41 protein-coding genes are annotated in these 50,304 nt (G+C 69.2%); 20 read left to right on the plus strand and 21 right to left on the minus strand.

Annotated elements, in window-relative coordinates:
* Nucleotides 1–144: 144 nt before the first annotated feature.
* From KUA19_RS34190 to KUA19_RS34200, 3 genes are read left to right on the plus strand one after another with little or no spacing between them, the layout of a single operon-like run.
* Nucleotides 145–1,116, plus strand: a complete 972-nt coding sequence (locus tag KUA19_RS34190) for a carbohydrate ABC transporter permease (RefSeq protein ID WP_217402877.1) — start codon at nt 145–147, stop codon at nt 1,114–1,116.
* A 26-nt stretch (nt 1,117–1,142) separates the two neighbouring features.
* The gene (locus KUA19_RS34195; protein WP_217402878.1) at nt 1,143–2,054 is read left to right on the plus strand and encodes a carbohydrate ABC transporter permease; all 912 of its coding nucleotides are present in this window, start codon (nt 1,143–1,145) and stop codon (nt 2,052–2,054) included.
* The gene (locus KUA19_RS34200) at nt 2,051–3,544 is read left to right on the plus strand and encodes an MGH1-like glycoside hydrolase domain-containing protein (protein WP_217402881.1); all 1,494 of its coding nucleotides are present in this window, start codon (nt 2,051–2,053) and stop codon (nt 3,542–3,544) included. Before KUA19_RS34195 ends, KUA19_RS34200 begins: the two co-directional genes overlap by 4 nt.
* A gap of 63 nt (nt 3,545–3,607) precedes the next feature.
* Here KUA19_RS34200 and KUA19_RS34205 read toward each other — a convergent pair whose 3' ends face one another.
* The 16 genes from KUA19_RS34205 to KUA19_RS34275 form a co-directional block, all read right to left on the minus strand.
* Nucleotides 3,608–4,825 carry a cytochrome P450 gene (locus KUA19_RS34205; RefSeq protein ID WP_217402883.1) on the minus strand — a complete coding sequence of 406 codons (1,218 nt, stop codon included), beginning with the start codon at nt 4,823–4,825 and terminating at the stop codon, nt 3,608–3,610.
* Between the two features lie 13 nt (nt 4,826–4,838).
* Nucleotides 4,839–6,227: an NAD(P)/FAD-dependent oxidoreductase gene (locus tag KUA19_RS34210; RefSeq protein WP_217402887.1), complete on the minus strand. Its 1,389-nt coding sequence runs from the start codon at nt 6,225–6,227 to the stop codon at nt 4,839–4,841.
* A complete protein-coding gene (locus KUA19_RS34215) occupies nt 6,224–6,451 on the minus strand; it encodes a ferredoxin (RefSeq protein ID WP_217402888.1) in 228 nt (75 codons plus the stop codon). The genes KUA19_RS34210 and KUA19_RS34215 overlap by 4 nt, the downstream gene beginning before the upstream one ends.
* A 323-nt stretch (nt 6,452–6,774) precedes the next feature.
* On the minus strand, nt 6,775–7,668 hold the full coding sequence (locus KUA19_RS34220; RefSeq protein WP_302563419.1) for a phosphotransferase family protein: 894 nt from the start codon (nt 7,666–7,668) through the stop codon (nt 6,775–6,777).
* Between the two features lie 110 nt (nt 7,669–7,778).
* Nucleotides 7,779–8,513 carry a polyamine aminopropyltransferase gene (locus tag KUA19_RS34225; RefSeq protein ID WP_217402891.1) on the minus strand — a complete coding sequence of 245 codons (735 nt, stop codon included), beginning with the start codon at nt 8,511–8,513 and terminating at the stop codon, nt 7,779–7,781.
* Between the two features lie 176 nt (nt 8,514–8,689).
* A complete protein-coding gene (locus KUA19_RS34230) occupies nt 8,690–9,235 on the minus strand; it encodes a hypothetical protein (RefSeq protein WP_217402892.1) in 546 nt (181 codons plus the stop codon).
* Nucleotides 9,236–9,308: 73 nt separating this feature from the next.
* A complete protein-coding gene (locus tag KUA19_RS34235) occupies nt 9,309–9,662 on the minus strand; it encodes a TraR/DksA family transcriptional regulator (RefSeq protein ID WP_254550543.1) in 354 nt (117 codons plus the stop codon).
* 34 nt (nt 9,663–9,696) lie between these two features.
* Nucleotides 9,697–10,299 carry a substrate-binding domain-containing protein gene (locus KUA19_RS34240; RefSeq protein WP_217402893.1) on the minus strand — a complete coding sequence of 201 codons (603 nt, stop codon included), beginning with the start codon at nt 10,297–10,299 and terminating at the stop codon, nt 9,697–9,699.
* On the minus strand, nt 10,181–10,468 hold the full coding sequence (locus tag KUA19_RS45095; protein WP_372451944.1) for a LacI family DNA-binding transcriptional regulator: 288 nt from the start codon (nt 10,466–10,468) through the stop codon (nt 10,181–10,183). Before KUA19_RS45095 ends, KUA19_RS34240 begins: the two co-directional genes overlap by 119 nt.
* Nucleotides 10,357–11,220 carry a carbohydrate ABC transporter permease gene (locus tag KUA19_RS34245; RefSeq protein WP_217402894.1) on the minus strand — a complete coding sequence of 288 codons (864 nt, stop codon included), beginning with the start codon at nt 11,218–11,220 and terminating at the stop codon, nt 10,357–10,359. Before KUA19_RS34245 ends, KUA19_RS45095 begins: the two co-directional genes overlap by 112 nt.
* The gene (locus tag KUA19_RS34250) at nt 11,217–12,167 is read right to left on the minus strand and encodes a carbohydrate ABC transporter permease (RefSeq protein WP_308167810.1); all 951 of its coding nucleotides are present in this window, start codon (nt 12,165–12,167) and stop codon (nt 11,217–11,219) included. The genes KUA19_RS34245 and KUA19_RS34250 overlap by 4 nt, the downstream gene beginning before the upstream one ends.
* 71 nt (nt 12,168–12,238) lie before the next feature.
* On the minus strand, nt 12,239–13,549 hold the full coding sequence (locus KUA19_RS34255; RefSeq protein ID WP_217402895.1) for an ABC transporter substrate-binding protein: 1,311 nt from the start codon (nt 13,547–13,549) through the stop codon (nt 12,239–12,241).
* A gap of 63 nt (nt 13,550–13,612) precedes the next feature.
* Nucleotides 13,613–15,733 (minus strand): alpha-galactosidase, encoded by a 2,121-nt coding sequence (locus KUA19_RS34260; RefSeq protein ID WP_308167811.1) that lies wholly within the window; start codon nt 15,731–15,733, stop codon nt 13,613–13,615.
* Between the two features lie 83 nt (nt 15,734–15,816).
* Nucleotides 15,817–17,997: a carbohydrate-binding protein gene (locus KUA19_RS34265; RefSeq protein WP_217402896.1), complete on the minus strand. Its 2,181-nt coding sequence runs from the start codon at nt 17,995–17,997 to the stop codon at nt 15,817–15,819.
* 118 nt (nt 17,998–18,115) lie between these two features.
* Nucleotides 18,116–19,117: a LacI family DNA-binding transcriptional regulator gene (locus KUA19_RS34270; RefSeq protein ID WP_217402897.1), complete on the minus strand. Its 1,002-nt coding sequence runs from the start codon at nt 19,115–19,117 to the stop codon at nt 18,116–18,118.
* A gap of 266 nt (nt 19,118–19,383) precedes the next feature.
* Entirely contained in the window at nt 19,384–20,415 is a 1,032-nt protein-coding gene (locus KUA19_RS34275; RefSeq protein ID WP_217402899.1) for a hypothetical protein, read from the minus strand.
* Between the two features lie 549 nt (nt 20,416–20,964).
* Here KUA19_RS34275 and KUA19_RS34280 point away from each other — a divergent pair.
* Nucleotides 20,965–22,194 (plus strand): phospholipase D-like domain-containing protein, encoded by a 1,230-nt coding sequence (locus KUA19_RS34280; protein WP_217402901.1) that lies wholly within the window; start codon nt 20,965–20,967, stop codon nt 22,192–22,194.
* Between the two features lie 345 nt (nt 22,195–22,539).
* Nucleotides 22,540–22,800 carry a hypothetical protein gene (locus tag KUA19_RS34285; protein ID WP_217402904.1) on the plus strand — a complete coding sequence of 87 codons (261 nt, stop codon included), beginning with the start codon at nt 22,540–22,542 and terminating at the stop codon, nt 22,798–22,800.
* 188 nt (nt 22,801–22,988) lie between these two features.
* On the opposite strand, the gene KUA19_RS34290 is transcribed toward KUA19_RS34285, so the two are convergent.
* Complete coding sequence (locus KUA19_RS34290) at nt 22,989–24,542, minus strand: MFS transporter (RefSeq protein ID WP_217402906.1); 1,554 nt, start codon at nt 24,540–24,542, stop codon at nt 22,989–22,991.
* A gap of 566 nt (nt 24,543–25,108) precedes the next feature.
* On the opposite strand from KUA19_RS34290, the gene KUA19_RS34295 reads away from it, so the two are divergent.
* From KUA19_RS34295 to KUA19_RS34315, 5 genes are all read left to right on the plus strand, one after another.
* On the plus strand, nt 25,109–25,474 hold the full coding sequence (locus KUA19_RS34295) for a ferredoxin (RefSeq protein WP_217402908.1): 366 nt from the start codon (nt 25,109–25,111) through the stop codon (nt 25,472–25,474).
* 139 nt (nt 25,475–25,613) lie between these two features.
* On the plus strand, nt 25,614–27,245 hold the full coding sequence (pgi, locus tag KUA19_RS34300; RefSeq protein ID WP_217402909.1) for a glucose-6-phosphate isomerase: 1,632 nt from the start codon (nt 25,614–25,616) through the stop codon (nt 27,243–27,245).
* Nucleotides 27,246–27,254: 9 nt separating this feature from the next.
* Complete coding sequence (gene gnd, locus KUA19_RS34305) at nt 27,255–28,286, plus strand: phosphogluconate dehydrogenase (NAD(+)-dependent, decarboxylating) (protein ID WP_254550545.1); 1,032 nt, start codon at nt 27,255–27,257, stop codon at nt 28,284–28,286.
* Nucleotides 28,287–28,467: 181 nt separating this feature from the next.
* Nucleotides 28,468–28,974: a bifunctional DNA primase/polymerase gene (locus tag KUA19_RS45100; RefSeq protein WP_372451945.1), complete on the plus strand. Its 507-nt coding sequence runs from the start codon at nt 28,468–28,470 to the stop codon at nt 28,972–28,974.
* A 239-nt stretch (nt 28,975–29,213) separates the two neighbouring features.
* Nucleotides 29,214–30,272 carry a beta-ketoacyl-ACP synthase III gene (locus KUA19_RS34315; protein WP_217402912.1) on the plus strand — a complete coding sequence of 353 codons (1,059 nt, stop codon included), beginning with the start codon at nt 29,214–29,216 and terminating at the stop codon, nt 30,270–30,272.
* 427 nt (nt 30,273–30,699) lie between these two features.
* Here KUA19_RS34315 and KUA19_RS34320 read toward each other — a convergent pair whose 3' ends face one another.
* Together KUA19_RS34320 and KUA19_RS34325 are read right to left on the minus strand one after the other, a co-directional pair.
* The gene (locus KUA19_RS34320; RefSeq protein WP_254550546.1) at nt 30,700–31,881 is read right to left on the minus strand and encodes a VOC family protein; all 1,182 of its coding nucleotides are present in this window, start codon (nt 31,879–31,881) and stop codon (nt 30,700–30,702) included.
* A gap of 48 nt (nt 31,882–31,929) precedes the next feature.
* Nucleotides 31,930–32,166, minus strand: coding sequence for a hypothetical protein (locus tag KUA19_RS34325; RefSeq protein ID WP_217402913.1), 237 nt, complete (start codon nt 32,164–32,166; stop codon nt 31,930–31,932).
* Nucleotides 32,167–32,591: 425 nt separating this feature from the next.
* Here KUA19_RS34325 and KUA19_RS34330 point away from each other — a divergent pair, with 425 nt between their 5' ends.
* The 10 genes from KUA19_RS34330 (at nt 32,592) to KUA19_RS34375 (ending at nt 46,871) form a co-directional block, all read left to right on the plus strand.
* Nucleotides 32,592–33,023, plus strand: coding sequence for an NUDIX domain-containing protein (locus KUA19_RS34330; RefSeq protein WP_254550547.1), 432 nt, complete (start codon nt 32,592–32,594; stop codon nt 33,021–33,023).
* A complete protein-coding gene (locus KUA19_RS34335; protein ID WP_217402915.1) occupies nt 33,023–33,616 on the plus strand; it encodes a histidine phosphatase family protein in 594 nt (197 codons plus the stop codon). Before KUA19_RS34330 ends, KUA19_RS34335 begins: the two co-directional genes overlap by 1 nt.
* Nucleotides 33,617–33,684: 68 nt before the next feature.
* Nucleotides 33,685–34,599, plus strand: a complete 915-nt coding sequence (locus KUA19_RS34340; protein WP_217402920.1) for a serine hydrolase domain-containing protein — start codon at nt 33,685–33,687, stop codon at nt 34,597–34,599.
* Between the two features lie 98 nt (nt 34,600–34,697).
* Complete coding sequence (locus KUA19_RS34345; RefSeq protein ID WP_217402924.1) at nt 34,698–35,507, plus strand: class I SAM-dependent DNA methyltransferase; 810 nt, start codon at nt 34,698–34,700, stop codon at nt 35,505–35,507.
* A 154-nt stretch (nt 35,508–35,661) separates the two neighbouring features.
* Nucleotides 35,662–36,918, plus strand: a complete 1,257-nt coding sequence (locus KUA19_RS34350) for a C39 family peptidase (RefSeq protein WP_217402926.1) — start codon at nt 35,662–35,664, stop codon at nt 36,916–36,918.
* Between the two features lie 382 nt (nt 36,919–37,300).
* Entirely contained in the window at nt 37,301–43,708 is a 6,408-nt protein-coding gene (locus tag KUA19_RS34355) for an RHS repeat domain-containing protein (protein WP_254550548.1), read from the plus strand.
* A 105-nt stretch (nt 43,709–43,813) separates the two neighbouring features.
* Nucleotides 43,814–44,221, plus strand: coding sequence for a hypothetical protein (locus KUA19_RS34360; RefSeq protein ID WP_217402928.1), 408 nt, complete (start codon nt 43,814–43,816; stop codon nt 44,219–44,221).
* Between the two features lie 77 nt (nt 44,222–44,298).
* Nucleotides 44,299–44,685 carry a RidA family protein gene (locus KUA19_RS34365; RefSeq protein ID WP_217402930.1) on the plus strand — a complete coding sequence of 129 codons (387 nt, stop codon included), beginning with the start codon at nt 44,299–44,301 and terminating at the stop codon, nt 44,683–44,685.
* Between the two features lie 185 nt (nt 44,686–44,870).
* On the plus strand, nt 44,871–45,755 hold the full coding sequence (locus tag KUA19_RS34370; protein ID WP_372451946.1) for a serine hydrolase domain-containing protein: 885 nt from the start codon (nt 44,871–44,873) through the stop codon (nt 45,753–45,755).
* A 99-nt stretch (nt 45,756–45,854) separates the two neighbouring features.
* Nucleotides 45,855–46,871, plus strand: coding sequence for a GNAT family N-acetyltransferase (locus tag KUA19_RS34375; RefSeq protein WP_217402932.1), 1,017 nt, complete (start codon nt 45,855–45,857; stop codon nt 46,869–46,871).
* A gap of 93 nt (nt 46,872–46,964) precedes the next feature.
* Here KUA19_RS34375 and KUA19_RS34380 read toward each other — a convergent pair whose 3' ends face one another.
* Nucleotides 46,965–49,481, minus strand: coding sequence for a DUF4832 domain-containing protein (locus KUA19_RS34380; RefSeq protein ID WP_217402933.1), 2,517 nt, complete (start codon nt 49,479–49,481; stop codon nt 46,965–46,967).
* 64 nt (nt 49,482–49,545) lie between these two features.
* Nucleotides 49,546–50,304 (minus strand): fibronectin type III domain-containing protein (locus KUA19_RS44210; RefSeq protein WP_372451941.1); only part of this gene is annotated, 759 nt, incomplete at its 5' end.

Here is a 50,304-nt window from a genome sequence, read left to right on the forward strand (position 1 = left end):
GGTGCGTGCGCTTGCGGTTGCCCCGGGGGGGGCCCCCGGGGTTCACCGGGGGGGCCCCCCCCGGCCCGACCGGCCGCCACGGGGGCTGCCGGTCACGCACCGCCCGCCCACTGCCGTCCCACAGGTTCCACCGGAGGCGTACACATGAGCAGCATGGTTTCGGCCGGGCAACGGCCGCGCCCGAAGCGGCGGTGGTGGCGGCGCGAGGGCGTGCAGGGCTACCTCTACATCAGCCCATGGCTGCTGGGCTTCCTGATGTTCGGTGTCGCGCCGCTCATCGCCGCGTTCATGACCAGCCTGTCCAAGGCCAACGTGTTCCGCACGATCCGGTTCGTGGGCACCGACAACTACGAGAAGATCCTCACCGACGATCCGGTGTTCGCCACCATCGCCGGCAACATGCTGATCTACGTGATCGGCTCGACGGTCATCTCGATCGGCCTCGGCCTGGCCCTGGCGCTGCTGCTGTACAAGGACTTCCGCGGCAATCACGTCTTCCGCACCCTGATCTACGTCCCCAGCCTGCTCGTCGGCATCGCCACCGCGTACCTGTTCAAGCAGGTGTTCCGGGGCGGCGAGGTGGGCCTGGCGAACATGTTCCTGAGCCTGTTCGGCACCGAGCCGGTGAACTGGCTCGGTGACTCCGAGAAGCCCTGGCTGGCGCTCGTCGCGCTGATCCTGGTCAACGTGTGGTTCACCGGCGGCACCATGCTGATCTTCCTGGCCGGGCTCAAGGGCATCCCGGCCAGCTACTTCGAGGCCGCCCGCGTCGACGGGGCCGGTCCCTGGCAGATGTTTCGCAAGGTCACCCTGCCGCTGCTGTCGCCGGTCGTCGTCTTCAACACCGTCATGGCGCTGATCGGGCACATCCAGGTCTTCGAGACCCCGCTCGCGTTCGCCAACAACGGCGGCGTCGCCACCGGCAACCCGCTGGGCTACGAGAACAGCCTCGGCACCTTCGTGACCTACCTGTACGTCAAGGGCTTCGTCTACCAGGACATGGGCTACGCGTCCGCACTGGCGTTCATCATGTTCGCCGCGACCCTGGTGCTGACCGGCCTGGTGCTCTGGCTGGCCCGGCGCTTCACCGCGTACGGCGACGCCGACCAGAACTGACCGCGGCCCACCCACCGGAGGATTCCATGCAAGACGTGTTGGACAAGCCGCGACGCGGTGACGTGCCGCCCGCTGCCCCGGCGGCACCGACCGCCACGGCGCCACGACGGCGCAACACCAGGGCGCGCTGGGAGCTGACCGCGCGCATCATCGCCCTGAGCCTGTTCTGCCTGCTGCTGTTGTTCCCGTTCGTGTGGTTGGTGTCGCAGTCGCTCAAGGACACCAACCAGTACTTCGCGGTGCCGTTCGAGTGGATCCCGAGCCCGTTCCGCTGGGAGAACTTCACCGACGTCATCTTCAAGTACGAGTTCCTGCACTACATCGGCAACAGCCTGTGGCTCGCCGGGTACGCCGTGGTGGTCAACATCCTGGCGTCGTCGTTCGTGGCGTACGGCTTCTCCCGCTTCCGCTTCCCCGGCCGCAACGCGCTGTTCATGGTCGTGCTCGCCACGATGATGCTGCCCGGCCAGGTCATGACCATCTCGCTGTACCGCTTCTACCGCGAGATCGGCTGGATCGACACGTTCTACCCGCTGCTGATCCCGAAGCTGTTCGGCGCCGCGTTCGAGATCTTCCTGTTCCGGCAGTTCTTCATGAGCCTGCCCCGCGAGATCGACGAGGCGGCCCGCATCGACGGCTGCGGCACCCTGCGCACCTGGTGGCACATCATCCTGCCGCAGTCCAAGCCGGTCATCATCGTGGTCGCGGTGTTCACGTTCCTGGGCAGCTGGCGCGAGTTGTTCGGCCCGCTGATCTACCTGACCGGCGAGGAGAACCGCACCCTGCCGCTCGGCCTGCTCTACTTCACCTCGCCGTTCGGCTCGTCGCTGCCCATGCTGATGGCGGCCATCGTCATCTCGCTCATCCCACCCGTCGTCCTCTACGCCCTGGGCCAGAAGTACATCGACAAGGGCGTCGCCATCGCGGAGATCAAATGAACCTGCCCCACACCCAGACCCCGCCGGTCACCACCCGCCGGCCGCTGGATCGGGCCGCGCTGCCCGCCCCCGTCCTCGACGCCGAGCCCGAGCTCATCGACCTGTACTGGGCGGCCTGGGAGCTGGCCTACGACCACGTAGTCACCCGGGAGGGCGCGCCGCGCTCGCCGTACATGGACGAGGGCTTCGATCCGGACACCATCTGGATCTGGGACACCTGCTTCATGGCGCACTTCTGCAAGTACGCCCCCGACCTGTTCCCGGGGGTGGAGAGCTTCGACAACTTCTACCGCCCGATGTACGACGCCGAGCCCACCACCCTGAGGATCCACCACCCGGACAATCCGCCGCTGTTCGCCTGGTCCGAGGAGGAGTACGTCCGCCACACCGGCGACCTGGACCGGGTCCGGTGGCTGCTGCGCGACAAGGCATACCTGCAGCAGCACTTCGCGTTCATGGAGGCCACCCCGGCGGGCAGCCGCTTCCCGCACAGCAACATCGCCACCACCGTGCAGCGGGTGCCGCGCGGCTACCTCTGGGAGGGCGTGACCAGCGGCATGGACAACACGCCCCGCGCGCCGATCCAGGGTGAGCACGGCACGTCCGGCGACATCCTGTGGTTCGACGTCGCCGCCCAGCAGGCCCTGTCCGCCCGGTCCATCGCCAGGCTGGCCCGGCTCATCGGCGCCGACGAGTTGGCAGCGGAGTACGACGGCCACCATGCGCGGCTAGTCGCGCTCGTGAACGACTTCTGGTCGGCCGAGCACGGCAGCTACTTCGACCGGTTCGCCGAGGAGCCGTACGACTTCCACCGGGTGCGCACGCCCGCTGTCTACTGGCCGCTGCTGGCCGGCGCCTGCGACGCGGCCCAGGCCGATGCGCTGGCCGCGGCGCTGGCCGACCCGAAGTGCTTCGGCGGACCGGTGCCCTGGCCGTCGGTGGCCCGCGACGACCCCGAGTTCCGCCCCGACGGCATGTACTGGCGCGGTGGCGTGTGGATCCCCGTCGCGTACGCCAGCGCCCGCGCCCTGGCCGACTCCGGCCACCAGGACCTGGCGCACCGCGCCAGCCTCGACCTGATCCGCCACATGGCCCGCACCTGGTCTTCGTACTCGCCCGCGACGATCTGGGAGGCGTACTCCCCCACCCTCCCCGCACCGTCCACGGCCAAGGACGACCGCACCCCGGTACGCCCCGACTTCTGCGGCTGGTCCGCCCTCGCCCCGATCTCCATGCTCATCGAGCACATCCTCGGCTTCCGCGTGGACGCCCTCACCCGCACCGTCCACTATCGCCGTTACCTGCCCGGCCGCACCGGCATCCGCAACCTGCGCTGCGGCGACACCCGCGTCACCATGGTCGCCGACGACACCACCCTCACCGTCGAGACCGACGGCCCGATCACCCTGTCCCTCCCCGACCGCGACATTCCCCTCACCCCTGGCCACCACACCCTCTACGGCCTGTTTCATGACTCGTTGGAGTCGTGAAACAGCGCCCTTCTCGGGCGTCGGCGCCGGGACTGACGGTCGGGTTGCTCGCGCCGACGACCTTCACCCTTGCTCGACGAGGAGGTGGAGGGGGCCGCGCAGGATCGGGCTTCGCCGGTAAGGCGGCGGGTCGGCGACCAGCCGGGGATTGTCCACGCGGCGCACGAATTCGGTGAGCGCGATCTGCGCCTCCAACCGGGCCAGCGGGCCACCGAAGCAGACGTGGATACCGCTGCCGAAGCCGAGGTGCTGATTGTCCTGGCGATCGGGGTCGAAGCGGTCGGGGTCGTGGAATCGTTCGGGATCGCGGCTGCCCGAGGCGAGCATGAGCATTATCTGCGAGCCCTTCGGGATGGTGGTGTCGGCGATGGTGATGTCGCTGTACGCGGCCCGCCACGGGATGATGTGCACGGGTGGCTCGTAGCGCAGCAGCTCCTCTACCAGTCGGATGATCAGGTCTGGCTCGTTTTTCAGCCGCTGCAGCATCTGCGGGTGCCGCAGCAGTGTCAGCACGCCGTTGGCGATGAGGTTGACGGTGGTCTCATGGCCGGCGATGAGCAGCAGGTTGGCCGTACTGATGATCTGCTCGTCGGTCATGCGGCCGTCGGGACCGTCGTCGTTGGCCAGCTTCGACAGGATGTCGTCGCCCGGCCGGCCGTGGCGTTCTTCCACCAGTCCGCCGAGATATTGGCGCAGGTCGATCCTGGCCTGCAACCCCTTCTGCAACCGCTCCGGAGGGTCCGTGGCCGGGTTGTAGTCGATGGCATCGACGAGCGCTTCCACCCACTGATGGAAGCGTGGTTCGTCCTCGCGGGGCACGCCGAGCAGATGGCAGATCACGGTGACCGGGAACGGGTAGGCGAAGTCATCCACGACGTCGATCTGCTTCTTGCCCTGCAGACCGTCGATCAGGCCGTTGACGACGGCTGTCATGTCGGGCCGCATCCCGTCCACGAGCCCCGGGGTGTGCGGCGGGCCGAAGTGGCGCATCGCCATGCGCCGCATGCGGTCGTGCTCGGGCGGATCGAGATTGAGGAACGCCGGATTGTCTTCCCGGCCCTGCCCCCCCGGCATCGGGCGGGCCAGATGGCGGATGTCGGAGCTCAGGTGCGGGTCGTGCAGCAACGCGGTGATCTCCCGGTAGGTGCTGATCACGTAGCTGCCGTCCTCCTGCAGCGCTACCGGGGTTCTGCGCAGCTCGGCGTAGAGCGGGTACGGGTCGGCCCGGGCCGAGTAGTCGAGGATCCGGGGCAGGATGCCGGGCGTCTCGGTCATGGTCATGTCGGTCTACCTCCTACGGCCGCGCGGCCGTGACGCGCCGTTCACTCGGATCGTGGCCGGTCACCACGACCGTGGCGCCCTGGGCGAGCAACATCGGACCCGGGAAGTCGACGGGCACCGGTTTCGCGTCGGCGGGCTGGTCGGGTGTCGGGCAGGGCGGCGGGAAGGGCGCCGCCGTCTCGATCAACCTGCGGTAATGGTCCAGCCACTTCGCGTTGTTGAAGGTGACCGCCGCAGTGACACGGCCCCTGTAGCCGTACGTGGCGACGAAGCGGCGCTCGGCCACCGAACCCTGGGTGATGACGACCTCGTCGGCAAAGGTCGGCACACCAACAGACTTGATGTTGACGCCGAACTGGATCGACCAGAACGACGGTACGGTCAGGTGCGCCCAGCGGTCGGCCTGCAAGTGGACCATGTTGTGTGCGGCGATCTCGGCCTGCTCCACGGCGTTGACCCAGTGCTCCAGCGAGATGAACCGATACTCGTAGATCGGGTGCGGGCATCGCGCCACGTCCCCGGCGACGAAGATGTCATCGGTGATCAGACCGTTGAGGTCCATGGCGCGGCAGCCCGCGTCGGCGGCGATCCCCCAAGGCCCGATAGCCAGCCCGGAGCCCTGCAGCCATTCAGTGTTGCGGATGCCGCCGAGCGCGACCACCGCCACGTCGGCGTCGACCGTGCTGCCGTCGGAGAGGTGGGCACGGCGCAGCCGCCCCTGCCCGTCGCCCTCAAGAGACGTGACCTTCACCCCGGTGCGCAGATCGACACCGTGGGCACGCTGCATCTCCGACGCGACCTCACCGATCATGGCCCCGAGCGCCCCGACCAACGGGCCCGGCCCGAGCTCGACGACGGTCACCGGTATGTCGCGCTCACGGCAGATGGAGGCGATCTCGGAGCCGGTGAAGCCGGCCCCGATGATCAGAACGCGGCCGGGACCGTCGGCAAGGCGCTGCCGCAGGCCGGCGGCATCCTCGCGCGTGCGCACCACGAATACCCCGTCCAGCGCGGCCTCGGCCTCGTCGGGCCAGGGCCGGGCACGTACACCGGTGGCGATCAGCACCCGGTCGTAGGGCACCTCCCGGCCGTCGGCGAGCCGTACCAGGCCATGGGCCACGTCCAGCCCCGACGCGGGCACGCCCAGCAGCCACTGCGCGTCCACCTCACGACGACGGGGCAGGGTCGTGGCCTCGGCAGGCACCCATCCGGTCAGGACCTGCTTGGACAGCGGCGGACGATCGTAGGGCTCGCCCTTCTCATCGCCGATCACGGTCAACGACCCGGTGAAGCCCTCATCGCGCAGCGACTCGGCGGCCCGCAGCCCGGCGAGGGAGGCACCGACGATGACGATGCGGCCTTCGCGCTTTAACGTCTGCAAAGCCTCGATCCTGCTGGTCATGACCGCATCGCCCCCGCCGCCGTGTCCCTGCCCTCCAGCTGGTCGACGAGGATGGCCTGGACCGGACAGGCAGCGGCAGCGCGCAACACCTGTTCCCGCTGCGCGTCGTCGGGGCTCGGGTCGTACATCAGCGCTTCCTCACCGTGCATCCGGAATGCGTCCGGGGCCAGGAACGCGCACTGCGCATACCCCTGGCATCGGGAAAGATCTACGACAACCCTCATCCCGACCCTCCGTTTCAGGGACCGCAGAGCCGCGCCGCTCAGGCAGCACCACTCGGGCAGACCGCCGGTCGGGACCCGTTCGGCCAGGCACCACCGCTTCGAACGCGCAGGTGGCAGCCTGCGATCGCACGCCTCCGCAGGAGAGCTGACGGTCGCGAATGATGCAGAGCGGCACTTGCCCTGTCGAGAGCAGCCTATCCAGCGCCCGACATCGCCCGCCCTGGAAACGGATATCCCAGCCAGCCAATCTCGCAGGTCATCGGCTGTGACCCCGAGCGGAATCGGGAGCGCGCCTCACGTCGCGTACCAAGCGCAGGCGCGGGTCACTGTGACCCGAGCAGCGCCTCGAGCTCCGGAAGTCGGCCGAACAGGTCGGGGAGGCCGCGCACGCCGTTGCGCGCGGACTCGTGCGACAGCGCGAGGTCAGGGCCGGTGCTCGCCTCGACACCGGCGAGGCACCGGAGGATGTTCCACCTCGTGTGCCCCAGCCAGCCGCCGATCATGTACACGAACCAGCTCGGACCTGACGGCGGCAGCGCTGCGCCCCCCGCGACGTAGCCGTCGAGGACCGAGCGGAAGATGGCGGGCCTGATGCCGTCGAAGCCAGGTCCCTTCGCCAGGCTCAGCGCGGTCGAGCCGAGCTCACCGGACAGGTCGAGCATCCCCGAGAGCTCCCAGTCGAGCACCACCGGCCGACCCGCTCGAGCGAGCAGGTTCCACGGGTGGATGTCCTTGTGGGTCAGCACGACGGGGCCGGGCCGTTCGCAGGTGTCGACGAAGTGGGCAATCGCGAGGAACGTCTCGACGTGAGAGGCGAGTTCGTCGGCCCACGGCTGTCCGGTCGCCGCCGCCCGCGCGGCGAGCTCGGGCCAGTCCCGTGGCGTCGGGTCCTCGATCGACGCATGGGGCCACGCGACGTCGAGCGCGTGGATGCGCGCGAGGATCTCACCGATCTCAAACGCGTACGCCGCCGACACCGGTGCCTCGGGGACCTTCTCTCCCTCGACCCATCGGTGAACGAGCGTGTTGTGGCCGGCCGAGATCGGCTCTGGCATCGGGATGCCGGCGGCGAAGGCCGCCCGCTCAAACCTGAACACGTCCTCGACGCGATAGGTCCAGCGGCGGTCGACGAGGTTCACCTCCTTCACCGCGAACGACCCTTGGTCGGTGTCGAGCCGGTACATCCGGTTGGCGAACCCGCCATGGACGCGGATCATCGGCCCGATCGGCGCGCCGAGATGCGAAAGGTCCACCCACGCATCCTAGGGACTGGCAGTTCATCGACGCACCGGACTTTCCCGCACTCGTCGGCGAAGCAGATCCATCGCTACCCGTGACGTCTCGCGAGGTAGACCGTGTTGGTCGAGTCGCGGTCCTGCAACGGGTTGGCGAAGGTGACCACGTCGGCGCGGACCTCGGTGAAGACCTCGGCGAGCCGGGCGGTGAAGTCGTCCTCCGGCGGGTCGTTGGACCACAGGGTGAACACGCCGCCGGGGTGCAGCCTCTCGGCGAGCCGGCGCAGACCGGCCAGCTGGTAGAAGCTCGCGTGGCTGGGGTGCAGCAGGTGGCTGGGCGAATGGTCGATGTCGACGACAATCGCGTGAAAGAGCCGGCCAGGTGACTGCGGATCGAGGCCGTCCGGGCCGGCGGTCAAGGCAAAGAAATCACCGTGTACGAGCCGGCAGCGCGGATCGGCGGTGAGCGTCGTGCCGGCCGGGATCAGGCCCTGCTCGTGCCATTCGATCACGTCGGCGAGCGCGTCGATGACCAGCAGCGAGCCGACCCGGTCGTCCTCGAGCACGGTCAGTGCGGTGAAGCCCAGGCCGAGCCCGCCGACGGCCACGTCGAGGGTGTCGGCGTCGAACTCGGCCGGGCTCAGCTCGGCCAGCGCCAGCCGGGCCACCTCGACCTCGGCGACGGTGAACAGGCTGGACATCAGGAAGTCGTCGTCGAGCTTGACCTCGTACACGTCGGTCTCGAACTGTCGATCCCACCGGCGGCGCAGGCTGATCACGCCCATCGGCGTCTGCCGCCAGCCCAGCTCCTGAAACCGCACGCCCATCCGAACATCCTCAATCCGCCGGGCTGCCCGCGACGGGGGTCGGCTGCCATTGAGCCTACCCGGCCGCAGGACGCGCTCAGCCGACCGGCACGGCGGGTCGTTCCGGATCTGGCCTGACGTCGTGGGCCACCAGTCTCGTCGGTGACAGTGCCGTGCCGCGGCGATACGCAGGCGCGTCAGAACGTCACACAGCAGTAGAGCCGTTCAGCACGGCCGCCGGCTCGCCGTGCCAGGTCTGTCAGTGCGATGAGGAACAGCGCCAGACTCTCCTCGGCATCATTCGCGGACTCCGCAATCGCCCACTGCCGCGCCACCCGAGGCAGCGCCGACACCTCCGCGGACGCCAGGGCATCGCGCAGCGTGTCCGTGACCGACAGCACGACCCGGCCGTCGATGTCCTCCGGCCGGGCCGGGGCGATCTGCGCAGCCTGCCTCGGATCTGCGCATACCTCATCGTGCGTTCGGCCGGTGAGGATCGCCTCAAGTCGCGCCAGGGCAAGGCCCGGGTCGACACCCTTGCTCTGCAGGACCAGCGTCCCTGAGTGGGCCGTCTCGACCCGTGGACGTGAGGCCTGCTCCGGTGACACCCGGTGGAGATGCTTGTTGGCAGCTGCCTTCTCCGGCGCGAGGTCGAGCAGACTCAACTGCCCGTGAACGTACTCGGCAGCCGTCGCCGCCAGGCGGTCAGACCCGGCTGCGAAATAGTCGGTCAGGATGGACACCCCGACATCCTGACATCGGCCCCTGATCACCCTGATGGGCCTCCAGTCCGGGCCACGGTCCTGGAGCATGAAGTCAGCGCCGTCGGGCGCAGGCCAGGCACGTCCGTACGGAAGGCAGCACCGCGAGCCGTTCGGCGGAGATGGGCAGGCCGCATGACTCGCAGACACCGTAGGTGTCCACGTCGAATCGCAGTAGCGCGTCGTCAAACTCGGCCAGCCGCCGCTGCGCACCGGCCAGTAGCGCGGCCACCTGCGCCCGTTCGAACCCGATGGTGGCGCCTTCCGGGTCGTGCTCGTCGTCGGCGTTGGCCGAGCGAGCGGCTGCCATGACGTCGGCGAGCTCTGCTGCGAGTGCGGCGATCTGCCGCTCGACCTCGGCCCGTGCTCGTTCCAACCGCTGTCGGCCCGTTTCCATCCCCCCGCTCATGACCTGGGTAACGGTACTCCTGATCCGATCCCGGTCAGGCCCGCAGGGCGACGGTGACCGGCTGCCCGTTCGCCGGCCCGTCACCGTGGCCGTGGCGCCGTCCGGGCGACCAGTGGCCGCTGCTCGCCCGGACGGCGAGGTCGGGCCGCACTCTCAGGTGTCCGGCAGGCAGCGACGGGTCGTCGAACATGTCGAGCAGCGCCCGCAGGCACAGGCGGCCGACCTCGTCGAAGTCCTGGCGGACGGTGGTCAACGGCGGACTCAGGTAGCGCGCCTCAGGGATGTCGTCGAACCCGACGACGCTGACGTCTTCGGGCACGCGCAGGCCGCGTTCGCGCAGTGCCCGCAGTAGGCCCAGGGCCTGCTGGTCGTTGGCGCAGAAGACCGCGGTGGCATCGGGGCGCTCCGCGATGAGCTGCCCGGCCCGGTATCCCGAGCGCGGGCTCCAGTCGCCGGTGATGACCGGCGGGATCGGCCGGCCCGCCGCGCGCAGGGCGTCGCGCCAGCCTTCAGCGCGGTCACGTGCTTCGGCCCAGTCGGGTGGCCCGCTGGCGGCGGGTCTCCTCGCGCACTGTCGGATGGCTGTTGAGCACCCGGGAGACGGTCTGCTGGGAGACGCCGGCCAGCCGCGCGACATCGCCCATGACCGGCGTCCGCGGGGTGGGTCGTCGGGGCACGGTCACGGCCGTCGTACCTACTTGACCGCGCCGCTGGTGATACCGGAGATGATCTTTCGTTGGGCGACGGCGAGCACGACGACCAGCGGAAGGCTCATGAGGATCACGTAGGCGAAGATGAGGTGCCAGTTGTTGAGGTAGAGGCCCGCGCTGGCGACCCGGAACAGGTTGAGCGGCAGGGTGTCCAGGCGGCCGCCGATGACGAAGAAGGCGTAGAAGACGTCGTTCCACACGTACAGGCAGACCAGGATGGTGGCGGTGGCCAGGACCGGCCGCAGGGTGGGCAGCACGATCCGGACGAACACCCTGGTCGGGGAGGCGCCGTCGATCTGGGCGGCCTCCTCCAGGGAGGCGGGGACGGTGCGGACGAAGCCGGTGACGAAGAAGATGACGGTGGACAGGTAGATGCCCATGTAGACGCCGATCATGCCGATGGCGCTGCCGGCCAGGCCGAGCTGGCGCAGCAGCAGCACGACCGTGACCACGGCGGGAGGCAGCACGATGCCGCTGATGGCCAGGGCGTAGAGCACGGCTGTCAGGCGGCTGGCGCGGCGGGCCAGCACCCAGGCGGCCATCGAGCCGATGACGAGCACCCCGGCGACGGCCGGCACGACGACCAGCAGGCTGCCGAGGAAGGCCGCGGGGACGTGGCCGTCGGTCCATACCTGGCGGAGGTTGTCGAGCAGCTGCCAGTCCGTGGGTGGCGCCAGGTTGGGGGTGAGCGCCTCGCCGCGGGATTTGCCGGCGGTGGCCACGACCAGCCAGAGCGGGATGCCGATGACGGTGAGCCCGAGCAGCACCGCCAGGACAGGCTGCAGGCGGGTCCAGGCGGGTCGGTCGCTGAAGCCCGGGCCGTTGCGGCGGGCGGAGGGCGCGGTCACAGGATCTCCTCGCGCTTTCGCAGGGTACGGATGACGGGGAAGGCCAGCAGCGCCACGATGAGAAACAGCACCAGGCTCATCGTGGTCGCCTGGGCGAACAGGCCCTGGCCGAAGGTCCGGTAGATGAAGATGTTGAGGATCTCGGTGGTGCGGGCGGGTCCGCCGCCGGTGGTGGCCTGGACGATGTCGAAGCCGTTCATGGAGCCCAGCAGCGCGGTGGCGACGTTGAAGGTGACCGCCGGGGCCAGCAGCGGGAACCGGATCCTCCAGAACATGGTCCAGCGGGAGGCGCCGTCGATGCTGCCGGCCTCGACGAGGTCCTCGGGGATGGTCTTGAGCCCGGCGAGGTAGATGAGCATGGACAGGCCGGTCCACTTCCAGGCGTGGATCAGTGCCACCACGACGATGGTCCAGGTGGGATCGCCCAGCCAGGCGATGTCGACGTCGTGCGCCAGCAGGCCGGAGAGCAGGCCGTTGACGCTGCCGTCGGGTTTGAGCAGGGCCTGGAAGATGTAGCCGACCGCCAGCGCCGACATCAGCACCGGGACCAGGAACAGGATCCGGACCACCTTGTTGATCCTCGTGTCGCGCTCCAGCAGCACGGCGAGCAGGAAGCCGAACAGGTTCTGGAACACGGCGACCAGGGCGGCATAGACGACGGTGATGCGCAGGGCTCGGAACAGGGTGCCGTTGCCGGCGAGGTCGGCGAAGTTGTCGAAGCCCACCGGATTGATCTGGCTCTTGAAGCTCGACCAGTCGGTGAAGGCGTAGACGAAGTTGAACACGGTCGGCAGGAAGAAGAACACCAGCAGGATCGCGAAGGCCGGGGCGAGGAACCACATCGGGTGGGTGCGCCGGGCGATGCCACCGCGCGCCCTGGCAGGCGGCGGCAGTGCGGCTGACCGGGGTCGTTCGACCTGGGCGGGGGTGTCGATGAGGATGGACACGTGGCGGCTCCTAGGCGGGGGCGACGGTCGGTGGCCGTCGCCCCCGGGGGTGGCGGTTCAGCGGGTTGTTGCTAGAAGCCGGCGATCCCGGCGGCCTTGGCGAGCTGGGCGAACTGGTCCTGGGTGGCCGAGGCGACCTGCTCGGGCGTCATGGTGCCGGCGATCATGTCGGCGAGGTTGATGTACAGGTCGGGGTTGGCCACGGCCAGAGCCTGCATGGATCCGATCGACCCGCCAAGGGACTGGTGGACGGCGAGCAGTGCCTGGGGCACGCCGACCGGGTTGGGCACCGACGGCTGCAGGGACAGCGTCTTGCGGTCGGCGATGAAGTCGGCGTAGCCGGGCCCCATCCAGTACGACAGCAGCTGGCGGGCGGCCGCCTCGCGCTTGGCGTCGCCGGTCTTGAAGGCGACCAGGGCGTTGCTCTGGTCGGGGATGAAGGTGCCGACGTTGCCCGACGGCGAGATCGGGAAGAATCCGATCTTCTTGTCGAGCGTGGCGGTGTCGGTGCTGGCCTGCAGCTGGCCGAAGTAGGAGTTGACCTGTACGACCATCGCGGTCTTGCCGTCGAGCAGCGCCTTGCCCTGGTCCTCGAACTTGGCGGTCTTGATGTCGCTGTTGAACAGGCCCTCGTCGATCAGCGACTTGTACTTCTTGATCGCGTCGAGCACGTCGGCGTCGGTGAACTTGGCCTGGCCCTTGTTGATCCGGTCCCAGAGACCGCCCTTGGCGGCGTCGGCGAGCTGCACCTGGACCCACCACTGGGTGGCCCACCGGTCGGCGGCCATCTCGAAGAACGGGGTGACGCCCTTGCCCTTGAGCGTGCGTGCGATGTCGACCATCTCGTCGAAGTTCTTCGGGGTGGCGGTGATGCCGTTGGCCGCGAAGACCTCCTTGTTGTAGTAGACGCCCTCGACGGCGGGGCTGGTGACGAGGGCGGCGTAGCGGGTGCCGTCGAGGATGCCGGTGATGTCTCTCAGCGCCGGGTCGAGTTTGCCCAGCCAGGGGGCGTCGTTGAGCGACTGGAGGTTGTTCTTGGCGTTGAGGGCGGTCAACATGGACGCGGTCGGCTGCCAGAACGCGAGGTCGGGCTTGTCGCCGGTGGCGACCTTGGTCTGCACGCCCTGCTCGTACGGGTCGGGCACGGTGACGACGTTGACCTTGGCGCCGGTCGCGGCCTGGAATCCTTCGATGACCTTGCTGGGTACGGTGTTGCTGTTCTGCGCGGCCCAGATGGTCAGGTTGACGCCATCGATCTTGGCGGTCGGGTCGGCCCAGGTGACGGTGGAGCTGCCGGTGTCCGCACCGGTGCCGGGATCGCTGCAGGCGGCCATACCCAGGGTGAGCGACGCCGCGAGGGCGAGAACGTGCCATTTCCTCATGATGTGATCCTTTTTGGGTGGGGGTGAACCCGCTCTGCAGCGCAGGGCGGACAATTTAGCCGGTCAGCGAGCGTCGTGCGGTGCCGCCCGCAGGCGCAGCAGCCGGGCGGCCGCCGGTGCGCCGCCGCGGTCGGTCACCGTCAGCTGCCCGACGGCCGGGTCGAAGACGGCGCCGAAGGCGGGCAGGTGCCGCGGGTACAACGTGTCGACCTGCGCCTGACGTCCGGCCAGGTGCGGCAGGGACAGCACCGCGTCGGCGGCCTCGCCGCGGCGCCACAGCGTCAGGTAGGTGGTGTCCCCGGCGACCAGGGCCAGGCTGGTCCACGCGTCGGCCCAGCCGGGCAGGCCCAGCGGCCACACCGGGACGGCATGGGCGAGCTCGGCGCGGATGTCGCGGTGCACCGCGACCGCGTCGCGGACGCTGCCCGCCTCGTCCGGGCTCATCTTGTCGAGGTGGCCGGACAGGTAGAGCCGGCCCAGCAGGCCGGTGCACATCGTGAAGGCGATCTGCTCGTCGGTCATGCCCGGCTGCGGGTAGGCCCAGTTGGCGGCCTGCTCGGGCAGGATCGACATGGGCGCGGCGGCGGCGATCGGCGGGTAGCGCAACGGGTTCTGCTGGTCGCTGGTGGACTGCAGCTGCAGCCGCGACAGCAGCGCGTAGTCCATCCGCATCGCCCCGGAGCCGCAGTTCTCCAGGATCAGCCCGGGGTGGCGGTCCAGGACCGCGTCCAGCCACGCCAGGTGGGCCCGGTTGTGTCCGAGCAGGCCCGCGCCGGGGCTGGCGGCGGCATGGTCGGTGCCAGCCCCGGGGTCGATGTTGTAGTCGAGCTTGAAGTAGCCGACGCCCAGCTGCTCGACCAGCCGGTCGACGGTCTCGTCCAGGTGCGCCACGGCGGCCGGATGGCGCAGGTCGAGGTGGTAGCGGCCGTGCTCGACCACCCGTACGCCGTCGCGTTGGAAGAACGCCTCGGCGGGCAGCTTGTCGGCCAGCGGGCTGCGTACGCCGATCACCTCGGGTTCCAGCCACAGGCCCGGGGTCATGCCGCGGCCGCGGATGTGGGCCAGGACCTCCTCGATGCCGCGCGGGAAGCGGTTCTGCGACGGCTCCCACGCCCCGACGCTGTCCCACCACGCGCCGTCCTCGTCGTACCAGCCCGCGTCGATGCAGAACACGTCGGCACCCGCGGCCGCCGCGGCGTCGACCAATGGCAGCAGCTTGGCCGTGGTCGGGTCGCCCATCAGCGTGTTCATGTAGTCGTTGAACACCACCGGCAGGCCGGCCCGGTCCGGGTGCGGGCGCAGCAGCGCCCGCCGGTGCGCGGTCAGCGCCGCCGCGGCGCCGTGCAGGCCGCCGTCGCTGACCGCGACCGACACCGGCACGGTGGTGAAGCAGCCGCCCGGCTCCAGACGGTGCTGCCACTGGTGGTCGACGTCGGTCGGGCCGGTGAGCGCGACGTACGCGCCGTCGAGCCGCTCGCCGACCTCCCAGCGCCAGGCGCCGTTGTGCTCGACCTGCCACAGCCACGCCTGGCCCGACGGCTCGTGGACCAGCCCGCCGGTGGGCAGCCGCTGGCCGGTGGACCAGGTGCCGTTGCTGATCGCAGCGTGCCGACCCCGCCCATCCTGGCCGTGCAGGCGCAGGTCCAGGTCGACCGCCGCGCCGTCGCGCAGCGGCCGCCGCGACCAGCGCCCCTCCCCCAGCCACTCGCTGTCGCCCTGCACGACGTCCAGCTCGTCGACCGCGACCGCGCCGAAGCCCAGCGACAGCGACGTCACGCCCAGCAGCACGACCGGCTCGTCGCCCTCGTTGACGATCCGGGTATGGGCCTGCACGGCGCTGACCCCCTCCCGCGAGCGCAGCAGGACCTGCACGGCCAGGCCGCCGGCCGCGTCGCGCAGGTCGATGCGCAGCCGGTGCCAGTCCCCCTCGCGCGAGGTCTCGCTGCCGGTACACGCCAGTCGCCGGCCGAGGGAGGTCTCGGAGAACCGGTGCGAGGCGCGGGCCCGGCCGGTCGCCGCGGTGAGGATCTCGACCAGCGGCTGGGCGGTGTGCCCGGCCGCGCCGTCGGCAGGGACGCCGGCCAGCGTGCGCACGCTCACCGGGCGGCCGGGCGAGGTGTCCACGACGACGGTCAGCGCCGAATGTCCCCACGTCAGACTCGTCGTGGCGGCCGATAGGTTCACTGTCAGGCTCCTTGCAGGTGATGGAGGTTGCTCATCGCGGGGCCCGGCCGGTCCCGCACCGCACGGGACCGGCCGGGGGGCGTTCAGCCGACCGGGGCCGCGATCTGGATCAGGTCCAGGTCCGGGGCGTACGCGGCGGCGTTGGCGAAGGTGATGGTGTTGGCGCCGGCCGCCAGGTCGACGTCGACGACCGTGGTGCGGAAGTTCGACCAGCCCAGCGTGTTGCGGAAGTACGAGCGCTTGGCCGCGGCACCGTTGACGCTGATGTCGGCGTACCGGTCGACGATGTTGCTGTTGTAGTTGGTGGCGCCCGCGCCCAACTCGCCGTTGGCGTAGGTGACGACCATCCGGTAGCGGCCCGCGGCCGACACGGTGACGTTGTTGAACCGCAGCGTGTTGCCCGCGCCGTTGCCCACGAACCCGACGTACTGCCCGCCGGAGGCCGCGGTGTTCGACCCGACGGCCGCCGTGCCCGAGCGGGTGTTGGCCGAGGACTCGGCCTGGTAGGCCGTGATCGTGCCGGTGGTCGCCACGACGTCGAGGTAGTCGACGTTGATGGCGTCGGCGTCGTCGCCGGTGTAGGCGTTGACCTCGATCTGGTTGATGCCCGCGGTCAGGAACACCTTGGTGGTGACCGTGTTCCAGGTGTTCCAGTTCGCGGTGCCCGGCAGCGCCGGGGTGGCCAGGTCGACGCCGTTGAGCCGCAGCCGGATCGACCGGTTGGCCGGAGCCCCGGTCAGCGGCCCGGCCGAGTACCGCAGCCCGACGTTGTAGTAGCCGTCGGTGGCGGCGGTCACCACGAACTTCGTGCTCGCGTTGCTGCTGGCGCCGTAGCCCTCGGTGAAGTAGGTGCCCGAGTAGCCGGTGTTGGTGCCGTAGGCGACCTGCGCCGATCCGGACAGCGCGGCGTACTCGGCCTCGTAGCGGGTGGTCGAGCCGGCCGTGGTGGTGTCCTTGTTCGGCGTGATGACCACCTGGTAGGCGCTGGTGCCCTTCAGGCCGGTCAGCGGGACGGTGATCTGGCCGCCGGACACCGTGAAGTCGCCCTCGGTGACCAGGTACTGCCCCGACGAGGCGTTCAGGCCGGTGGTGTCGACGCCGAAGACCATCGCGTGCACACTGGTGCCCAGATAGGACGCCGCGCCGAAGCCCTTGACGACCACGTTCGTGTCGTAGGTGCCGCTGGCCGGGTTGTTGCCGCCGAGGATCACCCGGGCCTGCTTCTTGGCCGCGTCCAGCGCCGCCAGGCCCTGCAGCGAGCTGCTGGGCGACGGCGGGGTGACCCCGACGGTGTTGCCGGTCAGCTCGCCGTACCACTTGTACAGCCACCAGCCGCCGGTCGCCTGACTGTTGCGGGTGACCAGGTCGTTGAGCCCGCCGGCCGTGGTCCAGTACGCCAGGCAGCCGTCGACCTTGCTGTTCTCGAAGCGGGCCACGTACTGGACCAGATTGCCGGGCACGCCCAGGTCGCCGGAGGAGCGGGCGTACTCGTTGATGCTGACCGGGCGCTGGCTGATGGCCAGGTCCGACTCGATGTCGCGGTAGTCGGCCAGGTGGGCGTCCCAGCTGGTGAAGAAGTCGTTGCCCAACTCGTGCCAGGTGGTGACGTGCGGCAGCGCGTTGTTGTTCTTGGCCAGCGTCATGAAGGTGCGCATGTCGGCGGCCCGGTAGGAGGCGAAGTTCGGGCCGGCGATGCGGGCTGTCGCGTCGATCGAGCGGATCTTGTCGTAGACCAGCTTCCAGTCGGCGGCCAGGCCGTTGACGTTGTTCTGGTACCAGATGCCGTCGGGCTCGTTGAACGGCACGTACACGTAGGAGCTGCGGTTGGGGTCGGCGACAACCTTGCGCACCATGGTGTCGACCTTGGCCAGGTAGTCGTTGATGCCCAGGTTCTCGTACGGCCACTGCTGGTAGATGTCCTGCATGTAGATCTGGATGTCGCCGCCGCCGACGCGCTTCCACATCGGAGCGATCTTCAGCGCGTCGCCGTTGGGGTGCTGCAGCCCGTCGGGGGCCTTCTGCGCGGTGACCCTCGGCTTCAGGGTCGACAGCATCACCTGGTTCGGGATGCCCTCGTCGCCCAGGCCGTAGAGGAAGCCGGTCGCGCCGTAGCGCAGCGCCCCGGTGTTGACCGACAGGTCGACGGTGAACTGCGATGCGGCGTGCGCGCTGGGGGCGGCGGCGAACACGCCTGCGGCGACGGCCAGCGCGACCAGCGCCGACTGTGCACGCCGTCTGGTCCGGATGGAGCGGGTGGAACTCATGGGGCGGAACCTCCTCGAGAGAACCCAACCGTGTGACCGGTCACATGGCGCTGCCAGTGTGACCGGTCACACGTGGGGGTGGGAAGTCCCTGTTACCCAGTTGTTACCGGCAGATGTCCTAGGTACGCGGCGGCGCGGTCGACTCCCGCACCACCAGATGCGGCGCCGCCAGCGGCAACGACGACACCGGCTCCCCCGCCAGCTCCGCCGTCAGCGCGGCCAGGCACACCCGGCCCAGCCCCGCGAAGTCCATCCGCACCGTCGTCAGCGCCGGCGTCCAGTACGCCGATCCCGGCACGTCGTCGAAACCGACCAGGCTCACGTCACCAGGCACATCCCGGCCCTCGTCGTAGAGCGCGCGGCGCACCGCGAGCGCCGTGTCGTCGTTGCCGCACAGGATCGCGGTCACCGCCGGATCGGCGGCCAGTGCCCGGCCCGCCACGTACGCCGACGGCGCATCCCACCCCGCCGGCACCACCTCCGGCACCTCCGCACCCGCATCAGCCAGCGCCTGCCGCCAGCCCGCCTCACGCCCCCGGGTGCCCGACTCCGACGGGATCGCCACGTGGTGCACCGTACGATGCCCCAACCCCAGCAGGTGACGCGTCGCGTCCGCCGCGGCCAGCCGCTCGTCGAGGCAGATCATCGTCCGGGTCGAGTCGGGTAGCACCCCCGGCTCGATCGCCGCCACGGCCGGCACCTCCTCGGGCAGCCGCCGCAGCACCTCCACGCCCTCGGCGTCGAAGGCCACCACCACCACCCCACCGGCACTGGGGTCGCTGACGTACTCCACGGCCTGGCGGACGTGCGCGTCGGCCGCCGACTCGATCACCCGGACGGACACGGTCAGGCCCTGCTCGCGGGCCGCCTCCTCGATGCCCTGCAGCGTCGTCGCGTACCCGAACAGGGTCGTGTTGGACGTCACCACCGTCACCGCCCGGGCCCGGCCCAGCCCCAGCGCCCGCGCGGCCCGGTTGGGCCGGAACCCCAGCTGCTCCATGGCCTCCAAAACCTGGCGGCGGGTTTCTTCCCGGACCTTCGGCGAATCGTTGAGCACCCGCGACACCGTCTGGTAGGACACCCCGGCCGCAGCCGCCACATCCCTGATACTCGCCGCCACGTCATCCCCCCGCCGCCGCCCAGCGGCAGCATCCGCCCGAAATTCGGCTCCCCGCCATCCTGATCCCGACCATACGGGAGGTCAACGAGACATGATCGGCAGCACCGACCGAGTCCAACCCTCCGCCGGTGAACCCCACTCCGGGCAGAGTAAAACCCACCGCCGTATCGGCACTCGCCTGTGCGGCTGCAGCGCCCATCGCACAACCCGCAACCGAGTCACCGATCCGGAACCCAGCGAACGTATGCGGTCACGCGCCGGGTGTCTTACCGCGCCTGCCGCTCGGGGAGGACCATGTCGCGCTCCGAAATCGGCTCGCCCCAGGCGTCAAGCAGGTCAAACAGGCGCCGCAGGTGACGCATCCGGTGTGCCCACTCCTTCGGGCTGGTCTCGGCAAGCTTCGGTCCGCTCGCCAGCCGGAGCGCGGTCGTCCGGGCGGCGGCGGCAAGCTGCTCATCGCGCGGTTGGGCGGCCAGTGCCGATGCCAGCGACGGCGTGTGCCAGTTCTGCTGGAGCGCGGGCAGCGAGTAGGAGCGCCACCGAGGATCGCCGATCTTGATCAGCGTCTCCAGCAGCGAGTCCCGCGCGGGGTGGCCCGCGGCCAGGTCTGCGGCGAGCCGGTCGGCGTGCCGCCGGGCCAGGACCGGGTCTGTCGCAACTGCCTGGTACGCGACCTGCTTGATCCATTTGTCGGGGTCGTCCAGGTAGCGCAGTAGCAGTGCCACCAAGGCATCAGGCAGTCCCTCGCGCACCCGCTCGGCGAGGATGCGGGCAACATCCAACCGGTCGATGTCGGATGCGCTGCCGGCATGGGCCAGCAGCACGTCGTCGACCGACACGGCCCGGCTGAGGTAGCGGACGAGCGCACGCAATCCGCATACCTCCACCTGGCTGTCGCGCAGCTCGGGGTGCCATGCCTCGGCCAGTGCACCGGCCATGGCCGGTGTCGGGTTCAATCCGATCTCGCACGCGGCGGCAACGGCTGCGACACGAGCCACGGCGGGCGCGCCGGGATCAAGCAACCGCGCGATCCACACCGGCGCGGCGGTCGGGTCCATCCGGGCCCCGCTGACGTAGAGCGCGACACTCAGCGCAGGGACCTGCTCGTGGTCCGCCCTGGCCAGGAGCGTCGAAGCCGCCTGCGGGTTCGGTCCGCCGCTCCCGAGGAGCACGATCGCCATGCCGGCCACGTAGGGGTCGTGATGGTGGCTGAGCGATTCCAGCTTGGCTCGCGACGGCACCGCGACGGAACCATCCATCACATCGCCGAGCCACACCGCGAGATCATCATCCGACATGGCGGCAGCGTACGTCCTCCGCTGTCCGGTCATCGACCTTGGCCCCGAGCGGAATCGGAGCGCGCCCAATGCCGTGCACCAAGCACAGACGCGGGTCACTGTCACAGGAGCCGCGCCTCGAGCTCCGGACCGAGTGCTGGGTGCGGCGGCTTCCCCGGATCGTCCCGCTCAGGGGATCGAAGTATTCCCAATTCGCCGAGAACCTGGTCGCAGGACACGTCCCGGGCGACCGCCGGAATTCGCACAGCGACCCCGAGAACCCTTCGGAGCAGAACACGGCTTCCTCGGGTGGTGGTGCCGGCTCGCTCCACTCCCCCGCCTGTGGTTACGGCCCCAGCAATTCGGGGGCGAGCAGCGCGTAGCGGAACCATGGGGATCGTGTCCGATCCGATCACACGTCGCTCGGAATGCCGGCTACAGGGCGATCTTTCGACCACACCGGCAGAACGGGCACCGACAGCGCCGGTGGAACGTGGTCGCGGAAGACGGTCGGCCGAACACACCGGCAGGGATTGACAGGCGAAGCTTTCTTTCACAACATCGACCCTCATGAAGATTTTCTCGCCTCTGGGTCGAGTCCGCCGGTCAGTGGCCGTGGTGGCGACGGTCGCCGTGGCCACCACCCTGCTCGTCGCGACACCGGCCGCGGCCGCAGTGCACAGCGCGTCCGCCACCATCGGGGGCTACCCGGTGTGGGCTCACTTCGCCAACCCGACCGCGGGGCGCGACTACACGATCATCAACGAGTTGCAGCGGCTCGTCGACGGCGCCCCGGCCGGGTCCACCATCAAGGGCACGATCCACTCCCTGAGCATCGACTCGGTCGCCGACGCGCTACTTCGGGCGCAGACCCGCGGAGTGACGGTGATGGTCGTCATCGACGGCAAGAACGCGCCCTCGACCGATCCTGCCGTCACCACGATCAAGAAGCTCACCAACCACAAGTTCTGCACGAACACCAACGGCGGCACCGGATGCATCAGCACCAGCGCCGACGGCGACATGCACACCAAGATGTTCACCTTCACCGCCACCACGGACCCGGCCGGTGTCGCGCGCAGCAGCGTCTCGTGGTTCGGTTCGGCGAACCTCACCTACGCCACCGGCACCGACGCCTTCAACAACACCATCACCGTGTACGGTGACGCCGCGCTGATGAACGGGCTGAACGCCAACTTCTCCGACCTGTGGAACCGCCGCCACTACTCCGGCGACGACTACTACGATTCCGCCTCCGGCCGCGGCTACTACCAGGCCACCGCCGCGGACGTGTATGCCTCGCCCGAAGGGGAGGGCCAGACCGACACGATCGCGACCCGGCTCAACGACCTGACCCCGAACAGCAACTGCCGGTTGCGCGTCGGCATGGCCTCGGTCACCAGCGGCCGGCCCAAGGTCGTCGACGTCGTGAAGGCGTACCGGGCCGGGGGCTGCGCCGTCTGGATGGCTATCGGAACCGACTCCGCCGGCGGCGTCGCCATGACCCAGTCGGTCTACAACGACCTGCTCACCGCCGGGGTCTCCATCCGGCGCAAGGACAACATCCACAACAAGTTCTTCCTCGCGTACGGCAGCTACGGAGGCACGTACCAGTACCGCGTCTACACCGGCTCGCAGAACTGGACCCAGGACGCGCTCAGCGAGAACGACGAGATCTTCGTCAAGATGGGCCCGGAGAGCGGTAGTGCCCACCCGCTCTACGACGCGTACTACACGCACTTCAACGAGGCCTACAACACTGGCGTCACCTGCACGAAGAGCAACTACCCCTGCCGTTGAGGCACTCCGCCGTCGGGCGACCCGTCCGGGCCGCCCAACGTCATTTCGCCGGCCCAGCGCCGGCTGACGCTGCTTGATGGGCGCGCCTATGTCATCGGGTAGGTCGCTGCGGTCAACTACTTCATCCATGCGTCTCATACCGTGATCCACAAGCTGATCACCGCCCGCACCGTCGCGGCACGTGCCGCCCGGTTCGGCGCACCCTGGTGACGCGTGCCGGGTAGGGACCGGGCGCCGCTTCGTCGACCAGCCGCCACCCGGCGGGCTCGTACCGTCTTGGGTGAGCCTGGTCGGCCGGTCGTCGTATAAGATGGGTGCTACATGGCTACTTATCGAAGTCCCGCAGTGCTGCTGTCCGCAGACGGCACGAGAACGTCCGGCACCGCCGCCCTTTTCAGTGAGCCTGGGCGCAAAGGTGGCATTCCGCCGTGGGCGGGAGATTTCCGGCTCGCTACCACTGCGACCGGCATCAAGAACCCGGTCGGCAAGACTCTGACGCTCGAAATGCCGGACGGCCGTTCCGGCAAGGTGGTCGTCCAGGGTGTCAAAGGCGGCTCGAAAAGCACCATTCTTGCCCTGATGGGCGAAGACCAGCCCCCGTTCTGACCTCGCCGACCCCCAGGTCGATGAGCATCTCCTGCTCGCATTCTCGGTGGGACAGCTGCGCGTCCCGTTGCGCGCAGCGTCTCCCGCCGGATCCGTGGCCGGTCAGGCCCTCGCAGGCGCTTCGTGCCGTCGACGTTTGCGGCGGACCGTTCTGTGGGGCTGGCCGGTGACGGCGAGGGCGAGGACGGCTATCCGGCCGAATCGTGGGCCGCGTATTCGTCGAGCAGGCGGCGCTCTTCGGCGGCCTTCGGGAAGAAGATGAACACGAGGGCGGCGCCGATCAGGACCGCGATGATGCCGGCCAGGTAGGCCCACTGGTCGCCCTGCAGGAACGCCGCCTTGGCGCCGGCGATGATCTGCTGGGAGTACTGCGGGTACTGCTCGGCGGTGGTGGCGGCGCTGGAGAACGACTTCGTGAGCTGTGTCTGCACGTTGCTGGTGATCGCGGAGCTGGGCGGGGCAGCGCCGATCGCGGCGGCCGCGGCTGTGGCGTATCCGGCGGTCAGCAGCGCCCCGAAGATCGACTGCATCACCGCGCCGCCGAGGTCGCGCTGCAGGTCGGCCGTGCCGGAGGCCATGCCGGCGCGGGTCACCGGGACCGAGCCGGTCAGCGAGTGGGAGGCGGGCGTGCCCGCGAACCCGACGCCGGCGCCGATGAAGGCGTAGCCGAGGCCGACCTTCCAGTAGCCGACGCCCTCCTGCCACAGCAGCAGCATCGTCAGGAAGCCCAGCATGACGAAGACATACCCGGTCAGCAGGGTGAACCGGGCCCCGTGCGACTCCACCAGCTTCGCCGAGCGGGGTGCGGCGAGCACCATGAGCATGGCCGCGGGCAGGATCGCCAGACCGGCCTCGACGGTGGAGTAGCCGAGCACGTTCTGCAGGAACTGCTGGCCGATGAACATCGCGCCCATCAGCGACCCGAAGACGATGATGCCGGCGCAGGCCGCGACCCAGAACACGCGGCGCGAGGCGATGCGCAGGTCGTAGAGCGGGTTCACGGCGCGACGCTCGCGCAGCACGAACGCGACGACTGCGGCCACGGCGAGCACCGACAGGCTCACGACGAGAGTGCCGGCGTCGGGCACCGGTGCGAAGTTGATCGCGAGGATCGCCGAGCCGACGAGCACGATGGACAGGACGCCGCCGAGGTTGTCGACCGGTTCGGTCGTCTCGTTCACGTGCGCCGGAATCAGCATGACGGCCATGATCAGGGCGACCGCGGCCAGCGGCAGCGTGATCAGGAAGACCGAACCCCACCAGAAGCGCTCCAGCATGATGCCCGCGGCCAGCGGGCCCAGCGAGGCGATCGCGCCACCGGTCGCCGACCACAGCGCGATCGAGCGGGTACGGGCCGGACCGGACCACAGCGCCGCGATCAGCGCGAGCGTCGTAGGGTAGGCCATACCCGCCGACAGGCCGCCGACGAACCGGGCCACGACCAGGACCGTGTCCGACGGCGCGTACGCGGCGAGCAGGCACGCCGGCACGGACAGCAGGATGCCCAGGACCAGCATCATCTTGCGGCCGTAGCGGTCGCCGAGTGCGCCCAGGTAGATCACCGAGCAGGCCAGGCCCAGCGAGTACGCGACCGCGACGAGGTTGAGGGCAGTCTGCGAGGAGTCGAACGCCCGGCCGATGTCGGGCAGCGCGACGTTGGCGACCGACAGGTTGAGGTTGGCCACCGCCGCGACCAGGATCAGCGCCGCCAGCACCAGCCCTTGGCGAGCCGGTGCCGACACTTGCTTTTGCGGTGATATGGCCAATTCGACGCTCCTCCGTCCTAATCTGCGCCGGATGCCGGATATGGTGCAATCTTTACACACCCTGGACTGCGCGACCCAGCGATGCCGTGGGAACGGCACGAGAACGCACGCCGGGCCAGCAGCTAGGCGCCGCAGCCTCAATCGGTGCCGCCTGCGGGTGGCTGCTTGATGCTCCCGGCGACCCGCACCCGCTGCTCGGCCTGGGCGGCGACGTTGGCGTGCACCTGGAGCAGCAGGTCGTGGCGGGAGGCGAGCGACTCGCGGTGTCACGGTCTGTGCGGAATGCAGGAGGTAACACCGCCGCGCCAGCCGTTCCGCAACGGCAGGCGGCGGTGTCCGGGGCTCCGGTCGCCATCGGCGGGCTATCAGGCGGCCAGGTCGGCGGGCGCCGTCGACTCACATTTGCGGGGTCGACCATCACGAATTCGAGTCTGCGTGGGTACCCGCGGCGCCACGGCTTGATCGACAGGCAACCTGAGCGCCACACCGGCCTAGGTCATGTTTTATACCGATTCGGTAGGTAGAAATCTAGACTGAGAGTTATGCGTGTGGTGGTGGACCTGACCAAGTATGAGGGGTACGTGCAGTGCGCTCTCCCCGCCCCGGAGGCGTTCCGGATGGTCGGCAGCGAGGCGCTGATGTTCGACCCGTCGCCACCTGACGAACTGCGGGAGAGGGTCCTACCGGCGGCCGCGGCATGGCCGGTGCAGGCCCCGCAGGTGGACGTGGCCGATCTGCCGACACCGCCACCGGCAGCGACGATCGTGGCGACCGAGGGCGACCGATTCCGCCAAGACGGCATCGTGATCGTCGGCGGGTCACTCGCCGGATCGAAGGCGGCCGGGCGGCCGCGGCAGCCGGATTGGCCGAAGTCCGCTTTGGCGCCGGCCGAGAAGCGGCGGGCGTGATCGTTGCCATCACCTTGGGCACGGGAATCGGCAGCAGCGCGACTGGGCCCGCGTCAATCGTCGCCACCTGGAACGAGCTCATGGACCGCATCAAATCCCAGACGGCTGCAGTGGCCTGACCGGGAAAAAGGAGACGATCATGCCGACACTGCCGTTGCGAGACCGCCCGGCGTTCGCCGCACTGGCCGAGCACCACTCGAAGATCGGGGGGGTCCATCTTCGGGACCTCTTCGCCCAGGACCCCACCCGCGGCGAACGACTGTCCGCGGAGGCGGTCGGCCTGTATCTCGACTACTCGAAGAACCGCATCACCGACGAAACCTTGAGTCTGCTGCTCCAGCTGGGCGAACAGTCCGATCTGGAGCAGCGCCGGGACAAGATGTTCGCGGGTGAGCGCATCAACGTGTCCGAGAACCGGTCGGTGCTGCACGTGGCGTTGCGCATGCCCAAAGGGACCTCGCTGGCCGTGGACGGCGTGGACGTGGTGGCACAGGTACACGAGGTCCTGGACCGCATGGCCGCCTTCGCGTCGGCGGTTCGGTCCGGCGATTGGAAGGGCCACACAGGCAAGCGAATCCGCAATGTCGTCAACATCGGCATCGGCGGATCGGACCTGGGTCCGGTGATGGCCTACGAGGCGTTGCGTCACTACACCGATCGCGATCTCACCTTTCGCTTCGTGTCGAACGTGGACTCGACCGACTTCGTGGAGGCAACCCGGGACCTGTCCGCGGAGGAGACCCTGTTCATCGTCTCGTCCAAGACGTTCGGCACGCTCGAGACCCTGACCAACGCCACCTCGGCGCGCAACTGGGTGCTCGACCAGCTCGGTGGCGACGAGTCGGCCATCGCCAAGCATTTCGTCGCCGTGTCGACCAACGCCGAGCGGGTGTCCGCATTCGGAATCGACACCGACAACATGTTCGGGTTCTGGGACTGGGTGGGCGGACGCTACTCCATGGACTCGGCGATCGGGCTGTCCACCATGGTGGCGCTGGGACCCGAACAGTTCGCGCAGATGCTGGCCGGCTTCCACGCCATGGACGAACATTTCCGCACCACACCGCTGGCCCAGAACATGCCGGTGTTGATGGGCCTGCTCACCGTGTGGTACGTGGACTTCTTCGGCGCCCAGAGCATCGGGGTCATGCCCTACGAGCAGTACCTCAAACGCTTCCCGGCCTATCTCCAGCAGCTGACCATGGAATCCAACGGCAAGCACGTGACACTGGACGGCACGGTGGTGGACTACGAGACGGGTCCGGTGTATTGGGGAGAACCGGGCACCAACGGTCAGCACAGCTTCTATCAGCTCATCCACCAGGGCACCAGGCTGATCCCGGTTGACCTCATCGGCTTCGGGAAGAGCCTCAATCCGCTGCGCGACCATCACGACATCCTGTCGTCGAACGTGTTCGCCCAGGCCCAGGCTCTGGCCTTCGGTAAGACCGAGGAAGAGGTGCGGGCGGAGGGTACGCCCGACGCGGTGGTCCCCCACCGGGTCATGCAGGGCAATCGACCCACCAACGTCCTCCTGGCCGAGAAGCTCACCCCGTACGTCCTGGGCGCCCTGGTGGCCCTCTACGAGCACAGCGTGTTCACCCAGGGCACCGTCTGGGGCATCGACAGCTTCGACCAGTGGGGTGTCGAACTCGGCAAAGTCCTGGCGGTGGCCATCATTCCCGAACTCGAGGCCGACAGTGAGCCGCAGCTCGCCCACGACTCGTCCACCAACGCGCTCATCCGCCGCTACCGGGCGCTCAAGGGTTAGGAGACAGCAATGGCAACCGACAAGCCGATGCAGCTGGGCATGATCGGCCTCGGCCGGATGGGCGCCAACCTGGTCCGACGCCTGGTGCGCGACGGACACCGTTGCGTCGTGTTCGACGTCGATGCCGACGTGGTCAAACAGCTCGAGGCCGAGGGCGCCACCGGTGCCACGTCGCTGGAGGATTTCGCCGCCAAACTCGAACAGCCCAGGGCCGTCTGGCTGATGCTGCCGGCCGCGATCGTCGACACGATCCTGACGCAACTGGTGCCTCTGCTCGCGCCCGGCGATGCGGTCATCGACGGCGGCAACTCCTATTACCGCGACGACATCATCCGGGCCAAGCAACTTCAGGCCAAGCAGATCCACTACCTGGACTGCGGGACCAGCGGCGGGGTGTGGGGCCTGGAACGGGGCTACTGCCTGATGATCGGCGGCGAGATCGAGGTGGTGGAGCGCCTCGACCCCATCTTCAAGACCATCGCCCCGGGGGCCGGTTGCGCTGAGCCCACCCCAGGCCGGACCAAGACCGGTGGCACCGCCCCCGACGGGTACCTGCACTGCGGCCCCAACGGCGCCGGGCACTTCGTGAAGATGGTCCACAACGGCGTCGAGTACGGGATGATGGCCTCCATCGCCGAGGGCCTCAGCATCATCAAGCACGCCAACGCCGGCAAGGGGACGCAGGTGGTCGACGCCGAAACCACGCCGCTGCGCGACCCCGAGGCCTACCAGTACGACATCGACGTCGGCGAGGTCGCCGAGGTGTGGCGACGCGGCTCGGTGGTCGGGTCCTGGCTCGTCGACCTCATCGCCGACGGCTTCGCTCGATCCCCCGACCTGGAGGGCTTCGCCGGCCGGGTCTCCGACTCCGGGGAAGGTCGCTGGACGGTCCTGGCCGCCATCGACGAGGGCGTCCCCGCGACCGTCATCGCCACCTCGCTGTTCGAGCGCTTCGAGTCGCGGAGCCTCGGCGAATACACAGACAAGATCCTCTCGGCCATGCGTAGCGAGTTCGGTGGACACGCCGAGAAACGGTCCTAAGAGGAGGCGATGCGTCGCCAGCTCAAGAAGTGGCCGACCCCGACGCGGCGGTCGCGCACCGGTGCCGCCTTCGTCGGCGCGCAGGCCTGCCAAGCCGTAGCAGCCCGCGGGAGCTTCCACTTCACGGTCAGCGATGGCCCACACCCTGTGGGCCATGTTCGCCGTGCTGGCCGTCGAGGACATGCCGTGGGCGACCAGGCATCCGGCTCGGCCCCGGCATCGACGTAAGGCAGACGGCGGCGGGGTCGTCGCACCGCCTTCACGCCACCCGGACACCGGCCGCCCCTACCGCTGGGCCGACTTCGGGGCGCGCGTGGAGGAGGTGCCCCCCCGCACTGGTGAGCGCGTGTGTCGCCGACGCCCGGCGGCGCGCACCCGCCCATCCCGCCGGCCGACCCCATCCCGCGCAGCGGGGGCCGCTTCCCGTCCCGACCGGCTCATGGACACCCTGACCGCCCGTATCCACGCGGCCCCGAACGGTCCCCGACACGTGACGTTGTTCGGCTGCGCCCGCGGTGCCGCCCGTATGGTCGGTCGCAGGCCAGATGACCAGCACCGACGCCTACGACCGCCTCGTAGCCGCCTGCGACGCCGCAGGCCGGCCCTGGGTCCCCCCTCGCCGTCATCGTTCAGTCCGGCGAGGCGTCACTACACTGGCGGACCCACGACGCTCCTGCGCTGTGGATGAGTCACCGCCACGGAGGTCATGCCGTGCAGCGACGGGCTCTCGGCCGATTTCCTGCCGTCCGGGGCTTGCCCTGGCTGCCATGGATAACGGTACGCTCGGTAACGTATTGGTGGTCTCGGAGGTCATGCCTGAGTATTTCTGTCGGTCACCGCACCCGGATCACCCGCGCCAGACACCGCAGACCACCGCGATAACCGCCCGTCATGGGGAACCTCGTCCCGAGCCAGGAGCCGTAAACAATGCCAGCACAGACACCCCCGGAGACCACCCCGACCGGGTGGGTGCCAGGGCTGACCGGACGCGACGTCACCGTCGCGAGCCAGGCGCCACACGCTCAGATCCTCGGCCTCGGGGTGTACCGACCGCGCCGCGTCATCACGAACGAGGAACTCTGCACCTGGCTCGACTCGTCCGACGAGTGGATCAGGACACGGTCCGGGATCACGGAACGTCGCTGGGCCGAACCTGACGAGACACTGGCGGCCATGTCCGTCCAGGCTGCGTCCGCGGCACTGGCCGACGCCGGGATCGCCGCATCTGACGTCGGTTGCGTGATCATGGCGACTGTGTCACATCTCGAACAGACACCAGCGCTCGCCCCACGGATCGGCCATCAGCTCGGAGCTGTCAACGCCGCGGCTTTCGACATCTCGGCCGGGTGCGCCGGGTTCTGCCACGGGGTGGCGCTCGGCCGGGACATGGTCCTTGGTGGCAGCGCCGGTTACGTCGTGGTCATCGGCGCGGAACGGCTGACCGATCTCATCGACAAGAACGACAGGGCGACAGCGTTCATCCCCGGAGACGGGGCGGGCGCCGTCGTGATCGGCCCGGCACCCCGACCGGGCATCGGCCCCGTCGTGTGGGGCGCCGACGGTGGCCTATCCGGCGTGATCAGCCAAACCCGCGACTGGAAGGCGTTCGCGGACGACCCCACCGGGCCACGCCCCTTCTGGCAGATGTCCGGGCAGCAAGTATTCCGTTGGGCCTCCTACGAAATGGCGCCGGTGGCACACAGGGCGTTGCAGGCCGCAGGCATTACCGCTGACGATCTCGACGCCTTCATCCCGCACCAGGCCAACATGCGGATCATCGACACCATGGTCAAGGCGCTCAAGCTCCCCGCAGATCTGCCGGTGGCGCGCGACATCGCTGAGGCGGGCAACACATCGGCCGCGTCGATTCCACTGGCGATGGAGCGCATGCGACGCACCGGCGAAGCCCGCCGAGGCGGGACAGCGTTGCTCATAGGCTTCGGCGCGGGTCTTTCATACGCCGCACAAGTCGTGACGCTGCCCTAGCCTCCGTCTTTCACCAGCGGGTCGATTCTCAAGCACTGATCTTCATGACTGATGTTCATCGTCTGAGCTGCGCGACGGCAGTCTCTGACGACGCCCTGGACCACCCCCAGGCCGCGCAACGAACCGCACGTCGCGGTCCTGCTCGACCACCTGCTGGCCGGCTGCGCGAAGGGCTGTTCGGGCCGGTCGTGGCTCGTGCTTGACCTTGGGCGCTACGGCGGCCGATTCCTCCGGAACCGCGACAGTGGGCTGCAACAGCCGCCCATGGTCGAAACCGCCGAGCAAGTGGTGGAGGCGGATCTGGCGGTGCCGAGCGGCGTGGCGCACATCTTCGGCTGTATGGAAGTCCCAGACCGGAGCACCGGGTCGAAGTCCCTGCTGGGCCGTACCGGATCCGCATCCGCCAACTCCTCCCCGCAGCACCACCTCACGGGAAACACCCGCTGACGATCACCATTTCGTTGCCTTCGGGGTCGGCGACCCGCCAGCGATCCTCCGACTCGTCAAGGAGCCGGCCACCGGCTGCGAGGGTCGCCGCGAGGCGCGTCTGTGCGAGGTCCGACGGCACAGCGAGCTGGAAGTGGATACGGTTGCGCTGCCGGCGCCGCTCCGTCTCCGAAGCGTCGAGCTCTTGGAACACCAGCACCGGGTTCAGCCGCCGCGGATCGTGGATGTCGCTGACCCCGGCTCGCCGATCGTGGGTGTATCCGAGTGCGGCGACCCAGAACGCGCGGACCGCGGCGACGTCGGCGGCGTCGAGGAAGAGCTGAGCGAAGCGCGGCAGCCCCGGATCCGCGGTGGCCCCGAGTTCGCGGGCAGCGGTCTGGAGGTTTGCGGCGAGGTCGGTGAAGTCGAGCTCGAGGCCGTGGGCGTCGTCCTCCCACTGGTCCTTGCCGCTGTCGATGATCACGAGCCCGGGGCGCAGGTCGACCAGCAGCGGGAAGCCCGCGTCGTCGGCCAGCGTCGCCGCTGCGGTGGCCAGGTCACGCTGCTGGGTCGGCGAGGTGACGCGGTAGCACGCCATCGCGCTGAACACCGCCTGCCAGTCGGCCGTCCCGATCCTCTCGCCGAGCGCCGCGCCCGGCACCAGGTCGACCTCGTTGCCGTCGGGGTCGGTGTGACAGACCCCGAACCGTCCCGATGCCTCACCAAGACTCGCCTGCTCGACCGCCGCGGCCGGCCGCACCACGTCGAGGTGGATGCGGTTTCGCAACGGCCGTGGCTCGGTCGACTGCCGGATCCGTATCGCGGGGTCGCGCCGCAACGGATCCGCCAAACCGCCGCCCTCCCCAGGTGCGTAGTCGAGCGCGCGCTGCCAGAACCGCCTCACCACAGACGGGTTCGGGGATTCGAACACGACGCTCAGGTGCTGCAGCACGGCGGGGTTCGCGGCCAGCCCGAGATCCCGCGCGGCCGCCGACACCGCCTCGGCGTGCTCGTCTGAGTCGAGGCGCACCCGCATGCCTGTCGCGCGCAGGTCGACCACGATCTCGGCCGACAGCTCCACGATGCGCTCGGCCAGCGCAGCCCCCTCGATCAGCGAAGGCGCGTCGAACCATGCCGTAGCAACGCCATCGATCACCCGCCAATCCGTTCCGATCTCTGTCATGCCCGGCACTGTAGCGCCCATTCCGGACGATCTCCTTCCGAATAGTGATCATGTCCCCACGGGGGCATTGATGGACACTGTTGGCAGTACCGTTGCAACTGAGTGAACTCCGGTATCGAGTTGTCGTGTTGCTGTCGGCTGCGGCCACCACGGCGCCACCTGCGGCTTGGCCGCGTCCCAGGCCCGGCGCAACGCCGGCAGGTTCCAGGCCAGCACCGGTGTGAGCTGGGCGTCGGTCAGGCTGTAGGAGCGTTCTGCGGCGTGCTGGTCGAGGTTGGCGCGCACGGCGGCCAGGGCCCAGTTGAACGCGAACCGGCCGCACCGGCATGCCGGTACAGATCACGGCCCTGGCCCGGAGCCGGGTCCAGAGCGAACCGGTACGCCTGCACCACCAGACCAGCGCCACCCCGCACATCGGACACGACCGCGACGCTAGAGACCGGGTACGACACAACTCCACTCCGCCGACCGCAACCACACCCGCCCCACGCACCTGGCAATAGATGCGTACCCCGGAACGAGCTCATTGCTCGCGGTGGTTCAATGGCCGCGACCACGGCATGTTCACCGACAGGCCCACCTGCGGAAACCGGTGTAGACCGACCCCCGCTCGGCTGCGCGTATCGGACCGACGCCACTGGGCCGGGCGCGACGGCGCTCCTCGACCCGGGGCCCCGCCGCGTCGGCGCAGCCGGGTTAGGGTGGCGGGCATGATCGAGCCCGTACAACTGTCCGCGGTGCTCCTGGTCGACCGGGCCGGGGCGCTGCTACTGCAACTGCGCGACGAGCACGCGCCGAACTACCCCGACATCTGGGGACTGCCCGGCGGACACGTCGAGCCGGGCGAGACCCCCGAGCAGGCGGCACCCCGGGAGCTATGGGAGGAGACGTCGCTGCGTCCGGACGGGCCGCTGCGGCTGTTCGAGACCCAGCACCTGCCCGAACACAACCGGGTCAAGCACTACTTCTACGGTGCCACCTCGGCGGTACAGGACGACGTCGTGGTCGGCGAGGGCGCGGCGATCGTGTTCGTCCCCGCCGCGCAGGTGTTCGACGGGCGCCCGTTCACCCCCGGCACCCGGCAGACCCTGGAACGGTTCCTGACCTCCCCCGAATACGCGGCTCTGGCCGGGCGCGCCTGATGGCCACGCGCACGCTGTACCTGGTCCGCCACGGCGAGGCCGGCGCGGATGGACACCTCACCGACAACGGGCGACGCCAGGCGGAACTGACCGGGCAGCGGCTGTCCGCGACGCCGATCGCCGCCGTGCACCACGGGCCACTGCCGCGCGCCACGCAGACCGCGCAGCTGATCGCCACGCACCTGCCCGGCGTGCCGGTGGCAACGAGCGAACTGGCCGACGACTACGTGCCGTACGTACCCGAACAGGAGCTGCTGCCACCGGTGTGGCAGGGGTTCCTCGACGGCTACACCGAGCAGGAGATCACCGACGGCGCACGTCGGGCCCGCGACCTGGTCGACCGGTTCGTCACACCACCCGATCAGGATGTCCACGAACTGGTGATCACACACGCGTTCGCGGTGGCGTGGCTGGTGCGGCACGCCCTCGACGCGCCCGAGCGGCGATGGCTCGGCCTGAACCAGGCCAACTGCGCCGTGACCGTCATCCGGTACAGCGAGCAGCGGCCGCCCACGCTGGTCGTCTTCAACGACCTGTCCCACCTGCCCGAACAGCTGCGGTGGACCGGCTTCCCGCCACCGCTGCGACCATGACGACACCGACGGGCCGAGACCGAATCCGGTTGACGGTTGCCCGTCCGGTCTCGTAGGAAACACCGGTCATGACCGACCTGACCGAGGCCGCCGCCGCGCTCGCCGCACGGTGCCGCACCGAACCGGAGCTGGCGCACACCAGCAGCCTGCTGGTCGCCCGGCACGGCGTCGAGATCGCCGCGTACGACCTGCCCGCCGACGGCCTCGACACAGCCGTGCCGACCATCGCCAGCGTGACCAAGTCGCTGCTGTCGACGGTCGCCGGCTGGGCCTGGCACGACGGCCTCGTCCGCCTCGACGACACCCTAGGGGACCTGCTCGGCGACCGGGTGCCACCGGCACGGCGCGACGCCACCATGCACCACCTGCTGTCGATGACCTCCGGGGCGGCGGGCGGGATGACCGGAATCGACCAGATCAGAGAGCTGCCCAGCGGCTGGGTGGACGAACTGCTGCGCGAGCCGCAGACCGCCCCGCAGGGCGCGGTGTGCTGCTACGACAACGGCGCCGCGCACCTGCTCGCCGCCGTGCTGCACGAGGTCACCGGTGGGCTGCTCGGGTATGCCGCCGATCGGGTCCTGGCGCGGGTGGGCTGTGCCGAGATGATCTGGCCGACAGACCCGGAGGGTGTGCCGTACGGGTTCGGCGACGCACGGTTGCCGCCCCGGGCTCTGCTGCGTTTCGGCGAGGCGTGGCGCACCGGTACGGCGGTGCCCGCGGCCTACCGGGAGCTGGCCTGGACCGCCCACTCCCCCAGCGGCGCCCCGCCGGACCGCGCCTACGGCTACCTCTGGTGGATCGCCGACGACGGCGGCGTGCGTACCTGTGTCGCCGCCGGTTGGGCCGGACAGTGTGTGCTCGTGACGCCGGATCTCGCGCTGACCATCGTCACCACCGGCAGCCCGGACCGCCGGCGGGAAGGGTTCTCCCGGTCGGCCCTGGAGGAGATGGCACTCCTGGTCGCCGCGGCGGCCGCCGCATGACATCCCGGCCCGTGCCCACAACCGGTTTGCTAGGTTGAGCAACTTGTGAAGTCATCCAGACCCGGCCGACGTCGCCCGCACGCCACGGGCGGGCGCCGATGACGGGCGCGACAGCCGGGGACTGCGCCTCGGTCGAGTACGGGCTGACCGTGACGCGGCCGCGAGCCGGGGACGGTGCCGGGCGGCCAGGGCCCGACGATGACCTCGCCACAGCGTACGACCTCGTCTTCGGCAACTCGATCGGCAAGAGCTACGCCACCGAGGCGTACGACATCGCCGAGCTGATCCACCAGCGCAACCCCGCCGCCGACAGCCTGCTCGACGTCGCCTGCGGCAGCGGGCTGCACCTGGCGCACCTGCGCGGCGTGTTCGACCACGTCGAGGGACTGGAGATCTCCGACGCGATGCGCCGCAAGGCCCTGCGACGGTTGCCCGGAATCTCCGTTCACCCGGGCGACATGCGCGACTTCCGGCTCGACCGCACTTTCAGCGCCGTCACCTGCCTGTTCTCGGCCATCGGGTACACCCGGTCGGTCGCCGAACTGCGGCAGACCCTCGACTGCCTGGCGGCGCACCTGGAGCCGGGGGGCGTGCTGGTGTTGGAGCCGTGGTACACGCCGGACCAGTGGACCCCCGAGACGGTGCACACGTCCGTGGCCCGCGACGGCGACCGGCAGCTCACCGGCATGTGCTACTCGCGGCAGGACGGCCACACCTCGATCATGACCATGCACTACCTGCTCGGCGAGCCCGGCGCCGACGTGCGCTACTGGATTGAGGAACACGTCATGACCCTGTTCACCGAGGACGAGTACCACGACGCGGTCCAGCGGGCCGGGTTCGGCCGCGTCGAATGGCTGCCCGGCTGGTACGACGTACGCCCCCGCATCGTCGCGACCAAGGACTGAGCGAGTTCCTCATTGGCCACCCGGCCTCGTGCGCCTTCGCGTACCCCGAGACGGCCGCCGCCACCGGTCTGATGACCGACCGATCAGGCATTGTGAAGGATCTCTCCGTTGCGAGACCCTGTGTCGAAGTTTCCCATCACAGGTGGAGGGGTTCATGGAACGCAGAGCAGTTCTTCGGTCGGCTTTGGTGGGGGGTGCCTCGATCGGTTTGGCCGGGGTCGTCGGCCCGGCATGGGCCGCGAAGCCCCCGCCGCCGCCCGGGCCGCGCAACATCGCGTACAAGGGCTGGAGCTCGGACGCCGACTTCGGCACCGGTACCCACCTCGGCACCGCGACATCGGGTGGCGCTTTGCGCATCACGTCCGCGGCCGGTCAGTTCACGTATCTTGGATCCAGCTACGACTACGCGAGCTGGACGTCGCCGATGGTGATCACCGGATTCCCGGCGACCGAGGCGATCGCGTCCTGGACGGCCGATACGTCAGGCGCCACGTGGGTGCAGGTGGAGCTGCGGGGCGTGACCGCCGCGGGCAACACTTCGGCCTGGAAGATCATGGGCCGGTGGGCTGCCGACGATACGAGTGTGCAGCGTACGTCCGTGCCGGGGCAGACCGACACCGACGGCGGTATCGCGATCGACACCTGGACCGCGGCGGCGGGTCGGGAGCTGACCAGCTGGCAGGTCCGGGTGACCCTGTACCGGCCGGCCGGTGGCTCGCTCACGCCGGTGGTGCACAGCGTCGGCGTGGTCGCCTCCGCCGTGTCCGGGGCCGGTACGGCCACGACGCCGTCGGCCGCGCAGGGCATCACGCTCAACGTGCCGCAGTACTCACAGGAAATCCACGCGGGACAGTACCCGCAGTACAACGGCGGCGGTGAGGCGTGGTGCAGCCCGACTTCGACGTCGATGGTCGTCGCATTCTGGGGCACCGGCCCCACTCCCGCAGACTACGCGTGGGTGAACCCGGGCTACGCCGACCCGTGGGTCGATCATGCCGCCCGCAACACCTACGACCTGAACTACAACGGCACCGGCAACTGGCCGTTCAACACCGCGTACGCGGGTCGATTCGGCCTGGACGGTTTCGTCACGCGGCTGCGCTCGCTGAACGAGGCGGAGAAGTTCATCGCCGCCGGCATTCCGCTGGTCTTCTCGCTGTCGTTCGGCAAGAACGAGATTCCAGGCCTTTCCTACTCGACCAACGGGCACCTGCTGGTGCTGGTCGGCTTCTCCGCGACCGGCCAGCCGATTTTGAACGATCCCGCCTCCGCCACCGACGCGGCCGTCCGTAAGACCGTCGGGCGCACCCAGTTCGAGGCGGCATGGCTGAAGACCAGCGGTGGCGTCGTGTATGTGATCAAGCAGCCCGGCGTAGCCCTCCCGCCCGCCCCGGCCCAGGCCAACTGGTAATCGGCCTGGGCACCCGCGTCGACCTCAGCCGCAACACCGGTCGAGGTCGACCCGCCAGGCTGCCGCCACCCAAAGTGACTTCGAAAACCATGCATGCCATAAGTCCATAGTGGACGGCCGATTGTTGTACAGCTGTTATCTCACGGCCTCCAATCGGGTCAGCAGCACGGTAACGGTCAATGTAATTGTGTGATCGTTTCCGCACTGGCGCGGCGACCGGCTCATCCGACTGAGCCGAGGATGCGACCTGAGGAGTGCCATGCTCGTCGTCCGATCAAGACGCCGACAACGGAGGCTGGCCGTGATCGCGGCAATGACCGCCGCGTTCACCTGGATCTCCGGACCCAGCGTTGTGGTTGCCGCCCCACCCGGGTCACCGAAGATGACCGCTCCGCCCGCGCCGGACGCAGGTCCGCGCGTCGCCCAGGTCACCGAGGTGGCCCCCCGATTCCCCGGCCCGAAGCCCGACCGGGCGGCCGGCAACTACCAGCCGGCGAAGCCGCGGTTCCCCGAGGCCTCATCTGAATCTGTCACGCTCGCGCCCAGCACGGGCGGACAGCAGCTCGGCACGAAGACCCGTGGCGCCCATACCCCCGTCTGGCTGCAGTCGCATGCCGTACGCGACTGGGGCGCCACCTCGCCCACCGAGGTCGCCATCGCCATCGCCGACCAGGTCAAGACCCGTGCCGCGGGTGTGAGCGGGGTGGTGTTCTCGGTGTCCACCAAGGCCGCGGGCGGCGCCGCGATGCGGGTGGGCTTGGACTACAGCGCCTTCGCCGAGGCCTACGGCGGCAACTACGCGTCCCGGTTGCGCCTGGTGCGGCTGCCGGCCTGCGCGCTGACCACGCCGCAGGTCGCCGCCTGCCGCACCGGCCAGCCGCTGCGCTCGTCCCGCAACGACCTGGTCGGCCGCAGCGTGTCGGCCGACGTCGACCTGGTCGGCAGCGAGCGGACGATGGTGCTGGCAGTGACGTCGTCCGACCCGGGCACGGACGGCGGCTCCGGCGGCACCTACGCGGCCACCGAGCTCAAGCCGTCCGGCACTTGGAACGCCGGTGGCAGCAACGGCTCGTTCACCTACTCCTACCCGCTGACCGTGCCGCCCGCACAGTCAGCGCTGATGGCCGAGATGGCGCTGAACTACGACTCGGGCGGCATCGACGGGCAGACCGCGTCCACCCAGGCGCAGGCCTCGTGGGTCGGCGAGGGCTGGTCGACGCCGACGTCCTATATCGAGCAGTCGTTCACGCCCTGTTCGGACAAGCCGGAGGGCGTCGACTCGCCGGTCAAGACCTCGGACATGTGCTACAACGGCAAGATCATGTCCCTGTCGCTGAACGGATCGTCGGCGGCGCTGGTCTGGGACGCCACCGCGTCGGTGTGGAAGCCGGAGAAGGACGACGGGTCCGTCATCGCGCACGTGACGAACTCCAACAACGGTTCGGGCACCTACAACACCGACTACTGGACCGTGACCTCGCGCAACGGCACCGTCTACTACTTCGGCCGCAACAAGCTGCCTGGCTGGACCTCGGGCAAGGCCCTCACCAACTCGACGGACTCCGAGCCGGTCTACTCGCCGCACTCGGGCGGCCCCTGCTACAACTCCTCGGGCTTCAGCTCGTCGTGGTGCACGATGGCCTACAAGTGGAACCTCGACTACGTGGTCGACGTCCACGGCAACGCGATGTCGTACTACTACCAGCAGTACACGAACTTCTACGGCCGCAACAAGGGCGCCACGATGACGTCCTACGTGCGCAACAGCCACCTGGACCACATCGACTACGGCTTCACCGACGGCAACGCCTACGGCACCGTGCCCAACCGGGTGAAGTTCAACACCGCCGAGCGCTGCCTGGTCGGCACCTGCTCGCCGCTGAGCAGCTCCAACAAGGCCAACTGGCCGGACGTGCCGTTCGACCTGGTCTGCGCTTCCGGCGCCACCTGCAACTCGCAGGGCCCGGCGTTCTTCTCCACGGTCCGGCTCACGTCGGTCGTCACCCAGCAGTACTCGACCACCACCTCCGACTACCAGCCGGTCGACACGTACGCGCTGGCGCAGACCATCCCGCCGACAGGCGACGGCACCTCGCCCACGCTGTGGCTGGCCTCGATCACCCGGACCGGCCACGACACGTCGGCCGGTGCGACCGGCGCGGTGACCGCGCCGCCGATCCAGTTCGGCAGCATCCAGCTGCAGAACCGGGTGGACACCGTCACCGACGGCCTGCCCGCGTTCTACAAGTACCGCATCCAGAGCGTCACCTCGGAGACCGGGTCGGTGACCACGGTCTCGTACGGGCTGCCGAATCCGTGCACCGCGCCGGTGACGATCAACGCGGCCACCAACACCTCGTCCTGCTACCCGGTCTCGTGGACCCCGGCTGGCTACACGGATCCGATCAAGGACTGGTTCCACAAGTACGCCGTGACGAAGGTGACGGCGACCGATCCGACCGGCGGGGCACCGTCGCTGTCGACCTCGTACAGCTATCTCGGTGGCGCCGCCTGGCACTTCGACGACAACGAGCTGGTCAAGGCCAAGGACCGTACGTACGGCCAGTTCCGCGGTTACGGCAGGGTGCAGACGCGCAACGGTGACGGGGTCAACGACCGGCAGACGCTGTCGGAGACCACCTACTACCGGGGCATGTCCAAGAACAACAACACCACCGTCGTCAACGTGACCGACTCGCAGGGCGGCGTGCACGAGGACCACGACGAGCTGGCCGGCAAGACCCTGGAGACCACCTCCTACCTCGGTGACGGCGGTGCGGTCGACAGTTCCAGCATCTCGTCGTACTGGGTGTCGGGTGCCTCGGCGACGCGCAGCCGGACCGGCCTGCCCGCGCTGACCGCCAAGCGGGTCGCGACGGTGCTGGAGTACACCCGGCAGGCGGTCACCGGCCCGGGGGCCACCACCTGGCGGACCAGTGCGACGACCACGTCGTACGACGACAGCACGGCCTCGGCCACCTTCGGCGTGACGAAGGCGGTGTACAGCTACTCGATCCCGGTCAACGCCGCGTTCGACAAGTGCACCGTCCACACCTACGCCCCGGTCAACACGGCCAAGAATTTGGTCGGGCTCAGCGCGGAGAGCGAGACCACCGGGGCGGCGTGCGGCGGTTTCGCGCTCGGGGCGAATCCGACCGTGCCCGGCAGCCTCAACACGCTGACCGCGCCCACCTCGGTCAGCCGGCCCAGCCAGGTCATCTCCTCGACCCGTACCTACTACGACGATCCGGCCTGGTCGCTCACCTTCCCGCAGACCTCGGTCAGCAAGGGTGACGTCACGATGGAGCGCAAGGCGGTCACCTACACCGCCGGCGCCTACGAGTGGCAGACCACCAAGCGCTCCGCGTACGACACCGTCGGCCGGATGACCGACGAGTACGACGGCAACGGCAACCGCACCACGTACGGCTTCACCGTCAACTCGGTGGGCCTGGTCACCGCCAAGTCGGTCGGCAAGCCGCTGTCGCACACCGCCACCAGCACCCTCAGCCCGCTGCGCGGTCTGACGCTGACGGCGACCGACATCAACAACGTCGTCACCACCCAGCGCTACGACGCGCTCGGGCGGCTGACCGGCGTCTGGCTCAACAACCGGACCACCACGACGCCGGCCAACTTCAAGTTCACCTACCAGGTGCTGAACAACGGCCTCAGCGCGACGACGTCACAGCAGCTCAACGACTCATCCGGGTACATCACCTCCACGCTGATCTACGACGCGCTGCTGCGCACCCGGCAGACACAGAAGATGACTCCGCAGGGTGGGCGGCTGGTCGAGGACACGTACTACGACAGCCGCGGCTGGGTCCGGCGCAAGGACAACGGCTGGTGGGATCCGAACACCACACCCGCCATGTCGCTGATCGCACCCACCGCGGTGACCCCACCCCCGCAGCTGCCCAACCAGACCGCCTTCACCTACGACGGCCTGGGACGCGTGGTCTACGAGGACGTGGAGAAGAACAACACGTTCGTCTCCCGGACCGTCACCGTGTACAACGGCGACCGGACCACCATCATCCCGCCGGTCGGCGGGACGGTGCAGCAGTCTGTCACCGACGCGCTCGGCCGGCAGATCGCGATGAGCCGCTACAGCGTGCGGCCGACCCTGAACATCCCGTTCGACGTCTTCACCGACAAGTTCTCGGTCAACGGCGGCACGGCCTACACCGTCGACTACGGGTTCGACGCGCAGGGCAACCAGTCGAGCATCACGGCGCCCGGCCCCCGCACCTGGACCTTCAACTACAACCTGTTGGGCCAGGTCACCAGCAAGACCGACCCGGACGGCGGCGCGACGACCGGCATCCTGTACGACGGCAACGGCAACATCAAGCAGAGCACCAACTCGCTGACCAAGACCGTCTCGACGGTCTACGACGCGTTGAACCGCAAGATCGCGGCGCACACGTCGACCGTCGCCCAGCAGAGCAGTTCCAACAAGATCGCAAGCTGGGTGTACGACAACTCAGACGGCGCGATCGCGAACATGTCCTACGCCAAGGGCAAGCAGACCTCGTCCACGGCGTACTGGGGCGGCAACGCCTACACCGTCCAGCAGAACAACTTCAACATCTTCGGCCAGTCGACCGGTGCCACCACCACCATTCCCTCGGTCGAGGGCGGGCTGGCCGGCACCTACACCTTCAGCCAGGTCTTCACCACGACGACCGGGCTGCCGTTCAAGGACATCTACCCCGCACAGGGCGGACTGCCGGCGGAGACCGTGCTGCACGGCTACTCCGGCGTGCTCGACAAGCCGAACACGCTCGGCGGGCTGGTCGGCTACGGCCAGGGCGTCACCTACGACGCATGGGGCCGGGTCAGCCAGTCGCTCATCGGGACAGGGACCAACCAGGCCGCGATCACCAGCACCTGGGACCCGACCACCGGCTGGCTGAAACAGCAGCTGGTGACCCGTACCGCCACCACACCCAGCACCGTCGACCAGCAGGACTACTACTACGACCTCGGCGGCAACGTCCAGCGCCAGAAGTCGACCCGCCTGGGGTCGACCACCCTGATCGAAGACCAGTGCAGCCGGTACGACGAGCTGAAGCAGCTGGTCGCGGCCTGGACGGCGACCGACGACTGCGCCGTCCAGCCGACCGAGGGCAGCTCGGCCATGGTCGGCGACGGGCTCGGCGCGTCCAGCGCCTACTGGACGACCTGGACCGCCGACCCGCTCGGCTGGCAGCAGCAGGTGAAACACTCGACCACCGGCGGCACCGCCACCACGGTCGACTTCACCTACAACGGCAACGGAGCCGGCCAGCCGCACACGCTGACCGGCACCACCAAGTCCGGCGCGAGCACCGGATCGACCACCTACACCTACGACGCCGCCGGCAACATGCTCACCCGCAACGCCGGTCAGGGCAGCCAGTCGTTCACGTGGGACGACGCCGGCCGGCTCACCGCCGTCACCGGTGGCACGGGCGGCCCGTCCACGTTCCTCTACGACGCGGACGGCAGCCTGCTGCTGCAGAAGGACCCGGGGAAGACCACCCTCTACTTCGGCACCCAGCAGATCACCCTCAACACCGGCACCAACACCCAGAGCGGGGTGCGCTACTACCCGCTGCCGGGCGGCGGCAAGGCGGTGCGGACGGGAACGGCCACCACGGCGTACTCGTACGTGATCAGTGACCGGCACGGCACCCCGGCGCTGTACCTGGACAACACCGCGCAGGTCCCGACCTGGCGGCAGACGACTCCCTACGGAGCGGACCGCGGCCCGGCGAGCACGGCGCCGGACAACCGGGCGTTCCTGGACAAGCCCAAGAACCTCAACACCGGGCTGACCCAGGTCGGCGCCAGACAGTACGACCCGGAAGTCGGCCGGTTCATCAGCGTCGACCCGAAGCTGACCACCGACGATCCGCAGCAGCTCAACGCCTACGGCTACGGCGCGAACAACCCGAACAGCAACGCCGACCCGACCGGCGAGCGCGTCGACGACGACGGCGGTTCGATCCCCAACTGGATCCCGGACAGAAACGGTCGGCTGTACCCGAACCCGGCCGCGCCCAGGCCCGCGCCCAGTGGGCACGGCAACGCCCACAGCAACCCCAGACGGCACGTCCTCTACCAGATCATGGACGGCGACGACGTTCCGGGGAACCTCGTCAAGACCGGCATCACCGGCAATCTCGCCAACATGCCCCCGCCGGGCTATACCGGCCCCTGGGACCCGACGGGCCGGTACACACCCGCGGACATGGCCGCGTACGGCGACAACGCACAGATGATTATCCGCGCAGAGGGCAGTCCCCGGGGATCCGTCCAGGCCTGGGAGACGGCGATCCACGAGATCGATCCCGGGCCTGAGGATCACACCGCCGCCGCCAACCGCGGTCGCAACGGCCTGGCGCAGGCGAACGCGGATGCGCTCGCTGCCGCGAGGGCGGCGCCAGGTGGCCTCATCGACGAGGCGGCCGACGTCAGCAGGCTGGTCGGCGGCTCGGGGGCGAGCAGGATGCTCGCCACCGGCGGTGCGGTGGCGGCACTCGGCACCGTGGCCAAGTACGCCGGTCCGGTGGGTGATGTCATCGACATCGGTATCGGCGTGTACGACGTGATCAACGCGCCTCCTGGCGAGAAGGTCCGCACGGCAGTCCGTGAAGGCACCTCGATCGCCTGCGGCATCGCCTTCGGCGCGGTCGGAGCGGCGGTCGCCGGCCCCGTCGGCGCGGTCGTGCTCGGCTATGTCGGCAGCGTGGTCGGGGCGAAACTCGGTGACGCCATGTCCGACCTGTTCCACTGGTAACGAGCAGTAGCACGACGGCCGGGGCCGCCCACCAGCCAGGTGGGCGGCCCCGGCCGTCCGCCGTACGGGCAGTGGCGCGCCTGAGGTGCTGATATCGTGCCCGCCATGACCCTTCCGACGGTGATCCCCGTTGGCTACGAGCCGGACTATCGGACGGCGGACATCGGCCGGCACGACGGCGGTCAGTTCTTCGGCTGCACCGCCGCCGAGCGGGTCGGCGGCGACTGGCGGATCACCGTCGCCCTGCACCTGTTCGACCAGGACGGCAACCACCTGCGCACCGAGTTCCGCCCGGACACCGCGCCGGGCGACGCGCCGACCGTGTTGGCGACGCTGATCGGGCAGCTCTCCGGGGTGAGCTACGGCGACATCGGCATCCGGCTGTTCGAGATCACGGCGCACGGCCGGAAGTGGGGCCTGCTCGACAAGTCCGACGACGTGGGCGAACGGGCTGAGCTGGTTCCCCAAGGGCTCGCCTTCTACCCGCCGTGGAACGGCGAATACGACACCTGATCGGATCGTCGCGACCGAGGACTGAACCGGCCGACCCTGGTCACACCCACGAAAGTCGGTTGCCTAACCTTCAGCGCGTGACTGAACGACGTGCGATCCTCAGCGGCTCGACCTTCGAGGAGCAGATCGGCTATGCCCGTGCCGTGGTCGATGGCGACCGCGTGTACGTGTCCGGGACGACCGGTTTCGACTACGCCACCATGACGATCTCCGACGACGTGGTCGAGCAGGCCGAGCAGTGCCTGCGCAACATCGGTGCCGCGCTGGCCGAGGCGGGCTGCGCCTTCGCCGACGTGGTGCGGGTGCGCTACCTGCTGCCCGACGCGGCGGACTTCGAGCCCTGCTGGCCGGTGCTGCGACGGTACTTCGGCGACGTGCGGCCGGCCGCCACGATGCTGGTGTGCGGGCTCTCCTCTCCGGCGATGAAGATCGAGATCGAAGTGGACGCGCACCTTCCGAAGTAGTGCCCGCCGACAGGTCCCGGCGGCGGCAGCGCCGCCGGGGACGCCTGATTCCGCACCACCGGGTTCGCCGATCCGGCCGAACTGTGGCGGTGTCCCGTCCTCGCCGTCGAGTGGCGGAGGAACGGCCCGCGGTCTAGGGTCCAACGATGTCGGTCATGCCGGAGGTCCGGGGCACGCTGCTGGCCATGAAGGATGATGCGGTGCTCGCCGACGTCGTCGCCGCGGGCCACACGTCCCGCACCCGCTTCCAGATCGCATCAGTGAGCAAGCAGTTCACCGCCGTGGCAGTGCTCCTGCTGGCGCAGCGCGGCCTGCTGCGCCTGGACAACCGGGTCGACCGCTGGATCGACGACTGCCCGCCGTCCTGGGACGGCATCACGCTGCACCACCTGCTCGCGCACACATCTGGGCTCGGGCACTGGGACGAGTACCCGATGATCGATCTGTTCCGGCCGGTGCCACCGGCCGAGCTGCTGGCGGCGTTCCGCCAGGTGGAGCCGATGTTCGCCGCCGGCGACGGCTGGCACTACAGCAGTCCGGGGTACGTCCTGCTGGCGCACGTGGTGGCGCGAGCCGCCGACCGGCCGTACCGCGACGTGCTCGCCCAGGAGATCTTCGGGCCGCTGGGGTTGGCCGACACTTTCGCCGGATCGCCCGGCGACCGGCCCGCCGTCGCGCGCGGCCACGGCGCCGACGGCGAACCGCTGCCCTCCTACGAGCTGGACGTCGTCGGGATGGGCGCGGGCGACATCTGGTCCACCACCGGCGACCTGCTCCGTTGGCTCGACGGCCTGCGGACCGGGCGGCTGCTGGACGCCCGGCACCGCGACCTGATGCTGACCGAGCACGCCGCGACCGGCCAGGAACCGGACTCACGCGGATACGGATACGGCTGCTTCCTCGGCTCGTTCGGGGACGAGGCCTGGTTCCATCACACCGGCGGGAACTCCGGCTTCCGCTCGTTCGCGGCCTGCCTGCCCGCCTCGAACCGCCGGATCGTGGTGCTCAGCGACTCCGAGGCCACGAACATGGCGGTGCTCAACGAACTGCTCACCGTCGCGCTGAACTGACCACCGGAGTCGGGCGGGCAGCACCTGCCGCCGCATTGACGTGTCGTCATGGTGAGGTAATTCAATTGCCAATCGGTCACGCCCGCCGGACTATGCGGCATGACCATCACACAGCTCGATCCGGCCGACTCCGTGGCGATGGGCCAGTGGTACGACCTGATGGTCGCGGTCACCCGCCACGACCTGCCCGACTTTCCCACCCCCAGCCGACAGGAGCACACCACCCGGTTCGAGCACCCTTGGTTCGCCTCGACCGAAGAGGCGATGCTGGCCTGGGATGGCGGCCGGGTGGTCGGTGCCGCGTCGTACCTGCTGCCCCAGGCGGAGAACCTGAGCCTGGTCCACCTGGACCTGATCGTGCACCCGCAGCACCGGCGCCGCGGCATCGGCACCAGGCTGCTGGAGGACGTCTACGCGGCCGCCCGACGGCACCACCGGAGCCTGATCGAGATCCAGACGGTTCGCGCACTGCCCGGCGGCGCTGCCCGCGACGAGGCCGGCTACCGCTGCCTCACCCACCGCGGTCACCAGCCCGGCGTGACCAGCATCAGGTCCCGGTGCCGAATCCCCGACCGATCGGTGAACGAGGCGGCGGTCGCCGAGGCGTGGACCCATGCGGCCGGGTACTCGCTGGTGCAGTGGCGCGACGCGGTACCCGAAGAGATCATCGACGACGTCGCCGCGCTGCAGAGCCGGCTCATGCTCGACGCCCCCACCGGTGACCTGGCGGTCGAGCAGGCGTCGTACGACGCCGACCGGCTACGCGGCCAGGAGGCGGCCCAGCTGGGTCGCGGCCACCGCTGGTACTCGACGGCGGCCCGGCACGACGCGACCGGTCAGATCGTCGCCCGCACCAAGCTGTCGTTCGAAGCCGACGACGACACTCACGCGCGGCAGCGGGTCACGATCGTCGAGCCGGCCCACCGGGGACGGCGTCTCGGGCTGATCGTGAAGTCGGCCAACCATTCCTACACACGGGCACATGAGCCGGCGCTGCACGTCATAGACGCGTGGAACGCCGAGGAGAACACGCACATGCGGGCGGTCAACACAAGGCTCGGCTTCCAGCCGGTGGACGGCTGGTCGGTCTTCCAACTGTCGGTGCCGGCGACGTGACCGCCAGCCGGCAGAAGATCAATGGCCGCTCTTTGGCCTGCCAGGGCGCTTCGCTCTCGTCGGAACGCCCTGGCAGGCTCTCCCGTCAGTCGATCACTGGAAGGTGATGTGGTCGATGGTGATGGTGGAGTTGCCGCCGTACCAGAAGCCCATGGCCAGCTGGGACGGCGAGTTACGGTTGATCCCGTTGGCGACCATCGGGATCCTGATGTCCTGATACGACGTCGTGATCACCGGATGCGCGCCACCATCCAGGGTGAAGTCCCCGAACACCTTCGTCGCACCACCCAGACCCAGGTTGAAATGAGTCTGCTCGCCGCCCGCGGCACCCTTCACCCGCACCACCAGATAGGTGTACGAGCTCAGATCCACCCCGACATCCGACCCGAACCAGCCACAGTTGTTGTAGCGCAGACTCAACGCCCCACCCGTGACGACACCCGAACCGCCGCCGTCGAGGAAACAGTTGGCCCCGGTCCACTTACCCAGGTCGTTCTGCGTGGATGACGGATACGCGGGCGTGCCGTCGAAGTTGTCCAGCACCAGACCCGTCGGCGGCTGCGGCGCCGCGTCCGTGGTCACCGACACCGCATTGCTCGCCACCGACCGGTTGCCCGCCGCGTCACGAGCCTTCACCGTGTACGAGTACGCCGTCGACGCCGCCAGCCCCGTGTCCGTGAACGAAGTGCCCGTGGGGCTGCCGACCAGGGTCGAACCCCGGAACACCTCATACCCGGTCACCCCGACGTTGTCCGTCGACGCCGTCCAGGAGAGGCTGACCGTGGTGTCGGACTTGCCGGTCGAGGACAGCACCGGGGCGCTCGGCGCGGTGCAGTCGCCCGAGCAGCCGGTCGTGGTCGCCGAGACGGTCGCCGACGACGCCGACACGTTGCCCGCCGCGTCCACGGCCCGGACCGCGTACTGGTAGGTGTTGCCCGGACTGCGGCCGGTGTCGGTGAACGAGGTACCGGTCGCTGTCGCGACCTGCGCTCCGTCGCGCAGCACCTGGTAGCCGGTGACGCCCACGTTGTCGGTCGAGGGTGACCAGGACAGCGACACACTCGTGTTCGTCACCCCGGTCACGGTCAGACCCGACGGCACCGACGGTGCCGTGCAGTCGCCCGTGCAGGTGCCCACGGTGACGGCGGTGGATAGGACGTTGTAGCCGTTGGTGGCGTCCCAGGTGCCGGTGTTGGCCAGGCGCACCGAGTACTCGGGGCGCGACTGCAGCGCGGTGGTCGGGTCGGGCAGCCACAGTGCCAGCTTGTAGGTCCCCGACGCGGCGTTGCCGGGCACCGCGACGCTGGCGGTGACCGTGCTCGCCCCGGCCGGCCAGGTCCTGGGATCGACCGACGCCAGCGGCAGGTTGTACCGGTTGGTCGCGTTCTGCAGCACGAGGTAGACGGGCCGGTTCTTGATCAGGCCGGACCAGCCGTCGTTGTTGAGGTGCGCGGTGAAGCTCAGGTTGGTCCCCGGGGTGACGCTGGTCGGGAACGTGGCGTCGAGCAGCCGCAGCCGGTAGCCGAGCTTGCGCTTGATGCGTACGAAGCAGGTCTCGGCCGGGTCGTTGCCGGAGGCGGCCAGGTTCGACGCCTTCCACTTGTCGGTGTTGACCGCCGCGTAGTCCTCGTTGATCTCGGTGAAGTTGAGCTTGCTCATCTCCGCCTGGGCGTTGACGCAGGCGGCGTCGTTGAAGCCGTCGGCGCCGCAGGTCTCACCGCCGACCATCTTGTTGGTGCCGGTCGAGGTGGCCAGGTCATACATCCACTGCTTCTTCTGCTCGATGTAGTACCACCCCATCCAGGACGGATTGTCGTAGGTGCCCATGTCGTTGGCGTCGGCCAGGAAGCAGTCGTTGTGGAAGCCGATGCGGTCCTTCTGCGCCTGCGTCAGCGTGCAGCCCTCCGGCACCACGCACGAGGTCGGATCGGTGACCTCCTTGATGTAGATCGGGTAGCGCATGACGATCGGGATCGACGCCGGGGTGGTGTCGGCGATCTTCTTGACGATCCGGTACCGGGCCGGGGCCTCCTCGACCGAGGACGAGTTCGTGAGGGTGCCGGTGTGCCACTCGCCCCACGCGCCGAGGTAGCCGGTCTCCAGGTGCAGGACGACATCGGCGTTGGCGGAGACGACCGCGTTGATCTGGGCGATGTGGGCCAGGATCTGCGACTCGGCGACGCTGGCGTACCCGTCCCAGGTGTAGGCCGGGCGCAGCACGATCTTCATACCGGCAGCGCGGACGGCGGCGAGGCCGGAGGTGAGGTTGTTCAGCAGCGCCTGCGGCAGGGCCTCGGTCTTGTACTTGTCCAGGTGCACGTAGCTGTGCACGATGGTGTCGCCGTCGGCCTTGGCACGGGCGAAGGTGCGGTCGAGCAGGTCGGGGTTGAACCCGGGGATGGTGGCGGCGTTGACGTAGTCGTTGACCGCCGGGTCGTTGATGATCTCGTACCGGTTGTGGAAGCCGCGTTCGGGGTTGGCGAACGCGGTGGCGAGATCGGCCTGGTAGGTGACGGTGGCGGCCTGGGCGGGCGCGGCGTCGATCGCCACGGCGCCCAGTGCGGCCAGCAGTGCTGTCGCGGTCAACAGCCGCAGGGAGCGGATGGTCATGGTGCCTTCCTGTCGGGGAGGGAGGCCGCCTGACCGGGTAGCACCCGGCCAGGCGGCCGGACTGCTACTGGAAGGTGATGTGATCGATGATGATGGTGGAGTTGCCGCCGTACCAGAAGCCCATGGCCAGCTGGGACGGCGAGTTACGGTTGATCCCGTTGGCGACCATCGGGATCCTGATGTCCTGATACGACGTCGTGATCACCGGATGCGCGCCACCATCCAGGGTGAAGTCCCCGAACACCTTCGTCGCACCACCCAGACCCAGGTTGAAATGAGTCTGCTCGCCGCCCGCGGCACCCTTCACCCGCACCACCAGATAGGTGTACGAGCTCAGATCCACCCCGACATCCGACCCGAACCAGCCACAGTTGTTGTAGCGCAGACTCAACGCCCCACCCGTGACGACACCCGAACCGCCGCCGTCGAGGAAACAGTTGGCCCCGGTCCACTTACCCAGGTCGTTCTGCGTGGATGACGGATACGCGGGCGTGCCGTCGAAGTTGTCCAGCACCAGACCCGTCGGCGGCTGCGGCGCCGCGTCCGTGGTCACCGACACCGCATTGCTCGCCACCGACCGGTTGCCCGCCGCGTCACGAGCCTTCACCGTGTACGAGTACGCCGTCGACGCCGCCAGCCCCGTGTCCGTGAACGAAGTGCCCGTGGGGCTGCCGACCAGGGTCGAACCCCGGAACACCTCATACCCGGTCACCCCGACGTTGTCCGTCGACGCCGTCCAGGAGAGGCTGACCGTGGTGTCGGACTTGCCGGTCGAGGACAGCACCGGGGCGCTCGGCGCGGTGCAGTCGCCCGAGCAGCCGGT

The organism is Catellatospora tritici, assembly GCF_019083965.1.
Lineage (GTDB): Bacteria > Actinomycetota > Actinomycetes > Mycobacteriales > Micromonosporaceae > Catellatospora > Catellatospora tritici.

Bases quoted from the DNA above. Each gene is read 5' to 3' on its own strand.
- KUA19_RS34335 (WP_217402915.1), top strand. From the start codon at position 33,023: ATGGCCACGCGCACGCTGTACCTGGTCCGCCACGGCGAGGCCGGCGCG.
- KUA19_RS34235 (WP_254550543.1), bottom strand. From the start codon at position 9,662: ATGAGCGGGGGGATGGAAACGGGCCGACAGCGGTTGGAACGAGCACGG.
- KUA19_RS34370 (WP_372451946.1), top strand. From the start codon at position 44,871: ATGAAGGATGATGCGGTGCTCGCCGACGTCGTCGCCGCGGGCCACACG.
- KUA19_RS34275 (WP_217402899.1), bottom strand. From the start codon at position 20,415: ATGTCGGATGATGATCTCGCGGTGTGGCTCGGCGATGTGATGGATGGT.
- KUA19_RS34205 (WP_217402883.1), bottom strand. From the start codon at position 4,825: ATGACCATGACCGAGACGCCCGGCATCCTGCCCCGGATCCTCGACTAC.
- KUA19_RS34355 (WP_254550548.1), top strand. From the start codon at position 37,301: ATGACCGCTCCGCCCGCGCCGGACGCAGGTCCGCGCGTCGCCCAGGTC.
- KUA19_RS34350 (WP_217402926.1), top strand. From the start codon at position 35,662: ATGGAACGCAGAGCAGTTCTTCGGTCGGCTTTGGTGGGGGGTGCCTCG.
- KUA19_RS34315 (WP_217402912.1), top strand. From the start codon at position 29,214: ATGCCAGCACAGACACCCCCGGAGACCACCCCGACCGGGTGGGTGCCA.
- KUA19_RS34380 (WP_217402933.1), bottom strand. From the start codon at position 49,481: ATGACCATCCGCTCCCTGCGGCTGTTGACCGCGACAGCACTGCTGGCC.
- KUA19_RS34265 (WP_217402896.1), bottom strand. From the start codon at position 17,997: ATGAGTTCCACCCGCTCCATCCGGACCAGACGGCGTGCACAGTCGGCG.
- KUA19_RS34330 (WP_254550547.1), top strand. From the start codon at position 32,592: ATGATCGAGCCCGTACAACTGTCCGCGGTGCTCCTGGTCGACCGGGCC.
- KUA19_RS34225 (WP_217402891.1), bottom strand. From the start codon at position 8,513: ATGGGCGTGCGGTTTCAGGAGCTGGGCTGGCGGCAGACGCCGATGGGC.
- KUA19_RS34375 (WP_217402932.1), top strand. From the start codon at position 45,855: ATGACCATCACACAGCTCGATCCGGCCGACTCCGTGGCGATGGGCCAG.
- KUA19_RS34195 (WP_217402878.1), top strand. From the start codon at position 1,143: ATGCAAGACGTGTTGGACAAGCCGCGACGCGGTGACGTGCCGCCCGCT.
- KUA19_RS34320 (WP_254550546.1), bottom strand. From the start codon at position 31,881: ATGACAGAGATCGGAACGGATTGGCGGGTGATCGATGGCGTTGCTACG.
- KUA19_RS34200 (WP_217402881.1), top strand. From the start codon at position 2,051: ATGAACCTGCCCCACACCCAGACCCCGCCGGTCACCACCCGCCGGCCG.
- KUA19_RS34210 (WP_217402887.1), bottom strand. From the start codon at position 6,227: ATGACCAGCAGGATCGAGGCTTTGCAGACGTTAAAGCGCGAAGGCCGC.
- KUA19_RS34295 (WP_217402908.1), top strand. From the start codon at position 25,109: ATGCGTGTGGTGGTGGACCTGACCAAGTATGAGGGGTACGTGCAGTGC.
- KUA19_RS34190 (WP_217402877.1), top strand. From the start codon at position 145: ATGAGCAGCATGGTTTCGGCCGGGCAACGGCCGCGCCCGAAGCGGCGG.
- KUA19_RS34345 (WP_217402924.1), top strand. From the start codon at position 34,698: ATGACGGGCGCGACAGCCGGGGACTGCGCCTCGGTCGAGTACGGGCTG.
- KUA19_RS34215 (WP_217402888.1), bottom strand. From the start codon at position 6,451: ATGAGGGTTGTCGTAGATCTTTCCCGATGCCAGGGGTATGCGCAGTGC.
- KUA19_RS34280 (WP_217402901.1), top strand. From the start codon at position 20,965: ATGAAGATTTTCTCGCCTCTGGGTCGAGTCCGCCGGTCAGTGGCCGTG.
- KUA19_RS34340 (WP_217402920.1), top strand. From the start codon at position 33,685: ATGACCGACCTGACCGAGGCCGCCGCCGCGCTCGCCGCACGGTGCCGC.
- KUA19_RS34255 (WP_217402895.1), bottom strand. From the start codon at position 13,549: ATGAGGAAATGGCACGTTCTCGCCCTCGCGGCGTCGCTCACCCTGGGT.
- pgi (WP_217402909.1), top strand. From the start codon at position 25,614: ATGCCGACACTGCCGTTGCGAGACCGCCCGGCGTTCGCCGCACTGGCC.
- KUA19_RS34360 (WP_217402928.1), top strand. From the start codon at position 43,814: ATGACCCTTCCGACGGTGATCCCCGTTGGCTACGAGCCGGACTATCGG.
- gnd (WP_254550545.1), top strand. From the start codon at position 27,255: ATGGCAACCGACAAGCCGATGCAGCTGGGCATGATCGGCCTCGGCCGG.
- KUA19_RS34220 (WP_302563419.1), bottom strand. From the start codon at position 7,668: ATGATCCGCGTCCATGGCGGGTTCGCCAACCGGATGTACCGGCTCGAC.
- KUA19_RS45100 (WP_372451945.1), top strand. From the start codon at position 28,468: ATGCCGTGGGCGACCAGGCATCCGGCTCGGCCCCGGCATCGACGTAAG.
- KUA19_RS34240 (WP_217402893.1), bottom strand. From the start codon at position 10,299: ATGTCGCGCGGCTGGCCGGCGTCTCCCAGCAGACCGTCTCCCGGGTGC.